Origin of the sequence: Algoriphagus iocasae, from assembly GCF_014206875.1 — a bacterium.
Taxonomy (GTDB): domain Bacteria; phylum Bacteroidota; class Bacteroidia; order Cytophagales; family Cyclobacteriaceae; genus Algoriphagus; species Algoriphagus iocasae.
The window spans coordinates 173,015-229,831 of the sequence record NZ_JACIJO010000004.1 but is presented as its reverse complement, the minus strand read 5'-3'; the positions used below and the strand labels follow the sequence as shown (position 1 = coordinate 229,831).

The following is a 56,817-nucleotide window of genomic DNA, read 5'->3' as shown; positions in this document are numbered from 1 at the left end:
TAAGCCCTGCAGCGCCGATGGTACTGGGGTTACACCCGGGAGAGTAGGTCGCCGCCACATTATTCAAGCCAGCAGATCCTGCTGGCTTTTTTTTGTTTAACTCAATCCATTTTCACTTTTCATTTTTAGAATATTGTTGCAGTTTTGTACCAAAGAAAATTTCATGTCCATTCTATTTAAAGGATTAAAGTTTATAACTCCTAAAGGAGTTGAAACAGCTCAGGATTTTATTTTCCATTCCGGTAATTTTTCCCCAGCTACCCAAGATTCCAAATCAGATCAATTTGAGGTTATTGATGCCACAGGAATGATGGCTTCTAAAGGCTGGGTAGATTTGAGATGTATGGTAGGCGAACCAGGGTTGGAATATAAAGAAACTGTAGAATCACTTTGTGAGTCTCTAATGGCAAGTGGTTTTTCTAAAGCAGTAATTCTCCCCAATACTGAACCAGTGATTCAGAGTAAGAATGAAGTGGATTTCATTATTAACAAAGCCAAAAAATATCCAGTTGAAATCCTTGTCCAAGGAGCAGTGACAAAAAATACGGAGGGTGATGATCTGACTGAAATTTTGGATATGCATCATCAGTCAGGAGTTTCCATTTTCGGTGATGGAATAAAAACTCTTTCAAATGGAGATCGGTACATGAAAATTCTTCAATATCTCCAGAAATTTGATGGGGTTTTATTTGACCACGCCTATGATCCATTGTTAGCAATATTTGGTCAAATGCATGAAGGGGAGAATTCTACCATGCTAGGTATGAAAGGAATTCCAAGTCTTGCAGAAGACGTAGCGATCCAAAGAAACCTTGAAATATTAAAATACACAGGAGGGAAAGTCCATTTTCAAACCGTTAGTACTAGGAAAGGTATTGACTTAATCAGAAAAGGTAAAGCTGAGGGATTAAACATTACTTGTGATGTTTCCATCTATCAATTACTATTTACTGATAATGATTTGATGGATTTTGATCCTAATTATAAGGTGAAACCTCCTTTTAGGAGTGAATCAGACAAAGAAGCTTTAATTGAAGGATTAAAAGACGGTACAATAGATGCAATAGTCTCTAACCACCAGCCGCAGGACTATGATTCAAAATTCATGGAATTTGATCTGGCTTCATTTGGTATGGCAGGATTGCAAACCTTTTTACCAGCTTTGGTCCTTCTAGAGAAAGATCTTTCTTGGCCTTTGCTGATCCAAAAGATCACGACCGGACCTAATTCAATTGTTGGAGAATCAAGTGATTCATGGACTATCTTTGATCCAACAGCTAAATGGGTTTACAATAGGGCTTCAAATAAATCCAATTCATCGAACTCTCCTTGGTTTGGAAAAGAGCTGACAGGAAAAGTGAAATATGTGATTCAAAAAGGTGAGTTAATCACAATCAATGAATAAGTACTTTAAGTCTGCGTACCTTTTTGGGATCCTCGGAGGTGTTTTGGGATTGATCTCATTTTTCGTGTTATCTTTCTTTAAAGAAGATCCTACGACACTCAATTTGATTTTTGGTTACGTTATCGTGCCAATATCAGTTTATTTGGCTCTTAAATATTTCAAAGATTATAGCAATCAGGGCTACCTTTCTTTTGCGGAAGGGATGAGTGTGGGTTTTGTAACTTACATGTTAATCGCAATCATTTCTTTTTTAGGAATCTGGGTTTTGCTTTCTTTAGAACCTGATCTTTTTGAAATAATAAAGTCCTCAAAAATTAATACTTTAGCTGAAAGTAAAGAGACCATCGTTTCTCAAGTCGGGGAAAATTCATTTTTGGCAACCATGGAAAGTGTCAAAAATATGGTGATTTCTGACGTTGCTATAAATGATGCGATTTGGAAAATCGTTCCAGGACTGTTTTTTACTATAATTATTTCTATTATTTTGAGGAAAAACCCTAACTAATAAAACTATGGAAGAGAATCAATCTCCTTTTCAAGCCGCTGTGAAACCAGGTGTTACTATTGGCTTAATTTCACTTGCCTTAACTTTTATTGCCTATTTTATTGATGCTACATTACTAGGCTCAGCTTGGTTTGGTTTAATAGCAATAGTAATCTTCTTTGCTTTGATCATTTATTTTGGAAGACAGTATCGATCTGAAATTGGAGGCTTTATGACCTTTGGTACTGCCTTTAATTTTAGCTTTATAGCAATTTTGATTTCAGGTATTATAGGTCTAATTGGACAAGTATTATTGTTTCATGTGATTGACCCGTCACTTCCTGGAGTATTAGGAGATCTTGCCTTTGAAAACAGCATCAAAATGATGGAGAGCTTTGGCGCTTCAGCTGATTCTTTACCTCCAGGTCAATTGGAAGAAATGAGAGCTAGTACTGCAAAACAATTTACTCTATCTGGTCAATTGATGGGGTTTGGAATTGGGATTATTATCTATGCAATAATTGCTTTAATTATAGCTGCAATACTTAAAAAAAGAGATAAATCTCTGGATTACTAAAGCATGCCTGATATTTCCGTTGTCGTTCCTGTATTCAACGAAGAGGAATCAATTACTGAATTAACTCATTGGATTAGCCGTGTCATGAAAGACCACGGCTTTTCTTATGAAGTCGTTTTTATAAATGACGGAAGTACAGATAACTCCTGGGGGGTTATTAATAGCCTTGCCGGCGAGTTCGAAGAGGTGAAAGGGCTGAACTTTACTAGAAATTATGGGAAATCAGCAGCTTTGGATGCTGGTTTTCAAAAAGTAAGTGGTGATGTAGTTATCACTATGGATGCAGATTTGCAGGATAGTCCAGATGAAATACCGGGTCTTTTTGCGATGGTTAAAGAGGGGGGATTTGATGTTGTTTCTGGCTGGAAAAAAGAAAGACATGACCCCATCAGTAAAACTATCCCATCCAAATTTTTTAATGCTGTTACCAGATGGATTTCTGGTATCAAACTACATGACTTTAATTGTGGGCTAAAGGCCTATAAATTGAAAGTCGTAAAAAATATCCAGGTTTATGGGGAAATGCATCGTTATATCCCTCTTTTAGCCAAATGGAATGGTTTTCCTAAGATCGGTGAGAAAATTGTTCAACATCAATCGAGAAAATATGGCTACTCCAAATTTGGAATAGAAAGGTTTCTGAATGGATTTCTTGACTTGATCTCAGTTTCTTTTGTTCACAGATATAAAAAGAAGCCGATGCATTTTTTCGGATTGCTAGGCACTCTTTCTTTTTTCTCAGGCTTTGTGATAACCTGTTGGCTGATATTTCAAAAAGTATATGGGCTAAGCAAAGGATTACAAGTAAGAGAGATTACAGATCAGCCTTTGTTTTTCTTGGCTTTGGTAGCCTTAATCATCGGGGTTCAGCTTTTTGTGACTGGTTTCATTGCGGAATTGATGACCTCAAATCAATCAAAAGAGACAGAATATAAAATTGACGAGGAGATAAACTTTGATTATTGATGTTTTTCTCGGTGATCATACCGGTTTATAACCGTCCTGAAGAGATAAGAGAACTTTTAGAAAGTTTAAAAAATCAATCATTTAAACAATTTGAAGTCATCGTAATGGACGATGGTTCTGTTGATCGGGCGGATGAAGTTTGTACTGCATTCAAGAACGATTTTTCTATTTCCTACTATAATCAGCCTAATCAAGGGCAGGGTTTTGCAAGGAATGATGGTATGAGGTATGCTCAGGGAGATTTTTTTGTCATATTGGATTCAGATGTCTTATTGCCAGCAGAGTATTTAGAGGAGCTTAAAATGGCGATACAAAAGCGGGAATTAGATGCTTTTGGTGGGCCTGATGCTGCGGAGCAAAGCTTTAGTCCAATTCAAAAAGCGATGGATTTTGCCATGACCTCATTTTGGACAACAGGAGGAATTAGAGGAAAACTGAAAGATCCTGCTAAATACCAGGCAAGAGGTTTTAATATGGGAGTTTCACGAAATGTTTTTGAGTCTATTGGAGGTTTCGTGGATCCAAATAAAGGAGAAGATATAGAATGGAGTATCCGTATTAAAAAAGCAGGTTTTAAACTGGAATTGGTTGAGGAGGCTTTTGTTTTTCATAAGAGAAAGAACACCTTAATATCATTTGCGAAACAGGCATTTTCATTTGGAAGAAATCGTGTCAATGTTTCGAGGTATCATCCTGATGCAATAAAAAAGGTACACTTTTTACCTACATTATTTGTGCTTTTTTGTATAGGAACAAGTGTTTCAGGCTTATTGGGGTTAAGTGTATTTCCTTTTCAACTTTCTATTTTGATTCTTTGGAGCCTTGCAGTAGTGGTCGACTCAAGCATTAAGTACCGCTCAATAATAATCGGTATTTATAGCCTTATCACTTCTTTTACCCAACTGTTTTCCTACGGTACAGGATTAGTTTATGAATTGATTCGTAAGCAAGTCAAAGGCTAATTACCTTTTTTGCACACGAAAATGATTTCATTTTCCGGAAGAGCGAATTGTTTGACTTTTTCTGATTTTAATTCTTTTACAAAAAGATTTTCATCGATTCGGATACCTGATTTTCTTAGCCTCTTCGCGTAATCATTCCCATATTTTCTGACATGATCTCGTTGTCCAAAAACTTTTTCTCTTTCCGCAGGGTCAGTAATAGATTTATCCTCGAGAGTTTCAGGAAGGTTGTAAACTGGTGATTGGATGATTCCCCAGCCGTCACTTTTAAGAACCCGGTTAATTTCAGAGCAAGCTAAAAGATCATCTTCTACATGTTCCATGACGTGATTGCAGAAGACAACATCAAATGTATTTTCCTCAAAAGGGATTTTATGCACATCCATTTTCACTTTAGCCAAAGGAGACTCCAAATCAGCAGTGATGTAATCTAGATTTGGCAAGGCTTCAAATCGATTGATAAAACAATGCTCAGGAGCAATGTGTAATACTTTTAGTTTGGCAGTGAAAAAATCAGTTTTTTCCTGAAGAAAAAGCCACATGAGACGGTGTCGTTCCAAAGAAAGGCAATTTGGGCAAAGTGCATTTTCCCTGGCAATCCTTCCATAAGGTAGAAACTTCTTGTAGCTATGCTGGCAAACAGGGCAAGTAACATCAGTTCCTTTATTTAGCTGTGCAAAAAACTTCATTGCAAGGGGACTGACTTGCTGCAGAAATGGCCTTGGAATATATCGGATGACGAAACTTATGATGGACTTCATTCAGGGAAAATTTGAACCTGCAAGTTAATAAAGATGATTGAGTAGGCTAGTTCTGGATATTCTTTTAATTCTTTAGGAAGTTTTAGCATTTGAAAGTTAAAAGTCTTTTGCTAAAGAATATTCTCTCATTATTTTAGTTCAATTCTTTTTTTTGGAACATACTATTTGATTTGACTCTATGAAAAATTGTAGCGCTTTGCATGTTTTTGGATTCACTGTTTTTGCCTTTTTATTGATTTCCTTCCAGGAAGCTTTTGCTCAGGACTCGGTGACTTATACGCTACATGACATGGTTCAAAGAGCTAAAGATAGATCTCCAGCATCTTTGCGAGCCAAAACCAGAAAGGAAAATCGATATTGGAGATACAGATTTTTCAAATCAAATTATAATCCTCAATTGCGACTGACTGGTACTGTTCCTGCCTATTCTCAGGCTATCAATTCCGTGCCACAGCCAGATGGTACAATAAAGTTTTTACCTGTAAAGCAGAATTTGGTTGATTTAGGGCTTGGGTTGCAACAAGTAATTGCACCGACAGGAGGTATGATTTCTGTCAATACATCAACCAATCGATTTGATAATTTTTCAGCCGATGATAATGAAGTTCAAACTCAATGGTCGGGAACCCCTTTAAATGTCAGTCTGAGTCAGCCGATTTTCGCATATAACCCTTATAAGTGGGACAAGAAAATTGAGCCGTTGATGTTTGAGGAAAGCAAAAGAGAATTTGTCGAAGAAGGTGAAATGATTTCAATGATGGTGACTGAATTGTTTTTTGACTATTTAATCGCTCAGGTAAATTTTGATATCGCTTCTAAAAATCTAAAAAACACGGAGGATATTTTTGCCATTGAACAAAAGAGGTATGAGATAGGAGCTACGTTTGAAGACAAGCTACTTCAAGTGGAGTTACAAACTCTGCAGGCTAAGCAGGATCTTGCTCAAGCGCAACTTGATTTAGAAAAATCATCTTTGGCAGTAAATTCTTACATAGGTTTAAATCAATATGCCAAAATCAAATTACTATCACCTAAAGAGATTCCGGATTTTGATGTAAATATCGATGAGGCTATTGCCTACGCTTTCCAAAACAGATCAGAAGCACTGGGGTTTGACAGACGAAGAATGGAGTCTGAGGCGCAAGTAGCAGAAGCCAAAGGGCAGCGATTGGCGATGAATTTAAATGCAAGTTATGGCTATAACAATGCAGCTTTTACTTGGGGTGATATTTACAACAATCCGAATACCCAAGCTTTGGTAAACCTGGGAATATCAGTTCCGATTTTGGATTGGGGAAGAAACAAAGCTAGAATGTCTCAAGCTTTGGCAAATCAGCAATTAACTGAGTATGAAGTCGAAAATGAAACCATCAACTTTGAGCAAGAGATTTTCACAAAAGTGAGAAATTTCTTAATGATCAGAGAACGAATTAAAGTGACACAGAAGTCAGATGAGGTTGCTGAAAAAAGATATCAAATAGCCTTGAACCGCTACCAAACAGGTAATGTGACCATTTCAGATCTCAATATAGCCCAGAATGAAAAAGACACTAACAAGAGAGCTTTCTTTAGCTCTTTGAAGGATTTTTGGGTAGCATATTATGAGTTGAGAGCATTGACTCTATATGATTTTGAGAATGATCAGTTGCTCTATAATCCGGAATTAGAAGAGTAACGCTAGGGATAATTTGTCTATTTATTCCTCTGAAGATTCTGAATCCCCCTTTTTTAACCGGCCAGATTTTTTTAGTGCTTCTCGAATGATCCATTCCAGCTGTCCATTGGTGCTTCGGAATTCATCGGAAGCCCATTTTTCCACTGCCTTCATCATATTTTCGTCTAGGCGTAAAGCAAATGGTTTTTTCTTAGGCATCACCTTCCTCCTTCCATGTGGCTAGAAAAACCTCCAGCTTTTTTCTCTCACTTGTTCCAAGTAATATTTTTCTTTTTTCACCCGTATTTATTAGCAAACCTTCATCTCCCAAAATATTATAAAGTTTGGTATTCCTGTTTCTTTTCATACCATAACCGCCGTAATCAAAAATAGGATTGAACGTAATAACGCGAACGTCTAGAATTTCATTTTTTGGGATTTTTCTCCAGTTTCTAATAAACGGATAATATTTGTATTGAATTCCGAATTGATCAATTCTTGTTTCAAGAGAAATTGACAAGATTAGGGAAATGCTCAATGCCAAGACAGAAAGTACCACGGCCAGAGCTATCCCCATTTCCTGTTTGTCTTCTGAGGTAAAGAAAAGCACCAACATTAAGATTAATGTTGGTATTTCGGTAAGCAGGATTAAATACATGATCCAACTTCCCTTGTAGGATTGCTTTTCATTAAAAACCTGATTACTCATTTTTTTATTGGTTCAATGTGCCAACATTAAGTACCGGACTAGCGCTTTTATCTGAGCAAAGAACTACCATAAGATTGGAGACCATCACAGCTTTTTTCTCATCATCAAACTCGATAATATCCTTCATTTTCAAGTCTTCCAAAGCCATTTCTACCATCCCTACGGCTCCTTCTACAATTTTTTGACGAGCTGCCACAATTGCTGTCGCCTGCTGTCTTTGAAGCATAGCGGATGCGATTTCTGATGAATAGGCCAAGTGAGAAATTCTAGCTTCGATTACTTTAATACCAGCATGATGAAGTCTTTCACTGATTTCCTGTTCCAAAGAATGGTTTACATCTTCAACGCCAGAGCGTAAAGTGATTTCTGCCTCTTCATCTTCGAAATTATCATAAGGATAAAGTCCGGCCATTTTTCTTATAGCCGCATCTGATTGAAGGTGAACAAAGTTCTCGTAATCGTCCACATCAAAAGTTGCCTTAAATGTGTCTTCCACTTGCCAAACCACAATCGTTCCTATCAAGACTGGGTTACCGATTTTGTCATTTACCTTGACAGGTTTGTTTTCAAAGTTTCTTACTCGAAGGGATATTTTTTTCTTGGTCATAAATGGGTTGACCCAATAAAATCCATTCGCTTTAACACTTCCCTTGTATTCTCCGAAAAGAAGCAAAACCATGGCTTTATTAGGTTCTACTATGAAATATCCTGGCAGGCTTATGATTGCTAAAAATGCAGCTACAGCACCTAGAACAGGTGAATAGTTTACAAAAGAGAAAACTGATCCAACAATAAGTGCAAGATCCAAAAGGATAATTAAATATCCGGACGAAGGTTTTTTAGTTTTTTCCATTTCAATATGATGTTAAAATGATATCATATTAAATTACGACAAAAAATTTTTAAGGTTCAACTTTGGATAAAAAAAATACCCCGACCTAAGCCGGGGTATTATAAAGAGTGATTTCTTTTATCTTTTCTTAGTAAAAAGAGAATCGACAAATTCCTTCCTGTTAAATAGTTGGAGATCAGTCATTTTCTCACCTACTCCAATGTATTTTACCGGGATTTTGAATTGATCAGAGATCCCAATAACTACTCCTCCTTTGGCCGTACCGTCTAATTTGGTAATCGCGAGGGAGGTGATTTCTGTAACTTTTGTGAATTCTTTGGCTTGGATAAAAGCATTCTGTCCAGTAGACCCATCCAATACAAGTAGGATTTCATGAGGTGCGTCAGGAATGAATTTCTGCATGACTCTTTTGATCTTGCCTAATTCGTTCATTAGATTTACTTTGGTATGTAATCTTCCCGCTGTATCAATAATCACCACATCTGCTTTATTGTCTACCCCAGTTTTGACCGCATCAAATGCAACAGAAGCAGGGTCTGTGTTCATGCCGTGTGAAATTACTGGAACTCCAACCCTGTCTCCCCAAAGGATCAATTGATCAACAGCAGCAGCTCTAAATGTATCTGCGGCTCCTAGTACTACCGATTTGCCGGCAGATTTAAAAAGGTTAGCCAATTTGCCAATAGTTGTGGTCTTTCCAACTCCGTTGACACCCACCACCATGATGACATAAGGCTTTTTGTCTTCTGGAATATCAAAATCCAGTAAATCCTGGGTGTTGTTTTCTTCGAGAAGACCTGAGATTTCCTCTTTTAGGATTTTGTCTAACTCTTCGGTATTGACATATTTATCTCGAGCTACACGATCTTCAATTCGTCTGATAACTTTGATAGTCGTGTCAACTCCGACATCAGATGTAATCAGGATTTCCTCCAGTTCATCTAAAATCTCTTCGTCGACTTTAGATTTACCAACTACAGCTTTGCTGAGTTTAGAAAATATGTTTTCGCTAGATTTCTGTAAGCCTTGATCCAGGCTTTCTTTCTTGTCTTTAGAAAAGAAACCAAAAATTCCCATGTTGATTTATTTAAAAGCGGAATATAACGAAAAAGTCCCTGCTGACCTTTGGACAGAGGGACTTAAATGCATGAAGATGCACTAGGCAATTATTTGCTTAATGTTTCCTGAACCGCAGTGGAAGGAACCATTTCTTCTCTGAAGGTATAAGCACCAGTCTTATCAGACTTTACAGCTCTGATGACTTTTGCGTAAGTTACACCGTCTTTTTTCTTCAGTGTTGCTACTACTTTCTTAGCCATATCTTTTTCGTTTTACAGGAAAAATCCTGTGCTAAATTACTTGATTTCTTTGTGAACAGTCACTTTTTTAAGAATTGGGTTGAATTTTTTCAATTCCAATCTTTCAGTAGTGTTTTTTCTGTTCTTGGTAGTGATGTATCTTGAAGTACCTGGCATGCCAGAAGTCTTGTGCTCCGTGCATTCCAAAATCACCTGTACTCTGTTTCCTTTCTTAGCCATCTTCGTGTTTATTTAAGGTCGTGACTTTGATTATCTGATTACGATCATGCCAGAATCCTGCGCTTCTTTCAAAACTGCAGAGATACCTTTCTTATTGATAGTCTTCAATGCCTTAGTGCACACTTTAAGTGTGATCCATGCGTCTTCCTCAGGAACGTAGAATGTCTTCTTGTGAAGATTTGGGTAGAATCTACGCTTGGTTTTGTTGTTTGCATGGGACACGTTGTTACCTACGCGAGGTCTTTTTCCGGTAATGTCACAAACTTTTGCCATGATATTGTATCGTAATTTGTATGCGTTTCTGTAATGAGTCTGCAAATATCGGAACTTTTTGGGAATTAACAACAAAGGGTTTAAAATTATTCCCTTTTAATTTATCCTTTTCTGTATGGACAGTGTTTACACCCGTTTTCGCAGCAATATCCTCTCTTTAAATGATAGTGTTTTGTGAAAACCATCAGTCCTTGTTCATTAAAATAGTAATCTTCTGATGTTAAAGTACCTTGGTTTTGTGCGTTCTTTTCCGATTTCATGCAGAGAGGTACTTCAAATATTCTATTTTTGTCAAAGGAGTAAATTGAGAATGCAAAAATAAGAAAAACATGCAAACAATCACATCAAGCTCAGAAGCGATTGAACTGGAAGATAAATATGGCGCGCATAACTATCATCCGCTACCCGTGGTGCTTGCTAAAGGAGAGGGAGTTTTTCTTTGGGATGTAGAGGGTAAAAAGTATTACGATTTTCTTTCCGCTTATTCTGCGGTCAATCAAGGACACTGTCATCCAAGGATAAAAAATGCCCTGATCGAACAGGCAAATACACTGACTTTGACTTCAAGGGCTTTCCACAATGATGTGCTGGGTCCTTTTGAAAAATATGTAACAGAGTATTTTGGGTTCGATAAAGTGCTTCCAATGAATACAGGGGCAGAAGGCGTAGAGACGGCAATTAAAATAGCCAGGAAATGGGGCTACGAAAAGAAAGGTGTTGCTGAGAACAATGCTAAAATTATTGTAGCAGAAAATAATTTTCATGGAAGAACAACTACGATCATTTCCTTCTCTAATGATGAAAATGCCAGAAAGAATTTTGGCCCTTATACAGATGGATTTATTAGAATACCATATAATAATGTAGAAGCTTTGGGCGAAGCCCTAAAGCAACCAGGTGTTGTCGCGTTTTTGGTTGAACCAATACAAGGCGAGGCGGGCGTTTATGTTCCGGATGAAGGTTATTTAAGTAAGGCAAATGAATTGTGTAAATCCAATCAGGTTCTTTTCATTGCCGATGAAATTCAAACTGGGATTGCAAGAACTGGAAAGCTTTTAGCTGTCGATCATGAAAATGTGAAACCCGATATGGTGATTTTGGGTAAGGCGATTTCTGGTGGATTCTATCCTGTTTCAGCAGTTTTGGCTGATAACCATGTGATGGAAGTGATTAAACCAGGGCAGCACGGATCTACATTTGGCGGTAATCCATTGGGAGCAAAAGTTGCAATGGCTGCTCTTGAGGTGGTGCAGGATGAGAAGTTGGCTGAAAATGCTCAAATACTAGGAGAGATTTTCCGAAACCGAATGCAAAAAGTGGTAGATAAGTACGCAATTGCAAAATTAGTGAGAGGAAAAGGTTTGCTCAATGCGGTGGTGATTAACGATTCGGAGGAAAGTTCAACGGCTTGGGATATATGTATGAGTCTGGCTAGTCATGGATTATTGGCAAAGCCGACACATGGAAATATTATCCGTTTTGCTCCACCTTTGGTCATGACTGAAGAGCAGATTCACGAATGTTGTGATATCATTGAAAAAGTGATTTCTGAATTTGATAAAAAATAAATTCAAGTGAACTGATATTATGTCGCTTTCTGTTGTCCACGGGAAGCGACTTTTTTTAAAAATAAAATGAACAAAGCAGTAATATTTGACATGGATGGAGTGATCTGTCATACTAATCCATTTCACTCAATTGCGTTTCAGCAATTCTTTGCAAAAAGAAACCTTCAGCCTACAGAAGAGGAGTTTGCCGAACATATGTATGGAAAAAGTAACTCTTATATAATGAGTCATTTTTTTGAACGAAAAATCGAAGGAAATGAACTTTTGGAGTTGGAGGATGAGAAAGAGAGTCTTTTTAGAGAAATATATCAGCATCATGTAGATCCAATAGGTTGGTTTTTGGAGTTCTTCCATCAGTTACATGAAAATGGTTTTAAAACCGGAGTAGCCACTTCAGCTCCCATGGCAAATCTTGAACTGATCGCTGGGAAATTGGATCTCTTTCCTTATTTCGGGTCTGTCTTGGCAAGTGAGAATGTAACTAAACATAAGCCGGATCCTGAGGTATATTTGAAGTCAGCTGAGAATTTGAAAGTGAATCCAAAGGATTGTGTTGTCTTTGAAGATTCTTTTTCTGGAATAACAGCTGGATTAAATGCCGGGATGAAGGTCGTTGCCGTATTGTCCTCTCATACTAAAGAGGAATTACCAGAAAGCCACTTTTATATTAAGGATTACAGCGAAATCAGTCCGGCAACAGTAAATGAGATCTTATGTAATTAAATAAAAAGGAAAAGATTTAAATGTAAAAGCAGATCCGTTTGGGTCTGCTTTTTTCTTTTTTGGAAATTGAAACCAAAAATGGGATATTTTAAATTATTGAAATTAATTGAATTTTGTGGCTATAGAATTGTACAAAAATATATTTTGTTTGAATTATAGTTTTCAATATAAATTTTTTTAGATTATTTATAGGCTGGTGCTTTTTATTGTAACTCAATCTATTTAAATTAATTCGTCGTGTTTTTATTTAGCCTTTAAAAACAATTTTTTATGTCGGTTGTCAACATACCTTTTGAGTCTTTACTTTCTGATTTAGGATTAAGCCAATTAAAATCCCAGCTCGATCAAATTATTACAAACCCAGCAGATACAGCTGAAATAGTATTTGAGCATTTTAAGGATCAGTTGGATTTACCGACAAAGCTTCCTGTGGATATTTCAAAGGTTTCAAACCAGTATATCATTCAAGCTGCCAATGATCTAATTGCTAATAACCAAGCCTTTTTCTTACATGAATTGGAGTCGGTTTTAAAGCAATTTAGGATTAAACTAAATGATGCCGGAGACCAAATAGATGAATTGTTGGTTGAGGGAGAAACTCAACTTGCATCCTTGAGGGATCGAGTTACCGAGGAGCTTTCTAAAATCCCTTATACTATTGAAATAAGAGAAACAAACGGTGATAAGGAATTTTTTATTAATCAAAAAGAACCGATTGAATCTAAAATTCAAGGGGTCGAATTAACCATCACTAGCTCCTCTTTAGCATTTACAAGTTCTAATCTCACTCAATTACAATGCTCCATTGAAGCACTTTTGCCAGGCTTACAAAATCAAGATGGTTCTGGCCCACACCAAGTTTCACTAGATATTTCTTATGGGAATGGGATTTTCAATGGTTCAGCTACTAATATCCCAGCTGCTAGGCTTCAAGGATTTCAAGCTACTATAGATGAGCTAGCTTTAGTGATCCAAAATGGTGAATTCCAAGCAGGAACTCAGATAAGTGGAGAATTGGTCTTTGACTTTTTGGATGATGTCAATAATGGACCTGGGAAAATTGATTTTAATGTACAGCTTTTAAATAATGGGGACGTACGCTATCAAGCACAGAATCCCCAAGGGCAAGAACTTAAAAAAGGTAGTGTCTCCATATTTTTTGAGCAAATAGAAGTAGTAAGTCATCCAGCCTCATCACCTGATATTGATATCAATGGATGGGCAGAATTACCTGGAGTAGTAGATTCTTCCACACAGCAGCCAGTTAAGACAACTTTTGATTTTAGTTTTGTAGATCCTCATTTTGAATTTACCGGCACCAATTTCTCTCCAATACCACTCGGTTTTGGTGCGGTTACTTTTAATACGGTTTTTCTCAGAATTCATAAAAACGGAAATCTTGTTTCAAGTACTTGGGAAGGAAATTTGGGTATTCCTTTATTTTCAAATGGTCAGCTTGATTTTAATGTAGAATTTGAAGATGCTCAGACTGATCGGTTGAAGATAGATGTCAGTAATCCCGGAAATCAAAGCTTGTCACATGGAGGGTTTGATTTGAACCTTCAGCAATACGAGATGCTCTATGAAAATGGGCAATTGCAGGATATTACAGGAAATGGAGAATTAACCATTCCAGAAATAAGCTCAGGTACTCCAATTGAAATAGGAGTTCAATTTAATAGAGTAAATCAAAATGAGAATTTAACAATCTTAGCTAATAATTTTGGGCTTCCCGAAGTTGCTGGTTGCAAGATTGATTTTTCACAGATTCAATTCAAATTTACCAACGGAGTCTTTTCCAACAGTTTGATAAATGGTAAGATCAAACTTCCAGATTCTACTGATGGAGCAGGAATCTCCTTTATTTTGGCTATTGGAAACCAAGGGGATAATTATACCATTCAATTGACAGGAAATCCTCAGGATAATATTCTGAATTTTGGGCCTATCATTCTTGAGGTCAACTCCTTTGAACTAGCTGTGGTCAGTAACCAATTGGATCGTATCAATGGAGCTGGCCAATTGCAATTACCGGGTTTGAGTGAGTCTTTCGGATTTTCTTTTAATGCAACATTAAATGGAGATACCTCAACTTATGCAATCCAGATAAATAATGTCATTGCAGAAATAGGAGGCTTTAATCTTAATTTTACTCAGATTAACCTATCTAGTCAAAAAGGACAGCAGTTCTCAGCAAGTGCTTCTGGAAGCTTGACTTTACCTGTTTTTGATGATGGAGGAAGTTTGGGTTTTTCAGTTTCATTTGATAGAAATGAAAACTATCAAATAGCCGTTAACAGTGGGTCTCAGTTTGTAAGATTTGGCGATTTTGAGTTGAATCAGGTACAGATTGCTTTAAATGTTCAAGCTGGTGTATTGCAGGATTTCTCGGGAACGGCTTCTCTACAAATCCCAGGATTTGATTCGGTAAGTTCGGTTTCATTAACCTATTCACGAATTCAAAATAGGTACGAAGTTAATCTTCAGAATCCGCTAGATGTGGACTTATTTGGAGGGGAGCTTCAAATGTCCTCTTTACAACTTGTAATTAGCAATGGAACTTTCCAAAGTGGTCAAGCAAATGGGGTATTCAAATTGCCTGATGCCACAGGAGGAGCGGGAATCCAATATGAAATGGCTGTGGGAAATACAGGGCAGGATTACACTCTTGAACTGACAGGAACCCCAGATCAAAATACGATTGAATTTGGCCCAGTCTCATTAAACTTCCAAAGTTTCAGCCTGACAGTTCAAAATGGGAATCTCCAAACCTTATCTGGAGCAGGCTCTTTACAGCTTCCTGGCCTTAGCCAGCCATTCAATTTCAATATTTCAGTCGACACCTCCGGAGCTGATCCAATTTATGTGATAGAGTTAACCGATGTCACTGCAGATTTGGATAGCTTTAATCTCCATTTTGATCAGATTAGAATCGAAAGTAAGGAGAATCAAAACTTTTCTGCAGCTGTTAATGGTCAGGTGACTTTACCGGTATTTGATGGGACTCCTTTGGGTTTTGATGTTGCCATAGCAAGATCTAATAGTTATTCAATTGCTATTGATGGTTCGGGGCAAAGTTCAAATTTTGGCATGTTTGTTCTTTCAGATGTAGTATTTAGCATTTCCGTGGATAATGGAACAGTGCAAAATGCCAACGGATCCGCAGGATTTCATATCCCGGAGCTGACCCAAGCAAACCAGCCATTCAATGTAGCAGTAGGTTATTCCAAAAATGGAAATGAGGATTTTTCGATTTCGGCAACAAATCTTCCCGCGGTAGAATTAGCAATATTTACTTTAAATATTTCCACTCTTGCCTTCTTAATTAGAAATGGAAGTTTCGAATCCGGAGAATTAGATGGGTCTATAAACATGCCCTTCTTTACGAATGGTGGAGGGCTGAATTTTTCTTTTTCGGTTGCGAATGGAGGTACTAGTTACACGATTCTGATTTCCTCAACAGGTACTCTGGAAGGAAATGGTTTAGAGGTGAAAGACATTAACCTAAGTGTAATAGTTGCAAACGGTAGTATGCAATCTATTTCTGGTTCTTCTAAGTTTAAGTTGCCGGGAGGTGATGACTTCATCGATGTTTCAATATCCTACAACTCCCCTCAGAATAAGCTTAGTTTTTCTGCTAGTCCTTTACCTACCTTTTCTATTGGAGGATTGACTTTTGATTTCTCTCAATTTGGCTTTGCGATACAAAATGGAAATCTAACTGATGCTGTATTTGCGGGGAACTTAACGATTCCTGCTTGCGATGATGGGAATAATTCTCTGGCATTTAATTTCCAATTAGCAAATGGAAATGATTATACCATTCAAGCAAATCCTGGAGGGGGTAAAACTGAATTAAAGCTTGGAGATGTAAGTTTATTTATTGAAGAGTTTGACTTAAGAATTCTCAATGGAAATTTAGAAAGTATTTCTGCTGAAGCAGCCTTAGGTTTTTCAGGTTTTGAGAAAGAAAATGGATCCGGACCAGCAGAAATAGGAATTGGTTTTCAATACACAAAGGCAAACCAAAAGTATAGCATCTCGATTTCTCAAGATCAAAAAATAAAGATTGGCGGATTTGCATTCACTATTAAAGAGCTTCTAATCTCTTTTACCCCTGAAAGTTTGGAGTATCCATTCTCATTTGAGGGTGAACTTGAGATTCCCGGACTCAAAGATGAATCTGATCAGCAAGCAAAAATCGAAGTAAGTTTTAATGTTCCTTCTAAAGGTAACTTCTCTGCTTCTATTGGAAGTAGTGCAGTATTTACTATAGGTACTGTAAAGATCACGGTTTCTGAGATTTCTGTTACTAAAAATGCTGAAGAAATTACTATAGCTCTTAAAGGTCAGCTAGAGTTAGAGGGCTTTAGCGGTATGGGAGGCGAACCTACTTCTATTGCTGTCGATATTGAAATTGACAACCAAGGAGCCTTCCATGTATTAGGGGAAGTGGTTCCAAGTACAAATGCGCTGAAGGTTGTAGATATCCCAAGTGTTGCAAGAATTTATCTAAGTAAAATCGGCTTAAGTAGAACTGCCTCAAATGATTGGGACTTTATATTAGGAGGTTTGATTGAAAATCAGATCGTTATCCCAGGGATGGATAACTTACTTCCGAGCCAGATTAATTTAAAAGACCTTCAATTTGGGAGCTCTTTTGACATCGACTTAGATGTGAGATGGCCATCTGGATTAAGCGTTTCTTTCGGGGGAGCTCAAAGCGAAGCCATAATCCCAGTGAATGGTAAATTTGGAAATGCTGTTAGTCTCGATGCAATAAAGATATCTTTTAAGAATAACGGAGCGTCTGGTGCCGATCTTGGGCTTGCATTTTCTGGAGCTAATATTACTTTAGGCCCTGTTTCTGCCTCTGTGGAGGGTTTAGGAATTGAAGCTAAATTAACCAAACCTACCTTCAGTAATGGAGTCCCGCAAGGAAACTCGAATTTTGGAGTTGTCAATATTGATATAAAATTCTTACCCCCAACCGGGTTAGGTGTTTCTTTGGATACGCCTGTGTTTACTGGAGGTGGATACCTGTTTTTTGATAAAGATAAAGGCGAGTATGCGGGAGCAATAGAGCTTTCGTTTATGAATCTTTTTGCTGTTTCTGCGATAGGTATCATTAACAGTAAAATGCCAGATGGAAAGCCTGGTACCTCAGTTTTATTTATTGTTTCTGTAGAATTTGGGACTGGAATAGCTCTTGGATTTGGATTTTTTATCTCCGGATTAGGTGGGATCTTAGGTATTCATCGAACCATTCAAGTAGAAAGATTAAGGGATGGGGTACGTAGTGGTACCATTCAAAACATCCTTTTCCCTAAAGATATCATTGCCAACATAAATAAAATACTTACTGATATCAAGGAAGTTTTCCCTGTTAAAAGGGATCAGTTTGTATTAGGTCCGATGGCGGCAATTACATGGGGAGTACCTACCATCTTACGGGTTGATTTAGGAATTGCAATTGAGTTTGCAAATCCGGTTCGATTCGGAATTCTTGGGGTTCTTCGCGTAATCTTACCTGATGAAAATGCAGCACTGATAAAAATCCAAGTGGCTTTCTTGGGAATGATTGACTTTGAAAAAGGCATGCTGAGCTTTGATGCAAGCCTTTTTGATTCAAAAGTGTTAACCTTCGGGTTAGAGGGTGACATGATTCTAAGAATAAGTTGGGGCGCAAAACCAGATTTTGTTCTTTCTGTGGGTGGTTTTCATCCACGATTTGATCCACCGACGCATTTGCAGATTCCCACAATGAAGCGGTTGACCTTGAAGATCCTTTCGGGAAATCCAAGATTGACGCTGACCTGTTATTTTGCGGTTACTTCTAATACTGTTCAGTTTGGTGCAGGAATAGATTTCTATTTTGGAGTAGCAGGCTTTAAAGTAGTGGGTGAATTTGGCTTTGATGTTTTGTTCCAATTCTCACCATTCCTATTTATTGCTGATGCAAGAGCCAGGCTGGCAGTCAAAGCAGGAAGTACTACCCTTCTAAGTCTTTCTCTGGAATTTACATTACAAGGACCTACTCCCTGGAGAGCAAAAGGAACAGCCAAGTTTAAAATTCTATTCTTCTCCGTTAAAGTTAAATTTGATGTCACCTGGGGTGATAAGAGAGATACCACCTTGCCGGATATTGAAGTATTCCCATTACTTACCGAAGCAATGGAGGACATCCAAAATTGGAGAAGTATTACTTCCAATTCCAATTCCTCTGGAATAAGAATGAAGGGTTTAGCTTCAGAAGAAGATTTAATCTTGGTTCCAAGTGGCTCAATTGAGATCAGTCAAAAAGTGGTTCCGCTGCAGGTGGAGATATCTAAGTTCGGTCAATTTAAACCTTCTGATTTTACCAAATTTGAAGTAATAGAAATCAAAATTGGAAGTTCTGATGCTGTCTACTCCTATATCCAAGAAGCATTCGCTCCTGCAAACTTCCTCGATATCAAGGATAATGAAAAATTAAGTTTGCCATCTTTTAATGAACAAGATTCAGGTGTAAAACTAAGTTCGACAGATAGCTTAAAATGTGGTGCGGTGCTCGATAGAGATGTAGAATATGAGCAGCACATTATGGATGAGGCAAATAACACTTTTGCCATTAATAGACTTAATTCCTCCGCAATATTCAGTCAAAAAGAAACCACCTTCTTTAGTAGAACCGGAGCAGTTGGTAGATCAGTGTTATCAGCAAATAAATCTCAAGTTGTCAATCCTAAAAAAGTAACGCTTCAGAAACCTGGATATGCAGTAGTTGGAACGGATGACCTTGCTGTGGTAAATGGTGCTCAAAAGCTTTCTTACATGGAGGCAGTTCAGATTTCAAAAGTTTCTTCCATCAAAGGGAAACAAAGTGTTCAAGTTGTAGCAAATGATGTTTTAGCCTTATAAATTATGCCAGATTCTGTATTAGCGAGTTATTCATTTTTACCCTGGGTGAGACAAGGTTTAGGGAATGAAATCCTTGAAGCTGATTTTTTGGGAAATGCGATACCCAATAATGCTTCTGTTGAAAGGCCTGAGATCACCGTGACTACCAAAGTCAAAGCCTCAAAAGGAGAGACATCTCAAACTCATAGCATTACCAAAACTGTTAAAGTTCAGGGGCCAGGGGATGTTCTGGGGATAAATTCAAATTCAATTATCCGAGTTCATCCGAAAAAAGGTGTAACAAATTATGAAACGAATAATCTTTGTTATATCGAGTTTTATGAGGAGGATCTCCCTTGGAGGTTTACTCCAGCCAAACCTGTTGGGAATAAGCTAAGACCTTGGCTTGCACTTATTGTTTTGAGGGAGAATGAATTCGAAAAAAGTACTGGAGGTACTCCCACACCATTTATCAATATCACAAATGATGCCTTACCGAGTGTTTTTTGTAATGAAAAGGATACGTTTGCGTTAGCTCATGTGCATGTTTTGGAGGATTTAGGTGATAGTCCTTCCAACCCTGCTAATCAACTTTCAAATAAACTTTCCAAAAATCCTGACTTAGCTCTTTCAAGAGTACTTTGTGCAAGAAAACTCAAGTATACAAATCCAAACCCATCTTTGGATTATGATCCAAATTTGTATCATGCATTTCTAGTACCCGCATTCGAAACTGGGCGACTTGCCGGATTAGGGTTAGATACAGAAGGAGTTCCAGCCCAAAAGTCCTCTTGGTCCCGATCAGCAATAAATGGTGGTACTAATCCTTCGAGTTACCCTTATTATTTCACATGGACATTTAAAGTAGATGAAGGCGGTGATTTTGAAAGTTTAGCGCAGCTTCTTGAAGCCAGAGAACTTCCCGAGAATATTGGGAAACGAGAAATGGAAATGACTGACATAGGTTTTGGTATTAAACCTGTGGGTGAAGATGCTGTAGGGTATGTGGAAGGAGCCATGAGACACCCTGATTATCAAACGGCACCTTGGCCTATGAGTGATCAGGATCTGAAAAATCAATTAAGGGATGTTCTGAATTTATCTTTTAATCTTCAGGATACAGCTCCCCTGGTGAATCCGTCATTTTTTTACTCACCACTTGTGGAAGAAGATCCTATTATTACGCCACCTATTTATGGGAAATGGCATAAAGGTATCTTAAAACTATCTGCAAATAGTAATGATTGGATTCATAGGATAAACCTTCATCCCAGTAACCGATCTGCTGCTGGTTTGGGAGTACAGGTTGTTCAAAAACATCAGGAGAAATTTATGGAGATGGCCTGGGAGCAGATCGGTGATATTAATGAAGCAAATCAAAAAATTCGTGAGAGTGAATTAATGAAGCGAGCAACCAAGGCGCTTGCAACAAAGAAAGTATTTAAGCTAGATAAATTTGATTTGATCAATGCTACTGGAAAAGCTTTTGAGATGATGAAACTTGATCCAGCGAATACGATCAAAAATGCAGTTAAAAAGTCTACCGTACCAACAGCGATACGATCGGGTTCATTTTTGAAAGTTGCTAATAATTTCACGCCAACTGCACTGATGAACAAAGGCAAAGACGGGGCTTTTGATATTTTAAATAAAAGCTTTTATCAGAATTTAAATAAACCTATCGGTGCTGACGGGAAAATCTCGGCAGCTCCAGTCAAGAGTGAGCCAAAAATAGTGTTACCTACTTTAAATGCTTTAGAGGCGATAAACAGTGTGGTTTTAAACCCTCCTGTTTCTTTTATGGAGCACTTAGCAAATGCTATTTTGGAATTCCCAAATGTTAATTTTAACACTAATCAAGTATTGGCTAAGCTTCCTTCTGATTTTACGGAGGATCAAAAAGCTAGAGCAACTTCTATTTTGAATGGTATTACTAATAAAAGTTTAAAAGGTCAGGAAAGAAATTTGACTGTAAACTCAGAAATATTTGACAGCAAGATCAGTACGAATTTCCAAGAAGGTTTTTATGGCCCTGCGGATCAGGTTAAATTTATTAGAAAAGAAGTTCCAGCAGGTGATTCCTTTTATTTTAAGCATAGTGAAGTATTATTAGAAAGACAGAATTACTTAGATAGTTTTCAAAATAAATTCGTCTCTAAGGTAAATAATTCAAGTGTTGTAAAGGTCTTTAAAAAGCCCGTAAGAGCTGTTTTACCTTTGGATTTGCATGACAAAATAAGAGTCAAACTTGATCCAATAATTAATTTTAATAGAAAGCTTTCCTCATTTTTCACAGCTAATTTCATCAATAATAATAAGCCGATTATGGCTTACCCACGATTCCCAATCCCGGTTTATGACTATTTGAAGGAAATTTCGCCTGATTACATCATACCCAATATCAGTGAAATCGAACCGAATACCATCACCCTAATGGAAACGAATAGAGAGTTTATCGAATCGTTTTTGATGGGTATGAATCATGAGTTTTCAAGAGAATTACTCTGGAGAGAATTCCCAACTGACATGCGTGGGAGTTACTTCCGTCATTTCTGGGAATATGACAACGATCCGATGAACAGTGTAGAATTGGGGGATGATTATGAAGCTTATGTGGAGGCAATGCTCACAAATCAAAATGCGCGAGCTGACATCAAGGAAATCCATAAATGGAACAAAGCTTTAGGGAAAAATGAAGAGAAACCGGGTCCTGATCTGGTGCTTTTGATAAAAGGAGATTTATTGAGAAAATATCCTAACACATTAGTATATGCCCAAAAGGCAGTGTATAAAAATGGAAACCCAGCTTTGCCAAGACAATTAAGCGATTATGAGGTAGCTAAAAATGTGAAATGGCCAATAATCAGCGGTAGTATAGAGCCCGATGTATATTTCTTTGGTTTTGAATTATCTCAAGAAGAGGCAAATGGGAACCGAACGAATAACCCGGGATGGTTCTTTGTTCTCAGAGAAAGACCTGGCCAAGTTAGTTTTGGATTAGATGACTTAGATGGGGCTTTAGATAACACGCCAGATAATTGGGATCAAGTGACTTGGGAACATATTACTGGCAATGCAGCAAATCAGCCACCTTATTTAAAAATTAATGGAGTGAATATTAATCTCAGTCCCGGTGGAACCGGCCCAAGAGCTGCTCAATGGGGTGCGAGCAGCAGTGATATGGCTTATATTCTTTATCAATCCCCAATTCTTTTTGCACGTCATGCTTCGACCATGCTAAACGATTAAGCACTATGCCAATCCCTGAAATTGTAGGAAAATATAACGATCCAATTTTTCATCAAATCAAGACTGCTTTTAATCAGAAAAGTGATGATTTTCCTGTTTTAATGCTTCCGGTTCGTTTGGAGACTAAGTTTATGACTTATTCCAGAATAGTTAAACCCTTAGCTCCTGGAGTAGGAAAAACCAATGTGGCGGTTCAGGATATTTATAAGCTGATTTATGATATTCAAGTCTTTTTCAATTCTGCAGAAGAGAAAAAAATAAAAGTTCCAGAAGTCGGTAGGACTATTGGTACCTATCAGAAAAGTGTTCAGAAAATCACAGAAAAATTAAATAAAATAGAGGAGGCCAGTAGGGCCGATAAGGTGGTTTTGAGGGATGCTGTTCAAGATATCTCTGCAATTGTCACCTCGATAGAAGTAGCTAAAACTTTGGATAAATCTAAAACTGATTTAAGCCAAGAAGTAGAAAACTTAAGTAAGGCGGTGGAGCGAATTAAAACTCCATCCCGCAATATTTATGAAAAAGGAAAATTATACTTAGGTGCTTTAGAAAAGCTCGAAAAAAGCATTGATGCTATTTTTGTTTCCAATAAAATCAACGCTGCAACCCTTGATCAGGAACTTGCCAATATTGAAAAGCAGATAGAGGAAATGGATGTCATTGCTGATTCACCCGATTTTAGGGCGACGGATGATATGGTTAAGAAAATACAGAGCAAAATTTCCTATATCAAGAGACAACATAAAAGTGGCAATGTCCGATTGACCAACTTCAAAATTGGTTACACGGGTAAAAAGAATTTAAAGAAAGAGGAGTATGAATTAAGGAAAAAGATTAATACCCTAAAAACCAAAATCGATAAGGAAACAGTTCCTGTTGTAAAGTTTCGCGAGACATTGAAAACCTATCCTATCAAGCAATTGAATAGCTTAATAGTTAAGGCTAATTTTTTCCTAGCAGCAAAGAATAGGATCGGTATCAAGGATTATAAAACCTTATCAGGTGTTCAAAAGGAACTGTTTTCTCAATTAAAGGTAATCCATAAGAACTCTCAATTACCATTAAACGGTGATTTGAAGGAGGTTAATCTTCTGAAATCCAATTATGCAACCTTAAAAAAACAGCTATTGGTTTTTCAGAGCCTATCAAAAAAAATCAAACCTAAAACCAGTATTGAAAAAGCAACCATAACAAGGCTTAACAGTCAATTAGCCAGTTATTTGAAAGACTTCCAAGAACTGGAACCAGGGTTTAAAAAAGTTGAAAATCAGATTTTGGCAGAAAACAAAATACGAACCAGTAGTTTGTCTTCTGCAGCCACTCGGAATCAGATTTTAAATGCCAGAGATACCATTAAATTAAGTGCAGAAAAGCCGCCGCAAGAAAGCCTAGTGGTTCTTAATAAACAACTTTCCGATCTTCAGAATAAGATAAAAACTACGACCTCCAGCACCATACTTTTACCACGTGGGGAATATGATCAATTGAAAAGCGCTTATTTCAGCCTGAGAGATCAGGTGAAAAATGTTCTCGATGCAAATCCCCTTCCTGAAGCAAATAACACACGAACAGAGGTAGAAGGGACCTTAATAAACATAGAAAATCAAATTCTTGATCAACTAGTAGATGTAAATGACCCTAGAGATCGATTTTTTGAAGAATACCGAAACAAGATCATTTTCACAATGGAAACTGTGGAGGTAAATGAATTATGGGTTAGGATTTTTCCAGATGATATTGCAATAGATAATCATGACGAGCGATTAACAGACGATGAAGAAAGGGTAGCACGTGATTTTTACTATGAAGTTTACAGCAAAACTGAATCAGAAAGAGCAGCTGCCAAATTAGGGGCATGGAGAGCAGCGGCCTCTAGTTTGGGGGTGAGAAGGGCTGCTTATGCCATTCGAGCAGTTGAGCCAAAAGAAATAAAAACAGGAAAAATTCAAACTATTAGTAATTCTCTTGAGAAATTTTTGATTAAGAATCTTGGCTATGAGAAAAAGAGAATATCAAAAACCAAGACTGAGGCAAGGATAACGAATTTGATTGAAAGCTTCGAATCTGCACCAACTCAAATTAAAAAATTATTAAGTAAGACTAATTTTTCTCCTTGTATTGAGACTAAAGCCACTTTAGATCAAGCGATATCTTATTTCAGAGAATTGATAGACCAGCTTAATAGTTGGGTGACACCCCGAACTTCTCCAGCGCAAAAATCTCAAATTGAGAAATTGGCGATGCTGATTAATGAATCCGGAAGGATTGTTTATGAATATTATAAAACTCATTTAATAGAGCTGAATGAGCCATTTAAACCAACTTTGACTTTTCCGGAAGTGGAAAAGAAAACCAAAAGTTGGGATAGGGCTGGTTTTACAGAAGCTTTACCAGATCGTTTTGTAGTAATTACCAAAAGAAATAACCAATACCAGCATATAGTTACAGGGAAGACGGTCCAAAAACCTCTTCCGGTAAGTTTAGACCCTAGCGGAGATCAGGCAGAAAAATTCAAGCATTTGCCAAATGGCGATTTGGAAATTCCAGATGAAATAAATTGGATGTTTGATTTTAATGCGGCAGTGGAAGCTGGAATGGCTGTAAAAATCCCTTTGGATAAAGATGATTTTGTCAGAGGGTTTGATCTGGTTATGGCTTATGGAGTCCAAAATAAGGATGCAATTGAAAGCCAAAAATTGATCAATAAGCTATTTACAAATCATCTTTATAGTGATGGTGGCCTGGAATATTTGCCTGCTGGGACTGCAACCAATAATACAGAAAATGTAAAATCGCCTTATCGTGCCTTGGACAATGATATGGATGGAGCCTTTGATTTATTTTTCTCTGAAGATACTCCTCAATATTTAAATAGTTTTGATTCTAGTAATGAGTTAAATATAACTGATGGTCAATTCTTTAAAGAGGCCATTGGACTCCCTAATGATATTGCTGACTTCATTCGGAATCATGATAAAAAGGATATCTGTAATGGTCGTGCGATGAATCGTGCATTATTCAATTCTACTCTGAAGTATTATTTCAATGTGATGGTCAATAATCTTTTGGAGGATTTTGATATTACTCAGACCATGTTGTTCATGCTTAATCACGTATCTGGATTAGGCACCATACCAATCTTCCGTGTGGATAATCAACCTTACGGAGTTCTACCTGTTACTCCTATTAAGTTATTCAAATCCCAAGGAAGTACTAATAAAGGAACGGAATCAAATTATATTAAGAATCTGACCTTGTTTTTAAAACAGACTAAAGTGGCATTTGAGATTTTTAATGAGGATGCGATTAACATCAATAGTGATAAATACGGTACTGACCCACAAGCTGAGTTTTTGAAAATTTTGGGAATGGAGCCTCTTTCTAAGGAGTTTTTCTTCCGTTTCGGCGTCAATGCCGCAAATAGATGGCAAGAACCTGAAGAAGAGGGATTAGGATTTAATGTAAACTGGGATCATATCATAGATAAATTCAGCCCTTCAGAAATAGGAGCAAATTATAACTTACTCTTAAAGGGATTAGGGCATACTACCTCTGCTACACAGTCCAATGCTATTTCAAAAACCAATATTTATAAAAACAGATTTACCGAGGGGAATTTTATACTTGGCCATTTAGTACAGGATCCTAAAATCGGGACAGAAAAACTTGCGACCACTGACAAAGGGAAGAATTACATCGAATGGCTACTTGAAACAAGTAATTTGGCGGATTTGGTCCAGTTAAAATTTTCCGATCTGCCCAAAGTAGAAGTAGATGGCGAGCAACAAGTCCAATATTCAGTTTTGATGGCAATGTTACGAGGGGCTTGGGTTTATGATCGCAGTATTTATGCCCGTAGGGCATTGGAAAAAATCAAGGATTTAGATGTAGAGGACTTAGAAAGATTATTGGCTTCGCATATTGACTTGGTGAGTTATCGTTTAGATGCTTGGTTGACTGGTTTATCTGATTATCGATTAAGGGAATTGCGAAAAGTTAAGTCTACGGGCACTTACCTAGGGGCTTATGGTTTTGTTCATGACTTAAAAAAATCAGAAGGTCCTGATATTGTTAAAAGTAATTTACCAAAAGGCCTAGAGTCATCAAATGGACAGGAAGTAAAAGAGTTGGCGGATAGCCAAGGTTTTATTCATGGTCCAAGTATGAACCACGCAGTGACTGCTGCAGTTTTGAGGGCTGGTTATAACTCTATTAAGGATAAGGGTGATGGAAATAATGCTCTCTCGATAAACCTGACTTCCAAAAGAATAAGAATGGCTCTTCATTTATTAGAAGGGGTAGGGAATGGCCAAGAGACAGGAGCGCTTTTGGGGTATATATTTGAAAGAGCCCTCCATGAAAAATATGATGATGGTTCAGGCAAACCTTTGGAGATGGATGTCTATATCTATCGATTGAGGAGAAAATTCCCGACATATTCAGATTCCTCAGTCGATCCTACAGACACAACGCAAGCCGAAGCAGTCAAAGCGGCAAATGTTGTAGATGGCTTGGCATTGGTAGATCATATTGAAAGTGAGCTTGATAAAGCTGGATTATGGAATCCGGATAAAACTTTTGTTGAAAACATCATCAATGATCAAACTTCACCGGTAAGCTTCAGAGGTTACCCGTGGGGATTAGCAAGCCAACTTCCAAACCCTGCAAATCCAAGTACGGGGTCAAATGCTAGTCTTGAGCGTAAAAAACTAAAAGCAATTGTACATGAGTTAGATAACATGGCAGATGCGATTGATTCACTTGGGGATTTGGTCACTGCAGAAGGAGTTTACCAATTAGTTCGTGGAAATCATGTGAGAGCTAGTGCTGTCTTGAACTCGATTTCGGAGGGAAAAGTACCGCTTGACCCTGAGATAATAAAAAGTATGAGACAAGGAGTAATGGTTACCCAAAGGGCCTTACTTCAGATTCTAGTTGCTTCAAATTCTAATTCCCCTTGGGCAGGAATACCTGTTAGTCCTAAAAGTAAAGCAGAACCATCTTTGAATAATTGGTTGGCTTCAAAAATCGGTGATCCTGTTAAGATAAGCTGGAAAGCTACTTTTGGAGATACAGAAACAAGTATGAATTTAGTAGATCTGGGTATGCAGGCTATTGATTTGGTGCTTTTGATTACAACAGGTGGGGATGAAAGTCAAAATGAATTACAAGCAAGGGCAATTGATTTTCTTAAGCAAAATGGAGCCACGGAAAATGATAAAATTAAATTAAGTTTTAATGAAGCAGCCAGTTCTTCTGATTTAAGTTTCGGAGAGATTGTATCCCTTTTACAGCATTTGGGAAAAGTTATTGGAGCTGCCAGAGGAGCAGATGCGAGAGATTACAGAATTGCAGAAGATGATTTGAATTTTGGACCGGTTGCCCCGGGAATTGATACAGACGATCTGCTGGCTAGAATGAATGAGGCAATGACTGATTATCAAAATCTTTTTGATTCTTTGTCTCCTTTTGAATTATCAAAGACTACTTATAGCCAGTCTGAGCGCGAATTGGCGATTAGTTCTTTAGTATCATTGACAGAATATGGATTTTCTGGATTTTACCCAACAGACTCAAATGAAGATATCTTGACATTGGCACAAAGGATAATTTCCGCCAAAACTAAAATGGCAGAAAATATTGCATTTGCTCAGGCAAAATTTTCAGAATTGGAATTAGAGGTGGATCAAGGGAAATGGGTGAGTTTTACGGCTGATTTTTCATCTAAATTCTTTGGTCGCGGTTTCAAAATCCTTCCTAAAGTCACGATATCAAACGAGGCAGATCTTACCGGACAGATGAATTTAACTGTAACGGAAGGCCCACTTCGAAATCACGCTGAAAACTATCCTCAAGACTGGTGGTCTGGAATTTCATTAGTTAGAAATAGGTTGGGTCATCTAGAAACAGTTTCGATGTTAGGAGAAGTTTTCCAGGAAGATTCGATCAGTTTAAAGCCAATTCAGTTACCATTTGATATGAATAATCTTCCTCCAGTCGATGAAAGAGATTATTGGCTTGGGGCTTCCTATCCGGAGACTTTTAAACCAGATGGAGATAGGTTGTCTTTGTTGATTTTTGAAAGGGAAAACTTACAGCAAATCAGTGTAGGATTGTTACTAGATGAATGGATGGAAATAATTCCAGATGAGAAAGAAACCACGGGAATTGCTTTCCACTTTAATCAGCCGGATTCCAGAGCACCTCAAAATCTTTTACTGGCTGTTCCTCCTGAAAAAACAGGGACTTGGGATTTTGAACAATTAGCGCTATGCGTAGAAGAAGCTTTTAATCTTGCAAAATTAAGATCGGTGGAGCCTGATCAAGTTGATGATTCAATGTTCTCCCAGTTGCTTCCTGCCACGGCTACTTTAGCATTTGGTGATGATAAATTTGCGCAGGAATTGGCATCCTCAGATGACAATCCAGATAACGACCCTCAACCTGGGGATGAGGAAAGCCTAGGCTATTTCATTGATTATACAAGTGTAAATGTTGGACATGAACCGGAAGAATTATCATGAGTATTAAATATCAGGCATGTGAACCGTTTAGGGCGTATAACCGAATAGAAGGACGTCCTCGAGAGGAAGAATTAGATGACTCTTTGGCTGCAAAAGTCCATGATCCATTATGGATGCTAGCAAGACAATTCCAATTTGGAGAGCTGAAGGGAGAAGATGCGGGGTCAGCAATTTTCGCTAAAGTTGCCATAAATACTGTAAGGATGACGTCTTTTACAGGCGCAAATGGGCTAAAAACTCCTTATTCAGAAGCTATCCCACTCGAAACAAGAGTGGAGCGGATAATCCCTGATATTGATCTAAAGATGGCAGTAAGGCTTGGAAAAAAGTTTTTACAGGTATTAGATGAGGTGGGAGGAAATGCTCCTACTAGCCAAGGTTATACGACCGGCATGTATAAAAATCAATTTTTAGAAAAGTATCCTTTTGTTTTACCTGAAATCGAAGATGGAGAAACGGCACAAGAGACTACTGTAAAAGCAAGGAGTTTAAGTTTGCAGCAAGCTTCTTCATTTCTCCGTGCTATGGCTGGAAGAGCTGTAAATGGCCGTGGACTCTGGTTAGAACTTGACCGGGATTTTTCTAAAATCAACAATTTTGTATTAGCGGGGAGTCAAACTCCTAGTCCTGATAAGTTTATACTTTCGAAACATAAGACAATAGCTCAAGATGCTGCTAAAAAATGGATTGATTATGTCGTAAATGAATTGAATTTACCTGAAAACAGTCAGGATGATTCTTGGTTAAATAATCGGTTAGAATATACTTTTAAGACAACAATTGACGAAGGAAATGGAACTCAAACAGAGCTAAAAGCAGATGAATATTTCCAAGGTCATCTTGATTGGTATTCATTTGATGTTGCGAAAGAAAAAGAGGAAGGAAGCAGCTCCATCGATGAAACTATAAGAAAAAGAGAAGTATTGACCGTAATACCATCTGAGGCAAGCTTTGCGGGAATGCCGAATTCAAGATGGTGGGAAATGGAAGATGGTTCTATCGATCTTGGGAATTTAAAAGCTTCTGATACAGATATTGCAAAAATACTCGTGACCCAATATGCGCTTCAGTATAGCAATGATTGGCTCTCAATTCCTTATGATATACCCACTGGGACATTTGCTGAAGTAGAGGGAATTTTGGTCAGGGATACTTTCGGTCAAAATTACTTTGTAGATGCGGCTCATAAAAATGGGGAAAGCTGGAACGAATGGAATATGTATTCCCTAACAGTTGATAAAGGGGAATTTGAGGCACCTGCATTTGATAAACGAATATTGCTTCCTGCAGCAGCTGTCAAGACGCTAGAAAGTGAAGCAATTGAAGAAGTTAAGTTTATCAGAGATGAAATGGCGAATATGGTCTGGGGAATTGAATCTAGAATTCCAGATAGTTTAGGAGGAGGTATGGATGGATACGAGGCTGCAAGTAACCTAAACTCAGAATTTGAGAGACTTATTAAGGAAGAAGAAGTTGCGGATGAGATAGTATTGCCTGAAATCAATTTGAATGCTATAGATAGTAGAGCGACAACATATAAGCCCCAGTTGAAATATCAATTGGGAAATAGCGTAAGTGAAAATTGGATTCCATTTATTGCTGTTCATCAGAAAGGCTCAAACCGCGAAATTCATTTTCAAAGAGCATCTATGCCCAGAATATTGGAAATATTTGAACCACATGCTATAAGACCAAGAACTCAACTTTTAAGAGATGGAATCAATGAAGATGACAGTCAAAAAACGCCATTTTTCATTAATGAAGAAGAAATACCTAGATCTGGTGTGAAATTGACGGGGACTTATCAGAGAACAAGGTGGTATAATGGAAAAATTGTATCCTGGTACGGAAGAAGGAAAAGGACAGGTCGAGGGGAAGGAAGTAGCGGATTACGGTTTGATTTAGTATTGGATAATAAATAGTAAATCCTTAAATTAATGGTATTATAAATGAAATTTAAATATTTAAGATAAACGCACTTCGGTGTTAGGAATCTGAGCAAGCAAGAGAAGAAAACAAGAAATTGAAACTTGAATAACAGCAAAACGAAGAGTAATGCATTGACACTCTGTAGGCACAGTAGCGTCTTCTACGGGAGACGTTTTTTTTTGCCCAAATTTTTGATTAGTTCTTCTGCAGCTTTATTGATTTCAAGGTTATTTATTGTCATATCATACTCTTGGGTATGAATGGATTGGTATGATTCGGTCGAATCAAAATACTCGATAAGTCTTTCTGCAACCTTATCATAATTTTTCTGTTCCAAGTCTCTTATTATCTGAGAGGAAGCATCTTTTCCAATTCTGAATTTTAGTTTTTCAATTCCCTCTTTAAGCTTAAAATCATTTACAGCAGCATATTCCTTTACCAATCGTTTGATGCGATTTTCTTTTGGTAGAAAGAGTCTTATTTTTATTCCATTTTCAAATGATTCTGAAAGGGTTAATGGAATAATGTTCTTCCCTAAACTGAATTTTTCTGACTCAACAAATATTGGTTTTTTCTGATCATATTCACTTAAAATAAGAGCGAGATCAAGGATAAAAGTTTCCTGAATTGGCTGATTTTGGTTAGATAAATTTCCAAATACAGATCCATTATGTCTTGCTATTTCCTCCAGATTCAGAACTTGTTCTCCTTTTTTTTCTAAACTATTCAATAAGTCTGTTTTACCAACTCCAGTCTCTCCACATAGTATTATAAAATGGTATTTTGATTTTAAAACCTTATTAGCCTCTTTTAAAAGTGCGCCATATCCACCCTTATAAATAAATACATTAGAAGTAGGTTGGTAGTGTTGCCAAATTGCCTGAGCGATATAAAATGGGCTTTCATCTAAAAGAAGAACCGGCTTATTTTTTGAAAATAGAATAGAGAGATCTTCAATTCTATCCATTATATCTTTTCCTATGGCACTTGAAAAACCTTGTCTTCTTAATTTTTTTAATTCCTTTTCAGAATAATCAAAATGACTAGTTACTCTTGATATGGGATAGATATTTCTTGATTCGATTGGTCTAATATCCAGACATTCATATTTTTCCCAATTGCAGAAAATTGAATTAATATATTTGATTGTAGCCATAAAAAGTGTTGATCTTATAATTTAATAAAATGAAGAGAGTAGACATAAAGGTTGGTTGATAAATTAAGAATCATTTCAAGGAAGAATTTCTCCGTTGTACCTTTATATCCGAAAACAAATTACCCATGAATAGACGCCCAAGAAGAAATCGGAAATCAGAAGCCATTCGGAATCTCGTAGAAGAAACATCCCTTTCTGTGAATGATTTGATTTTCCCAATGTTTTTACTGGAAGGTACTGGTAAAAAGATTGAGGTGGATTCCATGCCAGATATTTATCGATTTTCTATTGATACCATGTTAAAGGAAATTGAATCCTGTCTAAAACTAGGTATTAAAACTTTTGATGTTTTTCCTGCATATCCTGAGAGTTTAAAAGATTCAATGGCAACTGAATCGTATAATCCTGAGACATTTTATTTAAAAGGGCTTAGGGAGATAAAGAAGAATTTTCCTGAGTTGTGCTTGATGTCAGATGTGGCAATGGATCCTTATAGTAGTGATGGGCATGATGGTGTGGTTAAGGATGGAAAGATATTAAATGATGAGACCCTTGAAATTCTTGGAAAGATGTCATTGGCCCAAGCTGATGCAGGGGTTGATATTATTGGGCCTTCTGATATGATGGATGGTCGTGTGGGGTATATCCGTGAAATGTTGGATAATCAAGGTTTTACAGAGACTTCTATAATGTCTTACACAGCTAAGTATGCAAGTGCATTTTACGGTCCTTTCAGAGATGCTCTTGATTCTGCACCAAAGTTTGGAGATAAGAAGACTTACCAGATGAATCCCGCGAATAGTCAAGAAGCATTGATTGAAGCGGATTTGGATTTAGAAGAGGGTGCAGATTTTTTAATGGTAAAGCCAGCTTTGGCTTATTTGGATATTATTAAGCTACTTCACGATAATTATCCGGTTCCAATTGCAGCATATAATGTGTCTGGCGAATACAGTATGGTTAAAGCTGCGGCAGAAAAAGGTTGGATTGACCCTGAAAGAGCAATGCTTGAGGTCTTGACAAGTATTCGGAGGTCTGGCGCGAAGGTGATATTGACCTATTTTGCAAAAGAATTTGCAGAATATAGGTTGAAATAAGACTTTGCTTTCATTTTTTATCAAAAACCGGGGAAAACCCGGTTTTTTTTATTTATCCAGTTGATAAGTGGTGGGGTTTTGTTAAAAAATCATTGGTTTTTTTAGATAAGCGGTAAAAAAAATATCATTTATTTAAAATTTATATTTTTTGTAAAACCAATGATTTGTTCGAAAATATTGAAAAAGTAAAAAATTCAATATAAAATATTGTTTTGGATCCTTTAAAATATATAAAATTCTTATTCGCCTTTTTAGAAATCGATTTCGAAGAATAAAGTCCATATTGGCCAAATAATATTTTTATAACTGAATGGGTGTTGAAAACAGTGATTTTGTATAAAAAATTGTAAAATCCTTAAAAAATGGGTTGAAAAATAACCAACAAAGTCAATAAATATGGCATTTTTTGAAAAAGTGGATTTGTTTTATTCCTATTAATGTGATTACATTCGATTCGAGTTAAAAAACTCAGACCTATTAATTATTCTGAAATTATTTCAAAATTTCAATAAAACCTATGATGTATTTCGCACCCCTGTTGGCCCAAGATGCGGCCGCGACAATGGATGTTTCTGCAGAACTGACGCAAAACATTCTCACGACAAACAATGTATGGATGATGCTCTCCACAGCACTAGTGTTTATTATGCACTTAGGCTTTGCTGGAGTAGAAGCTGGATTTGGTCAAGCCAAAAACACAGTAAACATCCTGTTTAAAAACACCATTACGCCGATAATAGGAATTTTGACCTATGCGGTAGCTGGTTTCTACTTAATGTATCCTGGTTTTGAAACTCCAGGATGGTTTGGGTTTGATGCTTCTGGATGGAGCATGTTTTGGTTTTCTCCTGGAGATGCTGATGTGACTTCAGCTTATGCTGATGGAGGATACACTTATTGGACAGACTTCTTGTTCCAGGCAATGTTTGCTGCTACAGCTGCCACCATCGTTTCAGGTGCAATTGCAGAACGAGTTAAGCTTTGGGCTTATTTGATCTTCACATTGTTCTTCGTAGGGTTGGTTTATCCAATCATCGGTAGTTGGAAATGGGGTGGTGGAGCATTGGATGATATGGGATTCTATGATTTTGCAGGAAGTACACTTGTACACTCAGTAGGTGGATGGGGAGCTTTGGCAGGAGTGATCTTGGTTGGTCCTAGAATTGGAAAATATGTTAATGGAAAAACAGTGGATAAGCCTGGTGCTTCAGTACCTCTTGCGGTAATCGGTGTTTTCTTATTGTGGTTAGGTTGGTTCGGCTTTAACGGTGGTTCTGTTCTTTCTGCTGATCCAGGTTTAGTGTCCTTTGTACTTGTAACTACATGTCTTGCAGCATGTGCTGGCGGTATGGGAGGTTTCTTAGCTGGTTATTTTGTATTCAAGAGATTGGATCTGGGGATGGTGTTGAATGGAGTTCTGGCTGGACTAGTAGGTATTACTGCTGGTGCAGATGTGATCAATCCTGGGTCTGCGGTGATTGTAGGTTTTGTAGCTGGTATATTGGTTGTTCTTTCTGCAGTACTGTTGGATAGACTTAAGCTAGATGATGTTGTAGGTGCAGTTTCTGTTCACTTAACATGCGGTGTTTGGGGAACTTTAGCAGTGGGTATTTTTTCTACAAATCCTGACCACTCATTCATCACTCAGCTGATGGGTGTTGCAATTTGCGGTGTAACTGCTTTCGTTTCTGCTTTTGTGATTTTCTATGTTCTAAAAATGACTGTAGGTATCAGAGTTTCTGAAGAACACGAGAAAAGTGGGTTGGATTCTCACGAACATGGAATCCGTGGTTATACCATCGTTTACGACGAATAGTCAATTCATATTAATAGTCCTGCCTTTTTGGAAAAAAATGCGACTCTCTCTCCATAGGGCAGGACTAAAGGTCAACTATCTATCATTAACCAACATTTAAAATTAAAATGAAAAAAATACAACTACTAATATTCGCATCTCTCTTCTCTGTATCTACTTTAAGCTTTGGTCAAGAAGTTATTATCGTTGAGGAGGAAAAAGAGCCATCAAAATTCACTTTCTCAGGTTCTGTAGATGCTTATTTCAGAACCAATTTTAATGCACCGAATAAAGGTGAAAACTTTCAGGCTCCTGCCTCTTCGTTTGGCAATTTGCCAGGTTTCTCTTTAGGTATGGCAAACATCATTGCTACTTATGAAGGTGAAAAAGTCGGTGCAGTAGCAGATTTGGTTTTCGGTCCTCGAGGTGAGGATGCTGTTTTCGGTTCTCCTCTTTATGCTGGAGGAATGGCTGGAAGTTCTCAAATTATAAATCAGCTTTATGTTTACTGGAATGTAAATGATGTAGTGACTTTGACTTTTGGTAACTTCAATACCTTTCTTGGATATGAGGTGATTTCACCAACTGGTAACTTTAACTACTCTACTTCTTACATGTTCTCCTATGGTCCATTTTCTCATACTGGCTTAAAAGCGGACTTTGCACTGTCTGATAAGTTTTCTTTGATGGCAGCGGTAATGAACCCGACTGATATGACGGAGTTTAACTTAAACGGTACTTATACCTATGGAGCGCAATTGGGTTACTCAACCGATGCAGGAAGCACATACTTGAACTTTGTATATGGTGATCAAGACGGGAAGTTGGATGTTGATCAAGGAGGTTTAGTTCCAGGTCAAAGCTCTTTGGGAAGTACATTCCAAGTAGATTTAACTACTGGGTTTAATTTAACTGAGACACTTTACTTAGGTGTAAATACAACTTATAATACAACTGCTGCAGGTGAAGTTTATAATGGTAGTGATGCCCAAGATGTGGATGGTGATGGTGCTGGTTTCTATGGATTTGCCGGTTATCTTCAAGCAGCCACTTCTGAGAATTTCTCCATCGGCTTAAGAGGTGAGTACTTCAGTGTATTCAATGGAGGTCTTGACGGGGTAGTAGGTCTTGATAAACCAGCTGAAGAAGGCGGTGAAGGAAATGTATTTGCGGTGACACTTTCAGGAAATGCGAAAATCGGAAAAAATCTTACATTGATTCCTGAATTGAGATTGGATACAATGAGTGAAGATGATTTCTTCTTAAATAAAGATCTAGCAGGAAGTAAAAGTTTGTCGTCTTTCTTATTAGCGGCAGTATTTTCTTTCTAAAGAATAAACAGGGTCTATTGTCAATAAAGCCGAGGTGATTTTCATCTCGGTTTTTTTTATTTTCAGCTTATTTGCTCTTGTAGTAGGGTGTTTTTTAATTCAGTTTTTGCTAATAATACGGTTCTTTTTGATTTTCAGGTATTTTTTAAAACGATTAAATATTCTGTTTGAGTTGTTTCATTCGCTTTAAATCGGAATATAATTTTTGATAACTGTCAAAATATTTCAAAAAATATCACGAAAGTGAAACTTCAAGCCTGAAAATCAGTATATTTTTATATCAACAACCCAAATATAAATCGATGAAAAGACCGTTTTTAATAGTAGCGGCCATGTTTATTGCTTTTGCTACCTATGCCCAGACTACCACCGGGCCCAAAGCAAAAAATGCGAAAATTTCTGAAAAGACTAAAAACGCCGTCGCAGTTGTATACTATGACAAACCTTTCAGTAAAACAGGACCTGCGGCAAAAAATGCCAAGGTTTGGAATAGGTCAGGTTCTCAGTCTTTTATTTACACTAGAAAAAATATTAATGATCCGAAAGGGTTAAAAGCTAAAAACAGAAAAGTTTGGGAAGATCCTGAATTAGCTGTTGTGGAATCAAAAGCTAGTTATGTTTTACCAAAATCAATGAAAGCCAGGAAGTTCTGGTGGCATTGACAAAAAACAAATCAGCCCGGTGAGTAACCGGGCTTTTTTTATAGTTCTTGCTCTCTCTCGAGCATAAGGATAGAACTTTGAGGAACAATATGGAATTTTTCTCCCTCGTAAATCACTTCAAAGGAACCGTTTAACAGGAAAATTGCTAAATCACCTTCTTTAGCTTGAAGAGGAACATACTTGATTTGCTCTTCTTTTTCCATCCAAGGTTCTTGATCTTCAGTAGCCATAGGAATAGGGTAGCCAGGTCCGGTTTTTATAATATAACCTTGTTGGACCTTCTCTTTTTCCTGAACTCCAGGAGGTAAGTATAAGCCCGAGCCTGTTTTTTCATTCGGCTTCTTAAGCTTTATCAATACTCGATCTCCAACTACTATGAGATTCTTAAGTTTATTATCAGCAGTAAGTTTCATTTTTAAGATTTTCGCTTAAACAAATAAACGGCACCTGCTTTTAACAGATGCCGTTTGGAGTTGGTTTAGAAGAAACTTATTTCTTGTCTTCGCTAACTTCTTCATAGTCCACGTCAGAAACTCCATCACCTGAAGCTGCTTCGTCAGTTCCTGCATTTGCGTCAGGTCCTGGTTGAGCACCGGCAGCACCAGCAGCATTGTACATTTCCTGAGAAGCAGCTTCCCAAGCTTTGTTCAATCCTTCCATTGCACTGTCAATTCCTTCAAGGTTCTGAGACTGATGTGCTGCCTTCAAAGTTTCAAGAGCAGAGCTGATAGCAGTTTTGTTTCCTTCGGAAAGCTTGTCTCCGTATTCTTTCAATTGCTTCTCAGTCTGGAATACAAGGCTGTCAGCCTGATTCAATTTCTCGATTTTTTCTTTTTCAGCTTTATCAGCAGCAGCATTTGCTTCTGCTTCATTCTTCATTCTATCGATCTCCTCTTGAGAAAGACCAGAAGAAGCTTCAATCTTAATCTTTTGCTCTTTTCCTGTTCCCTTATCTTTCGCAGATACATTCAAGATACCATTCGCATCAATGTCGAAAGTTACTTCGATCTGAGGAACACCTCTTTGTGCTGGTGGAATGTCAGAAAGTTGGAATCTACCAATCGTTCTGTTGTCCTTAGCCATTGGTCTCTCTCCCTGTAGCACGTGAATGTCTACTGCTGGCTGGTTGTCAGCTGCGGTTGAGAATACCTCAGATTTCTTAGTAGGAATAGTAGTATTGGATTCGATCAATTTGGTGAATACACCACCCATAGTCTCGATTCCTAGAGAAAGTGGAGTTACGTCTAGAAGAAGAACGTCTTTCACTTCACCTGTCAATACACCACCTTGGATCGCTGCACCGATTGCAACCACCTCATCAGGGTTAACACCTTTAGAAGGCTTCTTTCCAAAGAACTTCTCTACTTCTTCCTGGATTTTAGGGATTCTTGTAGAACCACCTACCAAGATCACTTCGTCAATATCAGATGGGCTCATGCCTGCATCAGCCAAAGCCTTCTTACAAGGCTCCATTGATCTTCTTACCAAATCTTCTGAAAGCTGCTCAAACTTAGATCTACTCAAGGTTCTTACCAAGTGCTTAGGACCTGTTTGAGTTGCAGTGATATATGGCAAATTGATTTCTGTAGAAGAAGAACTTGAAAGTTCGATTTTAGCTTTTTCAGCAGCTTCCTTCAATCTCTGAAGAGCCATTGGATCTTGTCTCAAATCGATTTGCTCTTCAGCTTTGAATTCGTCAGCAAGCCAGTTGATGATTACCTGATCGAAGTCATCACCACCAAGGTGTACATCACCGTTGGTTGATTTTACTTCAAATACTCCGTCACCAAGTTCCAATACTGAAATATCAAATGTACCACCACCAAGGTCATACACTGCTATTTTCATGTCATGGTTTTTCTTGTCCATCCCGTAAGCCAATGCAGCAGCAGTAGGCTCGTTGATGATTCTTTTTACTTCAAGACCTGCAATTTGTCCAGCTTCTTTAGTGGCTTGACGCTCAGAGTCATTGAAATAAGCAGGAACAGTAATTACCGCTTCAGTCACTTCCTGACCCAAGAAGTCTTCTGCTGTACTCTTCATTTTTTGAAGAATCATTGCAGAAAGTTCCTGTGGAGTATAAGATCTGTCGCCAATTTTTACGACGATCGTATCATTGGTTCCTTTTTCTACTTTATAAGAGGCATGCTTTTTCTCTTCAGAAACTTCAGAGAATTTCTTACCCATAAATCTTTTCACTGAGGAAATGGTATTGGCAGGGTTGGTGATGGCCTGACGTTTTGCAGGATCTCCTACTTTGCGCTCTCCGTTTCCGTTGTCAAGAAAAGCCACAATTGAAGGTGTGGTTCTTCTTCCTTCGCTGTTTTGGATGACTACAGGCTCATTACCCTCCATAACGGCTACGCAGGAGTTGGTGGTACCCAAGTCAATGCCGATAATTTTTCCCATAATTATATTTTTTTGTTTGTTTCAATGAGTTACTTCCTCCTTTCTTCAAGGGATGTGCCATTGCTAAAAAACCTAGTTTTTGTGTCAGATTGGCAGAAAGGATGGCAGGTGGATTTCGATCTTTTTCCAGATATGTCACTTGGCGTTCCATTCTTTCCCAATTATGACAGGAAATTCACTTTTTAACTTTTTCATGCAACCTTTCTTCGGGATGTCGCATCTATCTCTGTAGTATGAGGCGCTTTTTTAAAGGAAATAAGGAACGGTTTAGATGGGTTTTGATGATCATCATTGGATCAGCCCTAATCCAGATAAATAACCAGTGGGAAGTCATTCCATTTTGCTGGCATTATTTTAAAACTCATATATCATTCTTGGGTATCTCAAATTATTTAAGTTAATCTGGTCATTCCTATCTAACTATCTTATTTTTAGGCATGCATTCAAATTATCTAGTTCAGGATATTTTTATTTATCCAATCAAATCGCTTGGTGGGGTCAGGGTAACGGAGGCTTGGGTAGAAGATAAAGGTTTTCAGCACGATAGAAGATGGATGTTGGTGAAACAAGACGGTGCATTTTTATCCCAAAGGGAATGTCCCAAGATGGCTCAATTGCAAGTGTTGCTCGCCCAGGATTCTTTACTGGTTTTTGAAAAAAAGGATAGAAATAATCAAATAAGAATACCCTTTGACAAAACGACCGGGAAAGAAATAGAAGTTCAGGTTTGGGATGATTCAGTAATTGCTGTTTCGGTTGATGAGGAATTTGATCGTTGGTTTAGTGGCAAATTGGGAATGGATGTCAGTTTGGTGAAGATGCCATTGTCAAGTGAGAGAAGGGTGGATCCAAAATATGCCAAAAATGGAGAAGTTGTCAGTTTTGCAGATGGAATGCCTTACCTGATCATTGGGCAATCTTCTTTAAATGATCTCAATTCGAAGTTGGAAGTATCTGTACCAATGGATCGATTCAGGCCAAACATTGTTTTTTCAGGAGGAAAACCTTTTGCAGAAGATAAAATGAATGCTGTTCGAATCGGTGATCTCGAGTTTAGCATCATCAAACCCTGCGCAAGGTGTGTGTTAACAACGATTGACCAGGAAAGTGCAGCCAAAGGAAAAGAGCCATTGAAAACTCTGGCTTCTTACAGGACTGTAGGAAACAAAGTTCTTTTTGGCCAAAATATGGTGGCTTTGAGTACAGGGAAAATAAAAGTAGGAGATCCCGTAATTGAAATCTCTTAAGCGCTAAAAATAAAGAGAGCCCGGTTTTAATATAAAATCGGGCTCTCTTTTTATAAATTTATTTCCAGATTAGTTGAAATCCTTTACAGTTTGGATAAATACTTTGACATTTTCAGGATCAATGTCAGGATAAACGCCATGACCTAGGTTGGCGATATGTCGGCTTCCTTTAAATTGTTCCATCATATCAATCGTCGCATTTCTGACTTGTTCAGGATTTCCATATAGAGCTGCAGGATCAAGGTTTCCTTGTAAGGTTTTTTCTGTGCCGATCAATTTTCTCGATTCAGCAATTCCCATATTCCAGTCAAGTCCGATTGTTTCGCAATTTAATTTGCTCATTTCCTCTCTTGCAAAGAAAGCTCCTTTGGCAAATACTGTGACTGGAACTTCTGTGATAGCATCACAGATTTGAGAAATGTATTGATGAGAAAACTCCGCATATTGTTTTGGACCCAAAATTCCAGCCCAGCTATCAAAGATCTGAACAAGGTTTGCACCGGCAGCGATTTGAGCCTTTAAATAATTGATGGTGCTATCAGTAATCATCTGAAGCAGTTTGTGAGAAAATGCCGGTTGTGTATAAAGCATCTCTCTGGCTTTTGAGAATGTCTTACTTCCACTTCCTTCTACCATGTAAGCAAAAATAGTCCATGGAGCTCCTGCAAATCCAATCAAAGGAACTCGACCATTTAGGTTTTTCTTGGTTATTTCGATGGCTTTGATCACATAGCTAAGATCATTTGCTCCGTTTGCAATTCTCAATTTCTTGAGATCTGACTCGTTGTTTACTGTATTAGGAAACCAAGGGCCTCTTTTTTCCACCATTTCATAAGGCAGTCCCATTGCTTCTGGGATCACCAAAATGTCAGAAAATATGATCGCAGCATCTACGCCTAATAAATCAACAGGCTGAATAGTCACTTCTGCAGCAAGCTCTGGAGTTTGGGCTAACTCTATAAAGCCACTGACGCTTTCACGCACAGCACGATATTCAGGTAAGATTCTGCCTGCCTGACGCATCAACCAAACTGGAGTCCTTTCGGTCTTTTCGCCTTTGGCAGCTCTCAGCAATAGATCATTTTGTAATTCCATGCCGCAAAGATAACAGCCAAATTAATTTTGGCACTGAAAAAATCGAACATAAAAAAAACAGGACCTTCGCATTGCAAAAATCCTGTTTGTGGTAATCAGTTGGTTTAGATTAATATTTTATTTTTTAGGCTCAATCCTAACGAAGTCATTTTCTTCAATGTTCAGCAATTTCATAGTGCCTTCATAATCAGAATAATCAATTCTAGCATCTGGGAAGTCAGAAGGAAGAACGACCACTCTGAAAATTTGTCCATCAGTCCATTCTGATCCTAGCAATGAATAATCAAGTGGACCATCTAAGAAAATCGAAAAATCACTAATGGTATAATCGAAGTTGTAAATCAATACACCTTCCTGAAAGAAATAATTTTGAGGAAGGATCCTCCAAACATCTCTACCATTGTCTATTCCAGAAAGCCTATAAACTAAAACTGCATCACTTTCTATTAAGTCTTGAGGGAATTCAAATAGGTCAGCGTAATCGTTTGTTTCAGTAAAGTCAATTTCAACCTCGTAGGTTGTGCCAAGAATATTTATTCCTGGTTCACCTTCTGGACCCATAGGTCCTTCTGGCCCTACAGGACCTTCGCACGCTTGGAATATCATTAGACCGATTAGTCCAACTAGGGCAGTAATTTTTCTCATGTTGGTTTGGTTAAATTTGAACATAATTCCTTTCACGGCAATAACTGTGCTCAGGTTGGTTAATTTTACTAACAGACTTTGTTAAAAAAAGTAAATTAATTCTGTGAAAGGATGGGAGCGATCACCTGAACCTCTGATTCTGATACAATTTTATCAATGAATACTCCACTTAATTTTAGCTTGTTTTTCTCGGCATATTCCTTGATTTCGTCCTGAACTGTGGTTGGATTTGGCATCACCCATTTGCTTCCTTTAATTGAAGCAAGCAAATAACTGCTTTCGTCAAAGGTCAAAACTTCAAAGTTATCAATCGGTAAATTTTGATCAATTCCTATAAAAACTTCCATGGTGTCCAGTTTGCCGGCAGGTTCGCTGTAATAAATCGTATGCAAAGAACTTCCGGGATGGAGGCCTTTTTGTGCTTCTACATTTTTAAATGCTCGTTCCAGATCCGGGTCTTGAGGAGTTCCCCGATAGGATAAACCCACTAAACTGTAAGGTTTGTTTTCGACTAAGGTTATTTCTATCGGATTGTTTCCGCCTAGTTTGTCAAAACCGAAATAGGCTCCAAAAGCGATCACAAATAAGATCAGTCCGCCTATGGCAATTTTCTTGTTCATTTTTTAGAAAAGATATCGGACACCAACTCCACCTTGTGCCTTCATATGACCTACTCGATCCAGGAGCTCTACAAAAAGCCCAAATTCAGCAAAGACATTCATTGGGAGATCGGAGAAATAATATTCAGAGCCAATGAACGCTTCAGGGCCGAAGTCAGCATTTACACGCTCTTCTTGTTGATTAGTCCCGGATATTTGATCTACTGAATAAGTATAGTTTACACGAGTAGTTCGGAATTGAATCCCAGCTCCACCATACGCTAGCAGGTAGCCTTGTGTGATTCCAAAACTGTCCGTGAAGTCCTCGTGATAAGCTGCTCTTGCATTAAGGGAGAGACCTTTTTTAACCGAATGGCCAATATAGAATGAATTATTTGTCGGTGGATTATTGGTAAAATCTCTCTGATAATAACTGGCTCCATTCACACCGGCACTGCCGATCATTCCTTCTACAGAAATGTAATCGCTGATGAAATCTTTGTAAGTGATTGAAAACGGTTCACCGACTCTAATTCCTATTCCCCGCTCTTGGGCCATGCTTAAAAAAGGAATAAAAAAGGCAATTGCTAAAATTTTGAATTTCACGTGGTAATCAGATTTGAATTTACTTATATGATTTTTGGCTAGATAGCCATTGTTTTTAACTGCATTTGATGCAATTGAGTATAATATCCGCCTTGCTCCAACAGGCTTTCATGTGTGCCTGTTTCCACAATCTCTCCTTTGTGAAGCACAATAATTTTATCAGCTTTTTGGATAGTGGATAACCTATGCGCAATCACAATCGAGGTTCTGCCCTTCATCATTTTGTCTATAGACTCCTGAATCAATTCTTCAGTCTCTGTATCTACAGAGGAGGTAGCTTCATCCAGAATGATGATTTCAGGATTGTAAACCATTGCCCGGACAAAGGAAATTAATTGTCTCTGTCCTACGGACAAAGTAGCTCCTCGCTCCATGACATTGTAATCGAGCCCACCAGGAAGTCTTTCGATGAATTTTCTTGCACCAACCTGTTCCGCTGCATCCATGACTTGCTCTTTGGTTATAGACGGATTGCCAAGTGTAATATTGTAATAAATCGTATCAGAAAAGAGAAAAACGTCTTGAAGTACTACACCAATATGTTTTCTCAAAATACCAAGCTCAAACTCACGGATGTCTGTTCCGTCAATGGAAATGCTTCCTTTGTTGATTTCGTAAAACCTTGAAATCAAATTGATGATGGATGACTTTCCTGCTCCGGTAGCTCCAACCAAAGCTACAGTTTGCCCACTTTCCACTTCGAAATTGATGTCTTTTAGGACATACTCTTCGTCATTGTAAGCAAACCAAACATGATCAAGCTTGATGTTTCCACCGATAGAATTCGGCTTGTAGCTTCCTTCATTCGCAATATGTTCTTTGCTTTCCAATAATTTGAAAATTCTGGAAGAACTTACCACGCCCATTTGTAGGGTATTGAATCGATCTGCAATCATTCGGATCGGTCGGAAAAACAACTGGAGATACATAATGAATGAAATCAGGATTCCGACTTGAAGATCCATTCCTAAAACCCCAACAGCTCCGTACCAAACTACCAGCCCAATCCCAATTGCTTGAATAATTTCAGCTACTGGAAAATAAATAGAATAATAAAGGACAGAACGAATATGCGCTGTTCTATGCTCTCTGTTGATTTCTTTGAATTTCGCAAACTCCCGATCTTCTCTATTGAAAATCTGGACGATGTTCATCCCTGTGATGTGCTCCTGCAAAAATGAATTCAGATTAGAAACAGCGTTTCTCACATCATTGAAAGTCACTTTGATTTTCTCTTTGAAAATATAAGTGGAAATGATCATCAGTGGCAGAGTACACAAACTTACCAGAGTCAACTTCCAATCGATGTAAAACATCACTCCAAGGATCGTAACCAACTGAAGTAAATCTCCAATGATGGCAGCAAGTCCTTCGCTGAAAACATCTGCAAGCGTTTCTATGTCGGATACATTCCTTGTGACCAATCTTCCTATTGGAGTATTGTCAAAGAATTTCAGTCTTAGTTTTAGTAGGTGTTTATATAGATCAACCCGGATGTCTTTGATAATGACCTGTCCGATCCAACCAGAATAAAAGGTGTGTGCCCATTGGACTAATGCCTGAAGGAGCATCAATCCCACAAGAATATAAATAATCTGAAGCAAGCCGGGACCATCTCCTTTGGCCACATAATCGTCAATCGCAACCTGAATAAAATAAGGTCTTGTAGGTGCCAATATTGCCAGGGCAATCGTCAGGAATATCAGGAAATAAAATTGTGCCCGGTATGGTTTTACCTGCTGGTAAAGCCTTTTTAATACCTTGGTGTCTACAATTTCACCGGATGAATGTTTTTCTTTCTCTAGGCTCAAAATCTCTTAGTCTAAATAGATTTGTTCTGGGTAAATAATCCGGCTCAAAAAAAGCCCTTGGGCAGGTGCTGATTTTCCAGCTTTTGATCGGTCTTTAGATAAAATTATTTCATCCATGGCTTCAGGACTCCTTTTACCAAGTCCGATTTCCACAAGTGTTCCCACAATTGCTCTCACCATTCCACGTAAAAAACGGTTTGCGGTTATATGAAATAACAATTCACCGTCCTTTTGTTCCCATCCTGCTGAAAATATTTTACATCTAAAGTGATTCACTTCTGTGTGGACTTTGCTAAAACATTCAAAATCCTCATGTCTTAAGAGTGCTTCCGCTGCCAGATTCATTTTTGAGATATCTGGGCTGAAATAACTCAACCAAGCCATTTCTTCCAAAAAAGGATTTTTCTGCAAGATAATACGGTAGAAATAAGATCTTTTGACTGCATCAAAACGAGCATGTGCATCCGGTTTTACTTCACGGATGGAGTTAATGGAAATTTCTTTAGGGAGAATTCCATTGATAGCCCTGATAAACTTAACTCTCTCCAGTTCTCCTTCCCAATCAAAATGACATACCTGCATCGTAGCATGAACACCTGTATCTGTTCTGCCACTTCCCATGATCGGCACCTCTTTTCTGAAATACGTGCAAAGAGCCGATTCCAGACATTCTTGAACAGTAAATGCATTATTCTGGATTTGCCATCCATGATAAGGAGTCCCTTTATAGCTCAATTCCAGAAAATATCTCTTGATTTGGTTCATCGGGTGCAAAGATACTATTCCGAAGCAAAAGAGGTAGAGAAACCTTTATTCCTTGTGAATGATCTTTTAAGCCTGTTAATTTGCAAAAAATTTTAATTCAAATGATTCAACGAGTTCAATCAATATTCTTGTTCCTTGTAGCAGCTGCCATGGGAGTTACTTTAGGAATGGATCTTTGGCATCAAGTGATTGCCGATTCTGGAGAAAGCTTCACTTTGACAGCGCTGTTTTTAGAAAAGTATGATAATTCCGGAGAAGTAATCTTGTCCGAATCCAAATGGTATATCGCTGCCCTGGCGTCATTTGTAGGGTTTTTAGCAATTATTTCCATCTTTCAATATAGAAATAGAGGAAGGCAGATGATGTTGAATATGGTCAATTCTTTGCTCATGGTAGGGTTAGTAGCTACTATCTTTTTGACAACAAACGGTATTAATTCAGAACTGGGAGCTAACGACAATGGTCAATATCAAATTGGTTTCTGGGCGGTATTAGCTGCTATGGTTTGTAATATGCTTGCCAATAGATTTATCAGAAAAGATGAAGCTTTGGTGAGATCAGTAGATAGAATCAGATAAAAATCGAAAGAGTTAAAAATAAAAAAAGCCAGCATTTTTGCTGGCTTTTTTTGTGCCTAATATTATTGTTTCAGATTTCTACCAAAACCTAATTCCTAAAGTAGGGTAGAATGTTTTGAAGTTTTCAGTTGAAATCACTCCAACTTGGATAGAAAGGTTTTTGTTGATTTTTCTATTGTAATATGCCTGCATCGTAGTTCCGCTGAAAAGCTGGCTTTTGTTTTCATTGATTAAATAACCGATTCCAAATGTGTTTCGTCTTGGCCCTTCCAGATTTCCGAATTCCCAAGCAAATTCAGCATTTGCAAACCAGCTGCTGTTCACTTTGATGTTTTTTTCTATTCGCTCTGGAAAATAAATAGTATTGGTAATTGATCCGCCAAGTGAAAAGTTTCTCCAATTGAGATGCGCTCTAAACCCTACTACTGGAGTGAAATCTCCTCCTGTAAAATCCAGCCCAACAGGAAAAGTCATTTCTAAACTGTCCACATAGGGGACGTATTTTTTCTCAATTTGATATTTTACATGCTTTAGTGAGGTGTTGGAGAATTGTTCTCCAAGTCTATAGGCAACCGTCGTAAATTCAGGAAAATCTGTGGCTTTGCGAAGCAAGGGTTCAAGCTCTTCAGTCAATTCAGAGGCTGTAAATTCTGTGTTGTTGAAATAAAGTACCAATGCACTTTCGTTTGGGAAATCAAAAACCAAGGTATCTGTGACTGGCCAATCTCGGTCAAGCCACTCTTGGTTGCTGGCTCCTAATGGGTTTTCTACTTCCTGTGCTTGCGTTTGAAAAGCGCATAGCAATGCCAGGAAAGGAACTATTAATAGTCGTTTCATAATCTTAGATTTATAGAAGGTTCAGTGAATTATTATTTTTGAAATTTTATTTTAATCGAATTCTTGGAAGGTTCCATGCGACTTACTTGTTGGTTTAACAATGGATCTGTCTCACTACTTGCGAATTGTGTTCTTACTTTAATTTTTTCTTTCAATCCCCAGGATATTTGCACTTTGTGAAAAGTCTCTTGCGCCAATTCTTCTTGTTTTGGCGGAAAAATGAGCTCGGAAATTAAAGTGTTTTCAATAGTTAGTCCAGTCCTTTCGATTTCAGGTAGTTCCAAAGGTTCAAGGTTACTTCTTTTGATTTTAGGTTTCTCAGGTGTTTCCTCTTTAAGCGCATTCGATTTAGTTTTTATTATTTCTTCAGTGGTTGATTCCAATTGAACAGGAGAATTGTTTTCTGGTTTTACGGTTTCTTCCACTGGAACCACTACTTCAGTAATCAATTGATTGTCTGTTTTATTATCTCCAACCTTCCAATAGGCGAGTCCGGAAAGCATCAGAATAAAAGCAAGTGATGCAGCTACCGCCAGATACTTCCAAAGTGGAATCATAGGCTTTTTTTGATCAAGCTCCTTTTCAATAGCATTCCATAAATCAGCCTTGGGCATTCGCTGAGGCAGATTGGAAGCATGCATCTTTACTTGACTGTCAAAATCTTTCTGCTGTTGGATCTTACTCCATAAATCCGGATTTGGTGAATACTTTTTCATGCCTGGAGTAGTTTAGAGATTCGTTTTTTAAGCAGGTTTTTCGCGTAGTTCAGCTGTGACTTTGAGGTGCTTTCTGAGATTCCAAGAAGTTGAGCGGACTCCTGATGGGAATAGCCCTCCACGGAAACTAAAAGGAAAACGGCTCTTGCCCCATTTGGAAGGCTTTCGATCGCTTGATCAAGTAGGTCCGCATCAAACCAAGCATCAAAATCCTCGGTAGTTTCAGTTTCATTATTTTCAATTGGTTCAAAGTAAATTTTCTTCTTGCTCTGGTGGATTGCTTTTCTAATAGTGATCGTTTTCATCCATGAAGTCAAAGCCTCAGGATGTGCTAGTTTTCGGATGTTTTGGAAAATCTCCACATATGAGTCCTGCAACACATCATTGGCTTCATCCTCGTCTCCTAAAACCCGATAACAAATCGAAAACATCATTCCTTTTGTCAATTCAAACAGCTGAAACTGAGCAGATCTTTCTTGTCGAATAACCCTTGATACTAGATTTGAATCAATTTTTTGAATACTCATTTTTTTGCTGTCTATATAAAAGAGTGGCAGAGTGTCTTAAAAGTTGGAATTGACTGATAATATTTTTTCAAACCGCTTTTAAAGTTGTTTTGAGGGGGTAAAAAGTAAGTAAAGTCTATTGGAAAGTCCTGAATGATAAAGAATTATTAACAAATGTCTTGATTGAAGAGGTGTGAATTGAAAAGAATTTTGGAGATAAGAGGGCAGAAAGATTTCCATTAGGTCGTTTATAGTGCTAATTTGAAATCAGATTTTCAAGACCAGAAAAATTGATCAAATGAGACTAGAAACATTAGCGATACATGGAGGGAATATTGTAACCGATTCCGAAAAACCAGTAATTCAACCAATCACATTGAGCACCACTTTTATTCATCAAGAAGACTCAATGATTTATTCCCGGGCCAATAATCCAAACCGAGCTTCTCTCGAGAATTTACTTGCAAAGCTTGAGCAGGGAGCTGATGCGGCTGCTTTCAGTTCGGGAAATGCCGCTGGAGTTTCAGTGTTTCAAGCTTTAGAACCGGGGTCTCATATTATCGCTCCTGATGACATGTACCACGGACTGAAAAAAGGAATTCAGACATTGTTTGCTGGTGTTTTGGAAGCAAGTTTTGTTGATATGACGGATTTGGATAAAGTCGAGCAAGCTTTCAAGTCCAATACAAAATTGATATGGGTTGAAACTCCATCTAATCCACTTTTAAAAATTAGTGACATAGAAGCCATTTCGAGGTTGGCCAAAGCTCATGGCGCGATTCTGGCCTGTGATAATACTTTTGCTACGCCGGTTTTTCAAAATCCAATTTTATTTGGAGCAGATATTGTAATGCATTCCAGTACCAAATATTTCGGAGGTCATTCCGATATTTTAGGAGGCGCATTGATCACAAAATCAAAGAATGAATTTTGGGAGAAAATCAAAAATGTACAGATCACGGGAGGAGCTGTCCCTTCTCCAATGGACTGTTACTATCTCTGTAGAAGTATTAAAACCTTGCCATATCGGATGAAAGGCCATGCAGAACATGCAATGGTTTTGGCAAATTACCTCTCACAGAATTCAAAAATCGAAAAAGTGTTTTACCCAGGTCTCAAAGCCCATCCAGGACATGAAATTGCCGCTAAGCAAATGTCTGGTTTCGGAGGGATTTTGTCATTTCAGGTTAAAGAAGGAGCAGATGCTGCAGATAGGTTAATTTCAAAACTGAAATATTATACCAATGCAACTAGTTTGGGGGGAGTTGAGAGCTTGATTGAAAGAAGAGCAGCTTCTGAAGGGCCAGATACTTTAACACCACAAAATCTGATACGCCTATCCTTAGGATTAGAGCATTTAGATGATTTATTAGAAGATTTTGAAGAAGCGCTAAAATGAAAAAAGGCTGCCGAAAGGCAGCCTATTAATCTTAAGGGAACTTAAGGATGGTGATCAATCAACTTTTACAAATTTGATTTAAACGTAAATTAACTACTTTTTTCCTAATACGAAATACAAAATATCAATTGTTTTAGTTTTTCGAGGCAATAATTACTTGAAGGGATTAGTTTTTAAACAAAAGGTTTTGAAATGATTGAAAGTAAGCCAGTTATACATCTAGAAATTAAGTTATACTTTTTTAAGAGTACTTAGATTTTTTCTAATGCTGACTTTGTAAGCTCTCCTACGGTATTTCCCGTGTTTAAAGTAGTGTTTGGCTCGAAAAGTAAAACACTGACTTCATCCTTTGCAACTGGTTTATGCTCGATTCCTCGTGGTACAATAATAAATTCGTTTTTTGTGAGTTTAACAATCTTGTCTCTAAAATGCATGTCAAACTCTCCCTCTATCACCAAAAACATCTCATCCTCTTGTTCATGGTGGTGCCAAACAAATTCTCCTTTGAATTTGACCAGTTTTACATGTTGATTATTTAAATCACCTACAATTTTTGGATTCCAATAATCTGAGAACATATCCAGTTTTTCTTTGATAGAGATTTTTTGAGGTGTCATATTTTATAGTTTTCAAAAGGAGAGATTAATTCAAAATGCTTTGCAAAGGAAAATTAATCCAATGAAAAAGACAGCAAATTTTATATAAACCTGCTGTCTTTCTTATATGAGAGCCTTATTCTAAAAGACTAAAGTAAAACCGTTTACCTTGTTAATTTTGGGGATACCAATTCCCTAACCTGACTTCAACCTCTGGAGCCTTGGAATTGACAATTGATTTGAATTCTTCAACATCGGCTAATCCTTCTGTTCCTCGGTAATGATAAGGATACACAATAGCAGGCTTAAATTCTGATACAGCATCTGCGGCCTGATTAATGTCCATAGTGTAAGGTAAATTCATACAAACAAAAGCTACATCAATTCCTTTCAAAGATCTCATTTCAGGAATATCCTCTGTGTCACCAGATAAGTAAACTTTCTTGTTTCCTAACTGCACAATGTAGCCATTGCCTCTTCCTTTTGGATGTCTACTGTCATCAGTTTCTGGCAAATTATACATGGGAATTGCCGAAATATTAATACCAGAAATTGTCTCTGTTTCACCATTATTTATGACTTGGATTGATTTACTTGATCCAGATGGAAGTTTCTCTGCGACAGCTTTTGGGGCGACAATGATTGCGTTTTTCAAATCCAGACCATCCAAAGTTTCCTGATTGTGATGGTCTCCATGAATATCAGTAATCAAAACTATGTCGGGTGATTTTTGACCAGAGAATAATGAGGCGCCACCATATGGATCCACATAAATTGTTTTACCTTCATATTCAAGCACTAAAGTACCATGGAGGATAGGAGTAATTTTGATATCTCCTTTAGAAGTGGGAATAAGGTCTTGACCAAAAGCTGCTGAGGTCAAAAAGAAAAATAGAATCAAAAGGTTTTTCATAACAAGTATTTTTAGTGCTAACCTTTAAAATACATAACTTGTTTTAAGAAAGGAAATCGCCGCTTCGCAACAAAAAATGGATCAGTTTATTACAACCACTTTAAAGCCCAATCCATGTGTTGAATTCAGTAAGTTCTTAAGTGGTTTGGACTATCTAGGAGTGAAAAAGATTTTTTTATAAAAAAATTACTATATTCTATCACTATTTGTATCTAAAAATTAAATTTTAAGCAGTGCAACCTATTGAAATGATCCTGGGCAGACAATTTGCAGATAGCATGAGTATGCCTGTTTTTTTGGTTGATACCGAAGGTACCTTGGTTTTTTATAATGAGCCTGCAGAATCAATTTTAGGATTAAGGTTTGGAGAAACGGGAAGTATGCGCGTGGAGGAATGGTCGACTGTTTTTTCTCCAACTGACATTGACGGAAAGCCTTTGCCTCCTGAAGGTCTGCCATTAGTGCAGACATTAACAAATAAAAAGCCCGCTCACGGATCATTTTATATCAAAAACCTAAAAGGAGAAAGCCACTTCATTACAGTGACTTCTTTTCCTTTAGAAGGACGTCCAGATCGGTTTTTAGGAGCTTTGGCTTTGTTTTGGAATTCTAATTTCTCATGATAATAAAAATCTGGGGATGTAGGGGGTCTCTGCCTTCGCCTGGTCCCGAAAATGTCATTTATGGAGGAAATACTTCCTGTATTCAGGTGCAGAATATGGACATCTGTATCATATTGGATGGGGGGTCGGGTATTCAAAGGTTAGGGAAATACCTTGATCCTTCTATTACTGAAGTGCATATCCTTCTAACCCATCTGCATATTGATCATACTATGGGTTTAGGTTTCTTTCAGCCACTCTATAACCCAGATGTTACCGTCCATTTATGGGGTCCATCTACCACCGTCGAGCCATTGATCAAAAGGCTGAGAAGGTATTTTTCTCCTCCACTTTTTCCGGTGAGAATGAACGATTTGCCAAATCATCCAGTGATACATGAGATTGCTAATTCAGAATTTGAAATTGGTGATATCAAAATTAAATCTGGCTACATATGTCATCCAGGACCTACTTTAGGATTCAGACTGGATGATGGGGAGAGTGTGTTTACTTACATGCCGGACCATGAACCTGCCTTAGGCTCTTCAAATTTCCCTTATGATCCTGAGTGGACAAGTGGATATGAATTAGCTAGAAATGCGGATTTACTCTTGCACGATGGTGAGTATACCGAAGAGGAGTACCAAAATAGAATCGGATGGGGGCATAGCTCTATAGAAGGTGCGATTGATTTTGGAAGACTATGCGGAGTGAGGAAATTGGGAATATTTCACCATGACCCTTTAAACACAGATGAACGATTGGAGCAGATGTTTAAATCCAGTATAGAAAAAAGAAATCCTCAGTTTTCGGTCGAGCTTTGTAGAGAGGGCGCAGTGTATTGCCTAAGTGGCGCAGAATAGACTAACCTGCCCACCCTTCACGATCCAGACTTCGGTATTGAATTGCTTCTGCCAAATGTTCTACACGAATCGTTTCGGATTCTGAAATGTCAGCAATTGTTCTAGCTACTTTTAAAATCCGATCATAAGCTCTGGCAGAGAGTCCAAGTCTTTCCATTGCAGTTTTCAGCAAAGCTTTTCCTGCTTCATTTATTTGGCAAACTTCTTTTACTTGATGCGATGGCATCATCGCATTACAGAAAACTTCAGGATTATCTTTAAATCGTTCCTTTTGTCTTTCACGTCCTATAATAACCCGCTCTCTGATAGCCTGACTAGATTCAGATTTTCTAGTCGAAGTCATTTCTTCAAACCTGACCGGTGTTACTTCCACATGCAAGTCTATCCTATCTAACAAAGGTCCTGAAACCTTATTCAGATAGCGTTGGACTATACCCGGGCCGCAAACACATTCTTTTTCAGGATGATTATAATACCCACAAGGGCAAGGATTCATGCTTGCGATCAGCATGAAATTAGCAGGATAATCAACTGATACTTTAGCTCTAGAAATAGTGACTTTTCTCTCTTCTAAAGGTTGACGCATCACCTCCAAAACTGTTCTTTTAAATTCTGGGAGTTCATCTAAAAAAAGAACACCATTATGTGCCAAAGAAATTTCTCCTGGTTGGGGGTTTCCACCTCCTCCCACCAAAGCCACATCTGAAATGGTATGATGGGGGCTTCTGAATGGCCTTTGAGACAAAAGACTTCCATTTTTTCCTAGCTTTCCTGCCACAGAATGAATCTTTGTTGATTCCAAGGCCTCTTGAAGAGTCAAAGGAGGTAAAATCGATGGTAGTCTTTTAGCGAGCATCGTTTTTCCAGCTCCTGGAGGGCCAATCATGATGACATTATGACCTCCGGCTGCGGCGATCTCCATGGCTCTTTTGATGTTTTCCTGTCCCTGTACATCCGCAAAATCAAACTCATTTTCATTTAGCGAATGATAAAAAATATCCCTGGTATCTGTGACAAGAGGTTGGATTTCTAATAAGCCCTGTAAAAACAGAGATGCTTCTTCAAGTGTTTCTACAGGAATGATATCTAGATTATTGACAATTGAAGCTTCTTGGGCATTTTCTTTTGGAAGTATGAATCCCTTGAATCCTTTTTTTCTGGCCTCAATTGCAATCGGCAATACACCTTTAATGGGTCTAAGATTACCGTCCAGTGATAATTCACCCATGAAGATGTAATTGCTTAGTTCGGGAAATTCTACCTGTTCCGATGCCTGAAGGATTCCCATAGCAATCGGGAGGTCATAAGAAGAACCTTCTTTCCGAATATCTGCTGGAGCTAGATTAATGACGATTTTTTGCCTTGGCATTCTATAGCCAAAATATTTTAATGCCGATTCCACACGTTGTTGAGATTCTTTAACTGCAGAATCAGGAAGACCCACCAAATAAAAACTGGTGCCTTGTCCTACATTTACTTCGATTGTGATCAGATTTGCATCAACACCTGAAACAGCACTTCCAAAAGTTTTTGCTACCATAATTAGAAAAAAAAAGGAAACTGAAATGGTCTCCTTAATATAAGGTTTAAGAAAATTAAAGTCTTAATATTTCAAAAATATTTACTCATGCAGCTCCTACTTGAGAGTTCAAACTTAAGGTTTTGGGATTACTTTGTTTTCTTTTGCCCAGTTTTGCCAAAGGCTGTCTAGCTCTTGAACAACTTTTGGGAATTTATCGGCTACATTCTTAGTCTCGGTTCTGTCTTGATTGATCTGAAATAATTGCCAAGGTTCTCTGGCATCTAGAGTCACAAGTTTCCAATCTTTTGTCCGCACTGATCTTCCCCCTTCATGTTCGTTAAATAAAATCGGGTGGCCTTCTCTCACTTTACCCTGGAAAACTGGCATTAAGCTTTTTCCAGCGATTGGCTTTATTTTATTACCTGCGAAATCAGTGGGATATTCTGCTCCAGCAACATCAATGAATGTAGCCATGAAATCCATGACATGACCTATTTGATCTGAAATACTTCCTTTTTCAGCGGTAATCCCCGCTGGCCAAAAAGCAATCATCGGAGTGTGAACTCCTCCTTCGAAAGATTCCATTTTCCAATAGCGGAAAGGTGTGTTGGATACATTAGACCATCGTTGACCTATGGAAGTGAAAGTCGTTTGGGGGCCAGGCATCACTTTTTTATCAACGGGGTAAGCGATTGGCTCTCCTTTTCGAGTCTGACTAGGTCGATCAAACCCAGGTCCATAGCGCATGCTGCTTTCTGAACTCGCGCCATTGTCACTTAAAAATACAATTAGGGTATTTTCTAATTCCCCAGTCTCTTTTAGTGTTTCGATTATTCTTCCGATTCCCTGATCCATTCGATCGATCATTGCCGCATGTACTGCCATCGCTCTTGCGTCAAATTCTTTGTCCGGATTATCTTCCCAACTGAGTTCATTGTCCCATCTTTCCGAGAGAGGGTAACTGTTCTCCTCGATGATGCCTAATTCAATCAGTTTTTTGTAGCGTTGTTCGCGAATCGCATCCCATCCTACAGTGTAAGTGTCTTTGTATTTTTCAATATCCTCAGGCAATGCATGAAGCGGCCAGTGCGGGGCGGTGTGGGCTACATATAAGAAAAATGGTTTGTCTTGCTTTGCAAATTCCCGGATGTAGACTGATGCAGTATCATTGATAGCATCGGTGTGATAGTAATTTTCAGGTACCTCTGTAACTGGTTCAGTACCATTTACAAGGCTAAATGGATCGAAAAAATCCACCACTCCCCAAATGTTTCCGAAATACTTTTCAAAGCCTCGATTTGTAGGATATTGTTCTATTGGAGAAAAGAGAGGGTGCTGCTCCTGATGGTTTAGCCAGGCCAATTGTTTTTCGGGTGTATCTTGAACCACCGTATTAGAAACATGCCATTTTCCAACCATTCCAGTGTGATATCCAGAGCTTTTTAAAACTTCGGCTATTGTGACTGCTGAATTTGAAATATGGCCTCGATAGGCTTCTTGTCCCGTATCAGTAGTCATTTGACCGATTCCTGCCTGATGATTATATAGTCCTGTGAGCAAAGAGGCCCGAGTGGGACAGCAGCGGGAAGTATTATAAAATTGTGTAAATCTAATTCCTTGGCTTGCAAGCCAGTCTAAATTCGGAGTTTGGATTTCTCCGCCGAAACTTCCTAAGTCAGAAAAGCCTAAGTCGTCTGCGAGAATTAAGATGATGTTAGGAGATTTTTTAACCTCTTCAGTTGGTTTAGTAGCGCAGGAAAATGCGAAAATTGAAAGCAAGGCTACTATGATACTTCTGGAGTTTTTCATGCTTAAAAATACAGAGTGTTTGAAAATGGGTGTTGTTAATGGATAATTCATCAACAGGTAAAATTGATACTTTCCAGTGGAAATGGATACTATTTTTCAGTCAATTTCTAAAAAGGAATTCCCAATCCTTCTATTTCAAGGCATAAAAAAAGGAAACCGAATTTGTTTCCTTTCTATAATTTGTGCTCTACTGAAATGGGAATT

The 56,817-nt window shown here is 38.0% G+C and carries 47 protein-coding genes (1 of these 47 running past the window's edge); 21 read left to right on the top strand and 26 right to left on the bottom strand.

Features of this window, described 5'->3' with window-relative positions; translation table 11 throughout:
- Positions 1 to 163 precede the first annotated feature (163 nt).
- Genes FHS59_RS21260 through FHS59_RS21240 form a run of 5 tightly spaced genes read left to right on the top strand, consistent with a single transcriptional unit; the run spans position 164 to position 4,394 of the window.
- Complete coding sequence (locus FHS59_RS21260; RefSeq protein WP_184497990.1) at positions 164 to 1,405, top strand: dihydroorotase; 1,242 nt, start codon at positions 164 to 166, stop codon at positions 1,403 to 1,405.
- Entirely contained in the window at positions 1,398 to 1,910 is a 513-nt protein-coding gene (locus tag FHS59_RS21255; protein WP_184497988.1) for a DUF4199 domain-containing protein, read from the top strand. The genes FHS59_RS21260 and FHS59_RS21255 overlap by 8 nt, the downstream gene beginning before the upstream one ends.
- Before the next feature lie 7 nt (positions 1,911 to 1,917).
- Complete coding sequence (locus tag FHS59_RS21250) at positions 1,918 to 2,466, top strand: DUF4199 domain-containing protein (RefSeq protein ID WP_184497986.1); 549 nt, start codon at positions 1,918 to 1,920, stop codon at positions 2,464 to 2,466.
- 3 nt (positions 2,467 to 2,469) lie between these two features.
- Positions 2,470 to 3,432 (top strand): glycosyltransferase family 2 protein, encoded by a 963-nt coding sequence (locus FHS59_RS21245; RefSeq protein WP_184497984.1) that lies wholly within the window; start codon positions 2,470 to 2,472, stop codon positions 3,430 to 3,432.
- A complete protein-coding gene (locus FHS59_RS21240) occupies positions 3,432 to 4,394 on the top strand; it encodes a glycosyltransferase (protein WP_184497982.1) in 963 nt (320 codons plus the stop codon). The genes FHS59_RS21245 and FHS59_RS21240 overlap by 1 nt, the downstream gene beginning before the upstream one ends.
- Here FHS59_RS21240 and FHS59_RS21235 read toward each other — a convergent pair.
- Positions 4,391 to 5,155 carry a class I SAM-dependent methyltransferase gene (locus FHS59_RS21235; RefSeq protein WP_184497980.1) on the bottom strand — a complete coding sequence of 255 codons (765 nt, stop codon included), beginning with the start codon at positions 5,153 to 5,155 and terminating at the stop codon, positions 4,391 to 4,393. The two genes, FHS59_RS21240 and FHS59_RS21235, sit on opposite strands and share 4 nt — an antisense overlap.
- 178 nt (positions 5,156 to 5,333) lie before the next feature.
- Here FHS59_RS21235 and FHS59_RS21230 point away from each other — a divergent pair, with 178 nt between their 5' ends.
- Positions 5,334 to 6,830 (top strand): TolC family protein, encoded by a 1,497-nt coding sequence (locus FHS59_RS21230; protein ID WP_184497978.1) that lies wholly within the window; start codon positions 5,334 to 5,336, stop codon positions 6,828 to 6,830.
- A gap of 21 nt (positions 6,831 to 6,851) precedes the next feature.
- On the opposite strand, the gene FHS59_RS21225 is transcribed toward FHS59_RS21230, so the two are convergent.
- From FHS59_RS21225 to FHS59_RS21190, 8 genes are all read right to left on the bottom strand, one after another.
- A complete protein-coding gene (locus FHS59_RS21225) occupies positions 6,852 to 7,028 on the bottom strand; it encodes an Arc family DNA-binding protein (protein WP_184497976.1) in 177 nt (58 codons plus the stop codon).
- A complete protein-coding gene (locus FHS59_RS21220; RefSeq protein ID WP_184497974.1) occupies positions 7,021 to 7,518 on the bottom strand; it encodes a hypothetical protein in 498 nt (165 codons plus the stop codon). The genes FHS59_RS21225 and FHS59_RS21220 overlap by 8 nt, the downstream gene beginning before the upstream one ends.
- A gap of 4 nt (positions 7,519 to 7,522) precedes the next feature.
- Positions 7,523 to 8,371: an SPFH domain-containing protein gene (locus FHS59_RS21215; protein ID WP_184497972.1), complete on the bottom strand. Its 849-nt coding sequence runs from the start codon at positions 8,369 to 8,371 to the stop codon at positions 7,523 to 7,525.
- Positions 8,372 to 8,488: 117 nt separating this feature from the next.
- Complete coding sequence (ftsY, locus tag FHS59_RS21210) at positions 8,489 to 9,448, bottom strand: signal recognition particle-docking protein FtsY (protein WP_184497970.1); 960 nt, start codon at positions 9,446 to 9,448, stop codon at positions 8,489 to 8,491.
- An 89-nt stretch (positions 9,449 to 9,537) separates the two neighbouring features.
- Positions 9,538 to 9,690 carry a DUF4295 domain-containing protein gene (locus tag FHS59_RS21205; RefSeq protein WP_184497968.1) on the bottom strand — a complete coding sequence of 51 codons (153 nt, stop codon included), beginning with the start codon at positions 9,688 to 9,690 and terminating at the stop codon, positions 9,538 to 9,540.
- Between the two features lie 36 nt (positions 9,691 to 9,726).
- Positions 9,727 to 9,909, bottom strand: coding sequence for a 50S ribosomal protein L33 (gene rpmG / locus FHS59_RS21200; protein WP_014020702.1), 183 nt, complete (start codon positions 9,907 to 9,909; stop codon positions 9,727 to 9,729).
- A gap of 30 nt (positions 9,910 to 9,939) precedes the next feature.
- On the bottom strand, positions 9,940 to 10,182 hold the full coding sequence (rpmB, locus tag FHS59_RS21195) for a 50S ribosomal protein L28 (protein ID WP_074226189.1): 243 nt from the start codon (positions 10,180 to 10,182) through the stop codon (positions 9,940 to 9,942).
- Between the two features lie 101 nt (positions 10,183 to 10,283).
- Positions 10,284 to 10,442: a DUF5522 domain-containing protein gene (locus FHS59_RS21190; RefSeq protein WP_184497966.1), complete on the bottom strand. Its 159-nt coding sequence runs from the start codon at positions 10,440 to 10,442 to the stop codon at positions 10,284 to 10,286.
- Between the two features lie 69 nt (positions 10,443 to 10,511).
- Between FHS59_RS21190 and rocD the strand changes: the two genes are divergently transcribed.
- The 6 genes from rocD to FHS59_RS21160 all read left to right on the top strand — a co-directional run bounded on the left by rocD (position 10,512) and on the right by FHS59_RS21160 (position 31,047).
- On the top strand, positions 10,512 to 11,750 hold the full coding sequence (rocD, locus tag FHS59_RS21185) for an ornithine--oxo-acid transaminase (protein WP_184497964.1): 1,239 nt from the start codon (positions 10,512 to 10,514) through the stop codon (positions 11,748 to 11,750).
- Between the two features lie 66 nt (positions 11,751 to 11,816).
- A complete protein-coding gene (locus tag FHS59_RS21180) occupies positions 11,817 to 12,473 on the top strand; it encodes an HAD family hydrolase (protein ID WP_184497962.1) in 657 nt (218 codons plus the stop codon).
- A gap of 270 nt (positions 12,474 to 12,743) precedes the next feature.
- Complete coding sequence (locus tag FHS59_RS21175; RefSeq protein WP_184497961.1) at positions 12,744 to 19,373, top strand: DUF6603 domain-containing protein; 6,630 nt, start codon at positions 12,744 to 12,746, stop codon at positions 19,371 to 19,373.
- A 3-nt stretch (positions 19,374 to 19,376) separates the two neighbouring features.
- Positions 19,377 to 22,601, top strand: coding sequence for a hypothetical protein (locus FHS59_RS21170; protein WP_184497959.1), 3,225 nt, complete (start codon positions 19,377 to 19,379; stop codon positions 22,599 to 22,601).
- Between the two features lie 5 nt (positions 22,602 to 22,606).
- Positions 22,607 to 29,125 carry a rhoptry family protein gene (locus FHS59_RS21165; RefSeq protein WP_184497957.1) on the top strand — a complete coding sequence of 2,173 codons (6,519 nt, stop codon included), beginning with the start codon at positions 22,607 to 22,609 and terminating at the stop codon, positions 29,123 to 29,125.
- The gene (locus FHS59_RS21160; RefSeq protein WP_184497955.1) at positions 29,122 to 31,047 is read left to right on the top strand and encodes a hypothetical protein; all 1,926 of its coding nucleotides are present in this window, start codon (positions 29,122 to 29,124) and stop codon (positions 31,045 to 31,047) included. Before FHS59_RS21165 ends, FHS59_RS21160 begins: the two co-directional genes overlap by 4 nt.
- Positions 31,048 to 31,214: 167 nt before the next feature.
- Here FHS59_RS21160 and FHS59_RS21155 read toward each other — a convergent pair whose 3' ends face one another.
- Complete coding sequence (locus FHS59_RS21155; protein ID WP_184497953.1) at positions 31,215 to 32,210, bottom strand: hypothetical protein; 996 nt, start codon at positions 32,208 to 32,210, stop codon at positions 31,215 to 31,217.
- Positions 32,211 to 32,335: 125 nt separating this feature from the next.
- Here FHS59_RS21155 and hemB point away from each other — a divergent pair, with 125 nt between their 5' ends.
- From hemB to FHS59_RS21135, 4 genes are all read left to right on the top strand, one after another.
- On the top strand, positions 32,336 to 33,307 hold the full coding sequence (gene hemB, locus FHS59_RS21150) for a porphobilinogen synthase (protein ID WP_184497951.1): 972 nt from the start codon (positions 32,336 to 32,338) through the stop codon (positions 33,305 to 33,307).
- 520 nt (positions 33,308 to 33,827) lie between these two features.
- Positions 33,828 to 35,123: an ammonium transporter gene (locus FHS59_RS21145; RefSeq protein WP_184498007.1), complete on the top strand. Its 1,296-nt coding sequence runs from the start codon at positions 33,828 to 33,830 to the stop codon at positions 35,121 to 35,123.
- A 107-nt stretch (positions 35,124 to 35,230) separates the two neighbouring features.
- Complete coding sequence (locus FHS59_RS21140) at positions 35,231 to 36,433, top strand: porin (protein ID WP_184497949.1); 1,203 nt, start codon at positions 35,231 to 35,233, stop codon at positions 36,431 to 36,433.
- Positions 36,434 to 36,735: 302 nt separating this feature from the next.
- Positions 36,736 to 37,095, top strand: coding sequence for a hypothetical protein (locus tag FHS59_RS21135; protein WP_184497947.1), 360 nt, complete (start codon positions 36,736 to 36,738; stop codon positions 37,093 to 37,095).
- 38 nt (positions 37,096 to 37,133) lie between these two features.
- Here the strand turns inward: FHS59_RS21135 and FHS59_RS21130 are convergent, their stop codons facing one another.
- The gene (locus FHS59_RS21130) at positions 37,134 to 37,508 is read right to left on the bottom strand and encodes a co-chaperone GroES (RefSeq protein ID WP_184497945.1); all 375 of its coding nucleotides are present in this window, start codon (positions 37,506 to 37,508) and stop codon (positions 37,134 to 37,136) included.
- Between the two features lie 76 nt (positions 37,509 to 37,584).
- Entirely contained in the window at positions 37,585 to 39,504 is a 1,920-nt protein-coding gene (gene dnaK / locus FHS59_RS21125; protein ID WP_184497943.1) for a molecular chaperone DnaK, read from the bottom strand.
- 437 nt (positions 39,505 to 39,941) lie between these two features.
- Here dnaK and FHS59_RS21120 point away from each other — a divergent pair, with 437 nt between their 5' ends.
- Positions 39,942 to 40,751, top strand: coding sequence for an MOSC domain-containing protein (locus FHS59_RS21120; RefSeq protein WP_184497938.1), 810 nt, complete (start codon positions 39,942 to 39,944; stop codon positions 40,749 to 40,751).
- 69 nt (positions 40,752 to 40,820) lie between these two features.
- Here the strand turns inward: FHS59_RS21120 and hemE are convergent, their stop codons facing one another.
- The 6 genes from hemE to truA all read right to left on the bottom strand — a co-directional run bounded on the left by hemE (position 40,821) and on the right by truA (position 46,272).
- Complete coding sequence (gene hemE / locus FHS59_RS21115; RefSeq protein ID WP_184497936.1) at positions 40,821 to 41,846, bottom strand: uroporphyrinogen decarboxylase; 1,026 nt, start codon at positions 41,844 to 41,846, stop codon at positions 40,821 to 40,823.
- Positions 41,847 to 41,963: 117 nt separating this feature from the next.
- Entirely contained in the window at positions 41,964 to 42,491 is a 528-nt protein-coding gene (locus tag FHS59_RS21110; RefSeq protein WP_184497934.1) for a hypothetical protein, read from the bottom strand.
- A 95-nt stretch (positions 42,492 to 42,586) separates the two neighbouring features.
- Positions 42,587 to 43,111: a GyrI-like domain-containing protein gene (locus tag FHS59_RS21105; RefSeq protein WP_184497931.1), complete on the bottom strand. Its 525-nt coding sequence runs from the start codon at positions 43,109 to 43,111 to the stop codon at positions 42,587 to 42,589.
- Between the two features lie 3 nt (positions 43,112 to 43,114).
- Entirely contained in the window at positions 43,115 to 43,696 is a 582-nt protein-coding gene (locus tag FHS59_RS21100) for a hypothetical protein (protein ID WP_317168223.1), read from the bottom strand.
- A 38-nt stretch (positions 43,697 to 43,734) separates the two neighbouring features.
- Entirely contained in the window at positions 43,735 to 45,507 is a 1,773-nt protein-coding gene (locus tag FHS59_RS21095; protein ID WP_184497929.1) for an ABC transporter ATP-binding protein, read from the bottom strand.
- A gap of 6 nt (positions 45,508 to 45,513) precedes the next feature.
- The gene (truA, locus tag FHS59_RS21090) at positions 45,514 to 46,272 is read right to left on the bottom strand and encodes a tRNA pseudouridine(38-40) synthase TruA (RefSeq protein ID WP_184497927.1); all 759 of its coding nucleotides are present in this window, start codon (positions 46,270 to 46,272) and stop codon (positions 45,514 to 45,516) included.
- Between the two features lie 101 nt (positions 46,273 to 46,373).
- Between truA and FHS59_RS21085 the strand changes: the two genes are divergently transcribed.
- On the top strand, positions 46,374 to 46,850 hold the full coding sequence (locus FHS59_RS21085) for a DUF4293 domain-containing protein (RefSeq protein ID WP_184497926.1): 477 nt from the start codon (positions 46,374 to 46,376) through the stop codon (positions 46,848 to 46,850).
- Between the two features lie 78 nt (positions 46,851 to 46,928).
- Here the strand turns inward: FHS59_RS21085 and FHS59_RS21080 are convergent, their stop codons facing one another.
- From FHS59_RS21080 to FHS59_RS21070, 3 genes are read right to left on the bottom strand one after another with little or no spacing between them, the layout of a single operon-like run.
- Positions 46,929 to 47,687 (bottom strand): hypothetical protein, encoded by a 759-nt coding sequence (locus tag FHS59_RS21080; RefSeq protein ID WP_184497925.1) that lies wholly within the window; start codon positions 47,685 to 47,687, stop codon positions 46,929 to 46,931.
- 32 nt (positions 47,688 to 47,719) lie between these two features.
- Entirely contained in the window at positions 47,720 to 48,403 is a 684-nt protein-coding gene (locus tag FHS59_RS21075) for a hypothetical protein (protein ID WP_184497923.1), read from the bottom strand.
- Positions 48,400 to 48,930 (bottom strand): RNA polymerase sigma factor, encoded by a 531-nt coding sequence (locus tag FHS59_RS21070; protein WP_184497921.1) that lies wholly within the window; start codon positions 48,928 to 48,930, stop codon positions 48,400 to 48,402. Before FHS59_RS21070 ends, FHS59_RS21075 begins: the two co-directional genes overlap by 4 nt.
- A gap of 277 nt (positions 48,931 to 49,207) precedes the next feature.
- Between FHS59_RS21070 and FHS59_RS21065 the strand changes: the two genes are divergently transcribed.
- Positions 49,208 to 50,308 (top strand): trans-sulfuration enzyme family protein, encoded by a 1,101-nt coding sequence (locus tag FHS59_RS21065; protein WP_184497919.1) that lies wholly within the window; start codon positions 49,208 to 49,210, stop codon positions 50,306 to 50,308.
- A gap of 251 nt (positions 50,309 to 50,559) precedes the next feature.
- Here FHS59_RS21065 and FHS59_RS21060 read toward each other — a convergent pair whose 3' ends face one another.
- Both FHS59_RS21060 and FHS59_RS21055 read right to left on the bottom strand, forming a co-directional pair.
- On the bottom strand, positions 50,560 to 50,925 hold the full coding sequence (locus FHS59_RS21060) for a cupin domain-containing protein (protein ID WP_184497917.1): 366 nt from the start codon (positions 50,923 to 50,925) through the stop codon (positions 50,560 to 50,562).
- Positions 50,926 to 51,076: 151 nt separating this feature from the next.
- Positions 51,077 to 51,817: an MBL fold metallo-hydrolase gene (locus tag FHS59_RS21055; protein ID WP_184497915.1), complete on the bottom strand. Its 741-nt coding sequence runs from the start codon at positions 51,815 to 51,817 to the stop codon at positions 51,077 to 51,079.
- Positions 51,818 to 52,065: 248 nt separating this feature from the next.
- On the opposite strand from FHS59_RS21055, the gene FHS59_RS21050 reads away from it, so the two are divergent.
- Entirely contained in the window at positions 52,066 to 52,440 is a 375-nt protein-coding gene (locus tag FHS59_RS21050) for a PAS domain-containing protein (RefSeq protein WP_184498003.1), read from the top strand.
- Positions 52,437 to 53,282, top strand: coding sequence for an MBL fold metallo-hydrolase (locus FHS59_RS21045; protein ID WP_184497913.1), 846 nt, complete (start codon positions 52,437 to 52,439; stop codon positions 53,280 to 53,282). Before FHS59_RS21050 ends, FHS59_RS21045 begins: the two co-directional genes overlap by 4 nt.
- A gap of 1 nt (position 53,283) precedes the next feature.
- Here FHS59_RS21045 and FHS59_RS21040 read toward each other — a convergent pair whose 3' ends face one another.
- The 3 genes from FHS59_RS21040 to FHS59_RS21030 all read right to left on the bottom strand — a co-directional run.
- Positions 53,284 to 54,822, bottom strand: a complete 1,539-nt coding sequence (locus tag FHS59_RS21040; RefSeq protein WP_184497911.1) for a YifB family Mg chelatase-like AAA ATPase — start codon at positions 54,820 to 54,822, stop codon at positions 53,284 to 53,286.
- 114 nt (positions 54,823 to 54,936) lie between these two features.
- Positions 54,937 to 56,613, bottom strand: a complete 1,677-nt coding sequence (locus FHS59_RS21035; protein ID WP_184497909.1) for an arylsulfatase — start codon at positions 56,611 to 56,613, stop codon at positions 54,937 to 54,939.
- A gap of 202 nt (positions 56,614 to 56,815) precedes the next feature.
- A protein-coding gene (locus FHS59_RS21030; RefSeq protein WP_184497907.1) for a hypothetical protein crosses the window boundary here: on the bottom strand, positions 56,816 to 56,817 show a 2-nt sliver of it. It continues 364 nt past the right edge of the window; a 2-nt sliver of its 366-nt coding sequence is all that appears in the window; its start codon lies beyond the right edge, outside the window; only part of the stop codon is in view: it crosses the right edge, with 2 bases visible at positions 56,816 to 56,817.

Coding starts and splice junctions, on each gene's coding strand:
- FHS59_RS21135 (WP_184497947.1), top strand. CDS start 36,736: ATGAAAAGACCGTTTTTAATAGTAGCGGCCATGTTTATTGCTTTTGCT.
- FHS59_RS21175 (WP_184497961.1), top strand. CDS start 12,744: ATGTCGGTTGTCAACATACCTTTTGAGTCTTTACTTTCTGATTTAGGA.
- FHS59_RS21055 (WP_184497915.1), bottom strand. CDS start 51,817: ATGAAAAACCTTTTGATTCTATTTTTCTTTTTGACCTCAGCAGCTTTT.
- FHS59_RS21235 (WP_184497980.1), bottom strand. CDS start 5,155: ATGAAGTCCATCATAAGTTTCGTCATCCGATATATTCCAAGGCCATTT.
- FHS59_RS21110 (WP_184497934.1), bottom strand. CDS start 42,491: ATGAGAAAAATTACTGCCCTAGTTGGACTAATCGGTCTAATGATATTC.
- FHS59_RS21215 (WP_184497972.1), bottom strand. CDS start 8,371: ATGGAAAAAACTAAAAAACCTTCGTCCGGATATTTAATTATCCTTTTG.
- hemE (WP_184497936.1), bottom strand. CDS start 41,846: ATGGAATTACAAAATGATCTATTGCTGAGAGCTGCCAAAGGCGAAAAG.
- FHS59_RS21050 (WP_184498003.1), top strand. CDS start 52,066: ATGATCCTGGGCAGACAATTTGCAGATAGCATGAGTATGCCTGTTTTT.
- truA (WP_184497927.1), bottom strand. CDS start 46,272: ATGAACCAAATCAAGAGATATTTTCTGGAATTGAGCTATAAAGGGACT.
- rpmB (WP_074226189.1), bottom strand. CDS start 10,182: ATGGCAAAAGTTTGTGACATTACCGGAAAAAGACCTCGCGTAGGTAAC.
- FHS59_RS21230 (WP_184497978.1), top strand. CDS start 5,334: ATGAAAAATTGTAGCGCTTTGCATGTTTTTGGATTCACTGTTTTTGCC.
- FHS59_RS21260 (WP_184497990.1), top strand. CDS start 164: ATGTCCATTCTATTTAAAGGATTAAAGTTTATAACTCCTAAAGGAGTT.
- FHS59_RS21145 (WP_184498007.1), top strand. CDS start 33,828: ATGTATTTCGCACCCCTGTTGGCCCAAGATGCGGCCGCGACAATGGAT.
- FHS59_RS21120 (WP_184497938.1), top strand. CDS start 39,942: ATGCATTCAAATTATCTAGTTCAGGATATTTTTATTTATCCAATCAAA.
- FHS59_RS21085 (WP_184497926.1), top strand. CDS start 46,374: ATGATTCAACGAGTTCAATCAATATTCTTGTTCCTTGTAGCAGCTGCC.
- FHS59_RS21225 (WP_184497976.1), bottom strand. CDS start 7,028: ATGCCTAAGAAAAAACCATTTGCTTTACGCCTAGACGAAAATATGATG.
- FHS59_RS21130 (WP_184497945.1), bottom strand. CDS start 37,508: ATGAAACTTACTGCTGATAATAAACTTAAGAATCTCATAGTAGTTGGA.
- FHS59_RS21170 (WP_184497959.1), top strand. CDS start 19,377: ATGCCAGATTCTGTATTAGCGAGTTATTCATTTTTACCCTGGGTGAGA.
- FHS59_RS21140 (WP_184497949.1), top strand. CDS start 35,231: ATGAAAAAAATACAACTACTAATATTCGCATCTCTCTTCTCTGTATCT.
- FHS59_RS21070 (WP_184497921.1), bottom strand. CDS start 48,930: ATGAGTATTCAAAAAATTGATTCAAATCTAGTATCAAGGGTTATTCGA.
- FHS59_RS21165 (WP_184497957.1), top strand. CDS start 22,607: ATGCCAATCCCTGAAATTGTAGGAAAATATAACGATCCAATTTTTCAT.
- FHS59_RS21190 (WP_184497966.1), bottom strand. CDS start 10,442: ATGAAATCGGAAAAGAACGCACAAAACCAAGGTACTTTAACATCAGAA.
- FHS59_RS21040 (WP_184497911.1), bottom strand. CDS start 54,822: ATGGTAGCAAAAACTTTTGGAAGTGCTGTTTCAGGTGTTGATGCAAAT.
- rpmG (WP_014020702.1), bottom strand. CDS start 9,909: ATGGCTAAGAAAGGAAACAGAGTACAGGTGATTTTGGAATGCACGGAG.
- FHS59_RS21080 (WP_184497925.1), bottom strand. CDS start 47,687: ATGAAACGACTATTAATAGTTCCTTTCCTGGCATTGCTATGCGCTTTT.
- FHS59_RS21045 (WP_184497913.1), top strand. CDS start 52,437: ATGATAATAAAAATCTGGGGATGTAGGGGGTCTCTGCCTTCGCCTGGT.
- dnaK (WP_184497943.1), bottom strand. CDS start 39,504: ATGGGAAAAATTATCGGCATTGACTTGGGTACCACCAACTCCTGCGTA.
- hemB (WP_184497951.1), top strand. CDS start 32,336: ATGAATAGACGCCCAAGAAGAAATCGGAAATCAGAAGCCATTCGGAAT.
- FHS59_RS21180 (WP_184497962.1), top strand. CDS start 11,817: ATGAACAAAGCAGTAATATTTGACATGGATGGAGTGATCTGTCATACT.
- FHS59_RS21205 (WP_184497968.1), bottom strand. CDS start 9,690: ATGGCTAAGAAAGTAGTAGCAACACTGAAGAAAAAAGACGGTGTAACT.
- ftsY (WP_184497970.1), bottom strand. CDS start 9,448: ATGGGAATTTTTGGTTTCTTTTCTAAAGACAAGAAAGAAAGCCTGGAT.
- FHS59_RS21105 (WP_184497931.1), bottom strand. CDS start 43,111: ATGAACAAGAAAATTGCCATAGGCGGACTGATCTTATTTGTGATCGCT.
- FHS59_RS21240 (WP_184497982.1), top strand. CDS start 3,432: ATGTTTTTCTCGGTGATCATACCGGTTTATAACCGTCCTGAAGAGATA.
- FHS59_RS21075 (WP_184497923.1), bottom strand. CDS start 48,403: ATGAAAAAGTATTCACCAAATCCGGATTTATGGAGTAAGATCCAACAG.
- FHS59_RS21065 (WP_184497919.1), top strand. CDS start 49,208: ATGAGACTAGAAACATTAGCGATACATGGAGGGAATATTGTAACCGAT.
- FHS59_RS21160 (WP_184497955.1), top strand. CDS start 29,122: ATGAGTATTAAATATCAGGCATGTGAACCGTTTAGGGCGTATAACCGA.
- FHS59_RS21255 (WP_184497988.1), top strand. CDS start 1,398: ATGAATAAGTACTTTAAGTCTGCGTACCTTTTTGGGATCCTCGGAGGT.
- FHS59_RS21220 (WP_184497974.1), bottom strand. CDS start 7,518: ATGAGTAATCAGGTTTTTAATGAAAAGCAATCCTACAAGGGAAGTTGG.
- rocD (WP_184497964.1), top strand. CDS start 10,512: ATGCAAACAATCACATCAAGCTCAGAAGCGATTGAACTGGAAGATAAA.
- FHS59_RS21060 (WP_184497917.1), bottom strand. CDS start 50,925: ATGACACCTCAAAAAATCTCTATCAAAGAAAAACTGGATATGTTCTCA.
- FHS59_RS21250 (WP_184497986.1), top strand. CDS start 1,918: ATGGAAGAGAATCAATCTCCTTTTCAAGCCGCTGTGAAACCAGGTGTT.
- FHS59_RS21245 (WP_184497984.1), top strand. CDS start 2,470: ATGCCTGATATTTCCGTTGTCGTTCCTGTATTCAACGAAGAGGAATCA.
- FHS59_RS21035 (WP_184497909.1), bottom strand. CDS start 56,613: ATGAAAAACTCCAGAAGTATCATAGTAGCCTTGCTTTCAATTTTCGCA.
- FHS59_RS21155 (WP_184497953.1), bottom strand. CDS start 32,210: ATGGCTACAATCAAATATATTAATTCAATTTTCTGCAATTGGGAAAAA.